We start from the raw sequence: 44,082 nt of genomic DNA on the forward strand, positions 1-44,082 counted from the left end.
TGAGCCATTGGCGCGAGTGCTCGAAGCCCTTGAACAGCGGCTGCCAATAGGGGTCGCCCGCCTTGCCCAGGTCCATGGCCGCGCCGATGGCGGGCACATGCGAGGTGTAGACGGATGCGGTGATGCGTGCCATCAGATGCCTTTTTCCTGTCGTTCCTGCTCATGCAGGTAGCGGTTTCCATTGATGCTGCGTCCGCCGCCCAGCATCATCTGGCGGTAGTCCTCCTCGTTCATGCCGCTCATGGTCGAGACCATGTTCTGCACGCTGACGCCGTCGGTGGCGCCGATCTTCACGAGGAAGTAGATGTTTCCGCCCAGCGCAATGCAGCGGTTCAGGTCGCGGTCCAGCACGGCCTGTCTTTGCTCGGCCGTCATGGCCCATTCGCCCAGATAGGCGCGCTCGTCAGCCCGAAAGCGCTCGCGGTTCTCGGCCTTCATCAGCGACATGCAGAACTGGTTGAGCCAGTAGCCCTTGCGGGATTGCTCGGCGTCGAAGACCGTGGTTCCCGGTACGTCGAGATAGGGTTTGTCCAATGCCATGGAAGTGTTTCTCCTGCGCTTGAGCGCTTGTGCGCGTGCTTACGGATAGGGGTTCAAGGATCAAGCACCAGGCGCTCGCAGCGCGCCACCCCCCGGCGCCAGGGCGCGGCCGGCGCCCGTGGCCCACACGGCCAGCGCAGCGGCAATCAGCGGCAAGGCAAAGACGTAGTACAGCGAGGCAGGCTGCCAACCGCCGTCCAGCAGCAGGCCGGCCATGGTGGGCGCCACGATGGCGCCTATGCGCCCAATGCCTATGGCCCAGCCCATGCCGGTGGCGCGCACCTGGGCCGGATAGGTGGCCGGCACCAACCCGTACAGCCCGGCCATGGAGGCGAACAGGAACACGCCCACGCCCACCGCTGCGGCGAACGCCCAGCCCAGGCTGGCCGAGGCCAGGCCGAACAGCGCGGTGAACAAGGCATTCAGCAGCAGGCTGCCCATGGCCAGATGCCGCAGCTTGGCCTTCACCGCCAGCAGGCCGAACAGGCTGCCGCCGGCAATGCCGCCCAGGTTGAGCAGCACGCCGCCCGTCACGCCCTGCTGTGCCGACAGGCCGGCCTGCACCAGCAGCTTGGGCGTCCAGCTCAGGGAAAAGTAGACGCTGAACATCAGCAGGAAGAAGCCGGCCCAGAGCATGAGCGTGGGGCGCGCCAGGCCGTTCCTGAACAAGGCGGCCACGGTATTGCCCTGCTGGACGTCACGGCCGGCTTGCGCGGGCAGCTGCAGCATGGCGGGGTGCCCCATGAGTGCCATCAGGCGGTTGAGCTTTTCCAGCGCACGCGCCGGGCGACGGCCCATCAGGAAATCCACCGACTCCGGCAGGCGCCACAGCACGATGGGCACCATCAGCGCCGTGGCCAGGCCGCCGAACACAAAGACCGAGCGCCAACCATGGTGTGTCAGCAGCCAGGCGGCCACGAGTCCGCCCAGCGTGGCGCCAATCGGATAGCCCGTGGCCTGCAGCGCAATCGCCGTGCTGCGCCATTTGTTCGATGAATACTCAGAGGTGATCACCCCCACGCTGGCCAGCATGCCGCCAATGCCCACGCCCGTCATGGCGCGCAGGGCTGCCAGCTCGACATGGCTGCGCGCTGCCGCAGACAGCAGCATGCCCGCGGACACCAGCACCAGGCACAGCACGATGATGGGTTGCCGGCCGCGGCGGTCGGCCACGGGCGCCAGGAACAGCGAGCCCAGGGCCATGCCGATCAGACCGGCGCTGAACAGCACGCCCAGCTGCGCCCCGTTGAGCTTCCATTCGGCAGCGACGGCCGAGGCGGTGAAGGCCATCACCAGCACATCGAAGCCGTCCAGCATGATGAGCAGGGTGCAGATGGCCACGGCCAGCCACTGGAACGGCGCCATGGCGCCCTCGTCCATCGTCTTGCGGATATCTTTCATACAAGTCCTTGTCGGAGCAGGTTGTCTCTTTGCCCTGGCAGGCGCTTTGCGCCCAGGCCAGGTTCTTTTGTGGGAAAACTGGGGGCGGCCTGCATTCGGAGCGCACAGCGCCTACATTCCCCAGTGCAAAAAGTATCTCCACGCCAGCCTTTCCAGGCCAATGCCGACGGACGCGCAAGCTATGCGTTCTATTGATGGCCACATGCAAAAAGGCCGGCCACCCAGAGGTGACCGGCCTTCGTTCATCAAGAATCCTGGGCCTGAGCGGGCTGTCTCAGGTGCAGTCCCCTCTCATGCCAGCCTCCCCAGGCCTGCCAGCAGCTTGTCCAGCGTGATCGGGTAGTCGCGCACCCGCACGCCGGTGGCGTTGTGGATGGCATTGGCAATGGCTGCGCTTACGCCGCAGATACCCAGCTCGCCCACACCCTTGGCCTTCATGGGCGAGGCCATGGGATCGACCTCGTCCAGAAAGATCACTTCCTGGTGCGGGATGTCGGCATGCACGGGCACCTCGTAGCCTGCCAGGTCATGGTTGACGAAATAGCCCAGGCGCGTGTCCACGGCCAGCTCTTCCATCAGGGCCGCTCCCACGCCCATGGTCATGGCGCCGATGACCTGGCTGCGGGCCGTCTTGGGATTGAGGATGCGGCCGGCCGCGCAAACGGCCAGCATGCGGCGCACGCGGACTTCGGCAGTGAAGGCGTCCACGGCCACCTCCACGAAGTGCGCGCCAAAGGTGGACTGCTGCATCTTCTTGTCCAGCACGCCGAATTCGATGGCATCCTCGGCCGTCAGGTCGGCGTCGCCGGCAGCGCTGGCCAGGGCCCGGCGCTTGCCGCCCGCCTGCACATGCCCATCCGAGAATTCGGCCGTCGCCGGGTCCATGCCCAGCTTGCGCGCCACGGCCTCACGCAGCTTCACGCAGGCGGCATAGACGCCGGAGGTGGCACTGGCCGCACCCCATTGCCCGCCCGAGCCTGCCGAGACGGGAAAGCCGGAATCGCCCAGCCGCACGCGCACCTGCTGCAGCGGCAGGCCCAGCATCTCGGCCGCCGTCTGGGCAATGATGGTGTAGCTGCCCGTGCCGATGTCGGTCATGTCGGTTTCCACGGTGAGCATGCCCTGCCTGTCCAGACGCACGCGGGCGGCGGACTTCATGACAGGGGCGCCTCGGTAGGCGCCGGCCATGCCCAGGCCGATCAGCCAGCGCCCTTCGCGTCGTTGGGCCGGCTGGGGATTGCGCTGGCTCCATCCGAAACGCTCGGCGCCCGTGCGCAGGCACTGCACGAATTCACGACGGGAAAACGGCTTGTGCTCCTGGGCAGGGGTGCCCTCCTTCGCCTCGGGTTGCGGCTTCTTGCCGCTGTCTGGCACCACCTGGGTGTCGTTGCGGATGCGCAGCTCCACGGGATCGATGCCGAGCTTTTCCGCCAGCTCGTCCATGGCAACTTCCAGTGCCATATGGCCCGTGGCCTCGCCCGGGGCGCGCATGGCATTGGCCTCGGGCAGGTCCAGCACGGCCAGGCGGGTGGCGGTCATGCGATGGGTGCCGGCATACATGCGGCGGGTCTGGTCCACGGCACCGTCCGCCGATCCTCCGGGCTGGTCGCCCGACCAGCTTTCGTGGCCGATGGCGGTGATTTTTCCGTCCTGCCCTGCCGCGATGCGCACACGCTGGATGGTGGCCGGGCGGTGCGTGGTGTTGTTGGCCATCAGCGGGCGCTGCAGTGCGACCTTGACGGGCCGGCCTGCCGCGCGGGCCCCCAGCGCGGCCAGCAGTGCATCGGCCCGCAGGAACAGCTTGCCGCCAAAACCGCCGCCAATGAATGGCGAGACCAGGCGCACCTTGTCCTTGGGAATGCCCAGCGTCTTTGCCAGCTCGCCCTGGCCCCAGGCGATCATCTGGTTCGAGGTCCATACCGTGAGCTGGTCGCCCTTCCATGCGGCCAGCGTGGCATGGGGCTCCATCATGGCGTGCGACTGGTCTGGCGTGGTGTATGTGGCGTCCACCTTCACGGGGGCCGAAGCGAAGGCGCCTTCGAAATCGCCAATGGCCGTGTCCGGCGCATCGCCATTGATGCTGTCGGGTGGCACGGCGGAGTCCTTGGCCTTGGCCAGGTCATAGGCGCCAGCCACGGGCTCGTAGTCCACACGGACCAGCTGCGCGGCAGCGCGCGCCTGCTCGAAGGTCTCCGCCACCACCAGGGCCACGGCCTGGTGGTAGTGGGCCACCTGGGGGCCTGCCAGCAACGGCGCGGTATTCATCTTGCCCTGGCCCAGCTTGCCAGCGGTCTGTGCGGTGACGATGGCCAGCACGCCGGGCGCGCGGCTTGCCTGCGCCAGCCCGATGCTGCGTATGCGGCCCTTGGCAATGGCCGAGCCCACCACATAGCCATAGGCCGGGTGCTGGACCACGTCATGCCGTTCATAGGCATACGGCGCCGTGCCGGTGGTCTTGAGCAGGCCGTCGATGCGGTTCATCGGCTGGCCGATGATTTTGAGCTGGTCAATGGGGTTGACCGTTGCGGGGGTGTCGAATTTCATAGCGTCAGTTCCTGGCCTGGTCCAGCACCGCGGCGAGCGTGCGCTCCGCCAGCGGGAGTTTGAAGGCGTTGTCCTGCGTGGGCCGGGCGCCTGCCAGCAGGCGGTCGGCAACGGCCTTGGCTCCCTGTGGCATCTGTGCTTCGGCCGCCTCCATTCGCCAGGGCTTGTGCGCCACGCCGCCCAGTGCCACGCGCCCGCTGCCGTCGCGCTGCACGATGGCGGCCACCGACACCAGCGCAAACGCATAGGAAGCCCGGTCGCGTACCTTGTGATAGATGTGCGTGCCGCCCAACGGCGGCGGCAGGGTGACGGAGGTGATCAGTTCGCCGGCCTGCAAGGCCGTCTCTACGTGCGGCGTGCTGCCGGGCAGCCGGTGGAAGTCGGCAATGGGGATGACGCGGGCCTTGCCGTCGGCCTGGATGGTTTCCACCGTGGCGTCCAGCGCGTGCAGCGCCACGGCCATGTCGCTGGGGTGGGTGGCAATGCAGGCCTCGCTGCCGCCGATCACCGCATGCTGACGGCTCACGCCGGCAATGGCCGAACAGCCGCTGCCCGGCACGCGCTTGTTGCACGGCATATTGGTGTCGTAGAAATACGGGCAGCGGGTGCGCTGCAGCAGATTGCCGCCTGTGGTCGCCATGTTGCGCAACTGGCCCGAGGCGCCGGCCACCAGGGCGCGGGTCAGCACGCCGTAGTCACGCCGCACGCGCGCATGGGCGGCCAGGTCGCTGTTGCGCACCAGCGCGCCTATGCGCAAGCCGCCCTGCGCGGTGGGCTCCACGGTGTCCATGCCGGTGCCGTTGACATCGACCAGATGCACGGGGGTTTCTATCTGCAGCTTCATCAGGTCCAGCAGATTCGTGCCCCCGGCGATGAAGCGGGCGCCCGGCCGGGCCGCCACGGCGGCGGCAGCCTGCGCGGGGGATTGGGCGCGTTCGTAGGTGAAGGCAATCATGTCCGCCCCTCCCCCGCCACTTCGGTGATGGCATCGACGATGTTGGAATACGCCCCGCAGCGGCACAGGTTGCCGCTCATGCGTTCACGCAGTTCATGGGCCGAAACCAGGGGCTGGGCCACGATGTCTTCGCTGGCATGGCTGGGCATGCCGCGTTTGATTTCATCGAGCATGCCTACGGCAGAGCAGATCTGCCCCGGCGTGCAGTAGCCGCACTGGAAACCGTCGTGCCGCACGAAGGCGGCCTGCATGGCGTGCGGGGATTGCGGCGTGCCCAGGCCTTCGATGGTGGTCACGGCTGCTCCCTGGTTCATCACGGCCAGGCTCAGGCAGGACACCACGCGCCGGCCATTGACCAGCACCGTGCAGGCCCCGCACTGGCCATGGTCGCAGCCTTTCTTGGTGCCGGTCAGGTGAAGATGCTCGCGCAGGGCGTCGAGCAGCGTGGTGCGGGTGTCCAGGTCCAGGCGGTGTTCCTTGCCGTTCACCTGCAGGGTGACGGGCAGCTGGACCCCTTCGGGGATGGAGGGAGGCTGCACTTGCGCGCCGGCCGATCGAGGCACGGCCGTTGCCGCAGCCGTGGAGGCACCTGCAATCAGAAGGTCCCTGCGCGAAACGGAAAGCTGGGTGTTGTGTTCCATGGGGCGTCCATCGTGTTGGCTCTTCGTGGGGCGTGCACACTGCTGCGAACACGCCACTCCAAGCATCGGTTCGGGACGCGCCCCGGGTTGTAGGTGATGGTCCAACGTCCGGGACATCGGGTTGTCCGATGACGGATCAGCGCATGCAGACGTGCGAGGGCCCCACGGCCCATGCAAAGGCAGCGCCAGCAAGGCGCCCCAGCCTTTGCCGATGTGCCCTGCCCCGGCTTTGCTCCGGCGATGGGCCTAGGCCGCAGGCGGCACGTCGCCGCGCTGCATGCGCTCGAATGCCTTGTCGATTTCCTCGGAGCGTATGGCGCCCGCAGCCGGCACGGGACGGCCCGCGCGCTGGGCGTCGATCTGCTCCTGCATGCGCGTGGCCACCTGCATCAGCACGCGGTGCAGGCCCAGCTGCTGGCGGCGGGCCTGGTCCAGGTGCGTGACCACGGGCTCCAGGGACTGGGTCAGCGAGCGGGTCAGCAGTTGGCCCAGCATGTGGACCAGGGCCTGACGGTCCTGGGCGGCCTGTACCTCCGACGGGGTGCTGGCCTGGGTGCCGACGGGCTCGCTGGCCGCCCTTTGCGCCATCAGCTCGCGTATGCCGTGCAGCGAGTCGCCTGCCGCGCTTTGCGTCTGCAGCAGCCGCGCCAGCAGAGCCTGAAGCGCCTGTAGCGTCTGGGATTGGTCAGCGTCCCTGGCGGCGGCCTGCGCGGCCGCTGCCGATGCGTGAGCCTGTTCGGCGGCGCCTTCCTGCACCGCCTGCTGCTGGGACTGGGACACCGACTGGGCCACCTCGCGCGTGGCGGCGACCAGATCGACCAGTTGCGCCGTCACGCGCGTGGCGGCGTCGGCATTGGCGCCGCCTGCGGCCTGGCGGCGCAGGAACTGCTGACGTATCTGCTGCCAGCGGGCGCTGTCCTCGTCGCTCATCTGCCCGCGCAGCTCGGCGAGCTTGAGCAGGTTCTCCTCGGCGCCCGTGGTCAGCATCTGCGCTTCGCCCTGGTAGTGGTCGGCCAGCATCTGCTGCATTTCCTGGTCGTTCATCACGGGCGTGATCTTCTCGGCCAGCTTGTTCATGTTGCGGTAGCTGCCCTGCAGCCGGAAGGCCGGCTCGGTGCGGTAGCCGTCGTCCTGCGCGGCGCTCTGGATGTACTGCTGGTTGACCTTGAACACCAGCTCGCGCACCTGCACCATGCGGGCCAGCACGGCCTCGATCTCGCGCAGCTCGGCCGATGAATAGTCGTGCGACAGCGCATTGCCCGAGACCTCCCGGCCCTGCGCCTTGTCCAGCAGCAGGTACAGGTCCTGCAGGCTGCGCGTGGCCATCGGCGCCAGCACGGCGTTCGAGGTCATGCTGTTTTCGATGTAGCTGAGCTTGAACACCTCCTGCATGCCGCCCAGCACATCGCCCAGGTTGTAGATGTCGGCACGGTTGGCCAGCATGTCGGGGATCTTGAAGACCTCGCCCGACTCGGTGTACGGGTTGCCCGACATCACCACGCAAAAGCGCTTGCCGCGCATGTCGTGGGTGCGGGTCTGGCCCTTCCATACGCCCTCGATGCGGCGCGTGCCGTCCGACAGCGAGATGAATTTCTGCAGGAACTCGGGGTGCGTGTGCTGTATGTCGTCGATGTACAGCATCACGTTGTTGGCCATCTCCAGCGCCAGGTTGAGCTTTTCCAGCTCCTTGGCCGCCGTGGCGTCCGGCGCCTGGGCCGGGTCCAGCGAGCGCACGGAGTGGCCCAGCGCCGGGCCGTTGATCTTCATGAAGATCAGGCCCAGCCGGTTGGCCACGTACTCCATCAGCGTGGTCTTGCCGTAGCCGGGCGGCGAGATCATCATCAGCAGGCCCATCTGGTCGGTGCGCTTGTTCTCGCCGGCCACGCCGATCTGCTTGGCCAGGTTGTCCCCGATCACGGGCAGGTAGATCTCGTTGATGAGCCGGTTGCGCACAAAGGACGACAGCGGCCGGGCCTTGAATTCCTCCACCCGCACGCGCGAGCGCCAGTCCTGCAGCAGCTGCTGACGCAGTGCCTGGTAGCGGCCGAATTCGGGAACAAAGGTACGGAAATGGCGCGCGGCGCGCTGGCCCAGGTCGTCAATCTGCAGCCACATGCGGCCGTCCGCAATGCGCGGATGCTGGCCCAGCAGGCCCGGCACTTCGTGGCGCAGGTCCACGCTGCTGACCTTGCAGGGCAACTGGCCGGCACAGCACAGCCAGGCGGCGGCCTCGCCGCAATAGGCCAGCCACGCCTGCCCTTGCCCGTCGTCCAGCGCGCGGCAGGCGGTCTGCAGCCAGTGCAGCGCGCTGCGCCAGCGCTGGTCCAGCGGCGCCACGGCCTTGTCGTGCCGGTCCTCGCCCTGCCAGTAGGCCTGCATTTCTTCCCAGCGCTGCAGCGGCTGGGCCTGCTGCTGCACGGCGGCCTGCAGCGCGGCAATGGCCGACTGGCTGTAGCTGGAGAAGGAAAAGCGCACGGCCTTTTGCGCCAGCTCGGCCTGCATGTAGTCGGCGGCGCCGTGGATCAGGCTGTCGATATCGCTGTCTGCGGGCGCCGCCTGTCCTGGCAGCAGGTCGCGCAGCAGGCCCCGCTCTTCGGCATAGGCGCGCAGGCGCTCGGAGATGTCGGTGCGCAGGCTCAGCTGTTCGGCCTCGCTGCCGAACATCTGCTGCATGGCCTGGGCCTGCTGGGCGCGCAGCGGCCACTGCGCCATGGCGGCAGCCAGCTGCGGCTGCTGCACCTGGGCCTGTGCGCTCCAGAACAGCAGGGCCAGCGCACGGGCGTCGGGCGCAAAGCGCAGCACGCCGGCGGCATCGCGCAGGGGCAGCAGCACCTGCAGGATGCGGGCCGCATCATGGTCGTGGATGCCGCGCTCATAGCCTTCGCGGTAGCGCGGCGCGGAGAACTCGCGGATGGCCTGGGTCAGCGCCGCCTCGTCGGGCAGCAACTGGGCCAGCCGGGCCTCGCTCCAGCCGTCACGGCGCTGGCGCGCGGCCAGCACCACTTCCAGCGCCAGGTATTCGCCCCGGTAGAACTGCGGCGATTCGGCCGGCGTGGAGGCATCCCAGTAGGCCTGCAGGGCGGCCAGCTCCGGGTTGTCCATGGGCTCGAAATACTCGGTGCCGACCAGGTGCAGGAACAGTTCGCCGTTGCGCGGCAGCAGGGTCAGGTCCAGCTCCTGGTTGCCCACGCTGAAGCGGTGGCGGCCCAGGCGGATGATGGCGCCGTCGCCTTCGTACAGCTCGGTGCGGTCCTGCAGCGCGCGAAACGCCTGGTCGCGCAGGTTCTTGACGCGGCCGTCGATGTCGTCGGCCTTGACCGGGTCGTGCAGTTGCTCGCGCAGGCGCTGGGCCAGCTCCTTGAGCTTGCCGATCAGCGGATCGCCTGCAAAAAAAGCATGCAGGGCATCGGCGCTGGCGAGCTTTTCGGTGCGCTTGGGCAGGCTTTGCACGATGCGCAGGGCCGCGTCCAGCACGCCCTGCGCCTTGCGCTGGCGCTCGTCCTGCAGCGACTGGCGGCGCGCCTCGAAGCTCTCCAGCACCTCCTCGCGCTTGGCCATGATGTCGCCGAGGAACTGCTCGTGCTCGCCGAAGCGGCTTTCGATTTCCTCCAGCTGCACCAGCAGCCGCGCCAGCTGCTCGTCGCATTTCTCGGGCGTCTGCGCCAGGCCCAGGGCGCTGACGATGCTTTGCGAGAACAGCGCCAGCTGGGCGGCGAACTGGGCCACGTTCTCGGCGCCACCCAGGCCCGACCGGCGCTGCTCGGCGCGTGCACGCACCTGGTTCAGGCGCGCGTAGACGGCCGAGATGCGATCCACCACCTGGGTGCGCTGCGTGGCGTCGTCGATGGACAGGCTGCCCATGAGCTCGGACAGCATGTCCAGCGCGGCCGCCATGTCGGCCATGCGCGCCAGCGGCTCGTTGATCTGCGCCACCGTGGCTGCCGCCTGCGCAGCCTGGTCCAGTGCCTGCAGCTGCTCGGCATAGGGCTGCATGGCCTCGTCGGTGGCAATGAAGGCGGCCGTGCGCTGGGAGACATCGGCCTGGGCCTCGTTGACGCCCTGCACCATGGTGTCGATGGCGGCCTGGTCCACATAGCGCAGGTCGCGCGTGGCCATGAGCTGGCCGCGCAACTGGCCCAGCTGGGTGAGCGCGTCCACGTACTCGCCAATGCTTTTCCAGTCGGCCAGCCGCAGTGTCTTGAGCAACTGGCCGTGGCGGCTGGAAACCTCGCCCATGGCCTTGGCCGAGGCGTTGCGGATGCTCTCGACCTTTTCGTACTCGTCGATGACCGCATCACCCGTGGCGACAATGCCCAGCAGGGTCTCGTGCACGCCCTTGAGCTGCGGCGCGCCCAGCCAGTGGTAGCGCTCGAACAGGCGGCGCGCGGCGTCGATCAGGCGCTCGTAGCGCGGCAGCGAGACCTCGGTGGCCGCGATTTCCTTGCGCACGCTGTACAGGTCGGAGATGCCGCTGACCAGCTCGGCATTGCCGATGCGGCCCAGGAAGCTGTCGCGCTGCGGCTGGCGTGCCGCATAGTCGTCCGAGGCGAAGGGCGTGCGCCAGACCTGCATGGGGTGCACGCGCGAGGCCTCGTTGCTCTCGGCCGCGAAGATGACGACGCGCCCGTCGTCCATGCGCGCATAGCCGTGGCCGATGATGGGCGGCTGCAGGGCGCGCTCGATCAGGTTGTACTTGAACAGCGCCATGCGCCCGCTCTCGGGCTCGTAGAACACGTAGAGCACATCCTCGCCGTTGGGCGAGCGGATGCTGCGCCGGTAGCGCATGCCCTGCATGTTCTGCTCGAACGAGCGGTTCTCGCCGCTTTGCAGGTAGTAGCCGCCGGGGAAGATGATGCCGTGGTCCTGCGGCAGCTGGATGCAGGCCGCGCCGATGGCGTCCATGCGCAGCACCTGGCGCGACAGGGTGTTGAAGATCAGGTAGCGCCACTGCTCTTCGCGGTAGGGCAGGATCTTCAGCAGGATCAGGCTGCCGACGGCGGCGTACTCGAACACGGCGTCGTCCAGCGACTGGTTCTTCTCCTGCACGGGCTCGCGGTAGATGCCCAGGCCGTCGTTGGTGTTGTTCTCGACCTTGATGGTCAGGTCGCCGCCCAGCGTCTCGACGAAGACCTTGTCCAGGATGTTGATGTGCGGGTGGCGCCCCTGCACCAGCTGCTCGCGCCCGGCGCGCTGCCACTCGAAGTCATGCGGTGCGGGCAGCTCGATGTCGCGCTCGCCCCGGTTGTCTATGTAGCGGATGGGCTGGCCATCGACGGGCACGGACCAGCGGAATACGCGCACATCGGACAGGCGCTCGCCAATCTGAAAGCTCGCCAGCAGCTTGCCGTCGCGCACGGCCAGCTGCATCAGCCGGGTGTTCTTGTAGTAGGCGTACAGCTCCTGGAAGTCCTGCACGAAGCTCTGTATGCCCAGAAAGCTGTCCTTGAGATCGACCGGCGTGACCTCGTAGCCCTGCTCTCCCTCGTGCAGGCGGTACAGCACGAACACGTCTTCCACGCGCGTGGACTGCTTCAGGCCCATGAAGACGTTGTAGCCAAACAGCAGGTAGCCGCCGACCTGGGCGATGTCGCGGCCCAGGCAGTTGTTTTCGGTGCGCACGCGCATGCGCCCGATGACTTCCATCTGGCTGCGGCCGAATTCCTCCAGCCGCTCCTCGTTGAGCTGGCGTGCCAGCGTCTCCAGCGCCTGCCCCTGGCCGTCAAGGCGCTTGGCCAGCACTTCGTAGGAGCCGCCGCTGGCGACTGCCTGGTCCACGGCAGAGGCCGCGGTGTCGGGGGACAAGGACTGTGAGGACGATGGGGACGGTTGGGACATGGGCGTCACGGGCTTTCGCGTGTCAGGGACCATTCACGCCCTCCCCGGCCAGCTGACTGGCAGGCAGGGGGCGGAGGAAGGCGGATGCGGGAGGCTGGGCAGCCGGTGGAGGGAGCGGCCGGGCGGCCGCCCCGTTCAGTCGACCCTCTGCGTGGGCGGCAGGCCCTTGCCGTCGCCCAGCGCGTTCAGCAGCGATGCGCCGCCCTTGCCGCTGAGGAACTTGCTGATCAGGTCCTGCACGATGGGGCTCTTGCCCGCCACGCCTTCCACGGCCTTGCCCACGGACAGCGCCTTGGCGAAGTTGTCGAAGAAGGCTCCCTCGCCACCCACGATGTCGATGTTGGCCTTGCTGAGTGCGGCCGACAGCACCTCGGACTGGTCCTTGGCCACGCTCTTGTTGGCTTCGATGGCGGCCAGCGCCTGCTCGAAGTTCTTCTCCAGCTGCATGCGGAACTCCTCATGCGAGCGCGCCTGGTCGGACAGCGAGGCCAGCGCGGTGAACTTCTCGGTCAGGCCCTTGGCCTCGGCGAAGAGCTTGTCGCGCAGCACATCGGCCTCGGACATGCCCACGTCGCGGGTGACCGTGGCCTTGGTGGCGCCCACCTGGGCTTCGCCGCGCGCCTGGGCCAGCAGGCGCTCTTCCAGCACCTTGGCATCGGCCAGGCCCTGCTTTTCGTTGGCGTCGGCCGTGGCCTCGATGACGCGCGCCTCGGCCAGGCCCTTTTCCTGATGGCCCTTGGCTTCGGCCATCAGCTTCTCGGCAATCACGCGGGCTTGGGCCAGGCCTTCCTTTTCCAGGGCGGCGGCGGTGACTTCGCGCACCTTGGCATCGGCCAGGCCGGGCGCGGCGCGCTCGACCTCGATGGCCTCGGCCAGCTTCTTCTTGGCTTCGGCGGTCTTGCTGGCCGCTTCCAGCTCGGCCTGGGCCATGGTCGTGACTTCCACGGCCTTGTGGCGCGAGGAAGCCTCTTCGGCCTCGGCCTTCTTGACCTGGCGCACCATGTCTTCCTCGGCCTGGGCCTGGGCGGTCAGCACGGTGACCTGCTTCATGCGCTCGGCCTCGGAGACAACACGCACTTCCTTGATGCGTTCCTCTTCCTGGGCCACGGACTTTTCCACCACCACGCGCTCGCGCACCACGTTGGCGATGTTGGCCTTCTCGACCTCGATGGCCTTTTCCTTCTCGATGCGCTGCAGCTCCACCTCGCGCTGGCGGGCCACGATCTCCAGCTCCTTGGCGCGCGTGACCTTCTCGACCTCGATCACCACGGCACGCTCACGGTTTTGCTGGGCCACGGCCACTTCGCGCTGGCGGTTTTCCTCGCGGATGTCCAGTTGCTCCTGGGTCTGGATGCGGGCCTGCTCGGCCTTCAGGCGCTCTTCTTCCTGCACCTTCTGGGTTTCGGCCTGCTCGCGCGCCTGGATGGTGGCGATCTCGCGCTTTTGGCGCGCCTCGGCATCGGCCTGCTGGCGCTCCAGCGCCAGCATGGCTTCCTTGGTCTCCACGTTCTTCTTGGTGATGGCCAGGTCCGAGTTGCGCTCCAGTTCGTTGGTGACGATGTTCTGGTTGGCCGTCAGCTCGGTGATCTTGCGGATGCCCTCGGCGTCCAGGATGTTGTTGGGGTCCAGCGAGGACTTGGGCGTCTGCTCCAGGTAGTCGATGGCCACGTCCTCCAGCACATAGCCGTTGAGGTCGTTGCCGATGACATGGATGATCTGGTCACGGAAATCCTGGCGGTTCTCGAACAGCTTGACGAACTCGATCTGCTTGCCCACGGTCTTGAGCGCCTCGGAGAACTTGGCGTTGAACAGCTCGTTGACGGCCGTCTTGTCCGAGGCCCGGTCCACGCCGATGGCCTTGGCCACCTTGAGCACGTCTTCCGCCGTTTCATTGACGCGCAGGTAGAAGGCCACGGTGATGTCGGCGCGCATGTTGTCGCGGCAGATCAGGCCTTCCTTGCCGCGCCGGTCGATCTCCAGCGTCAGCAGCGAGATCTGCATGAATTCCTTCTTGTGGATCACCGGCAGCACCAGGCCGCCCGTGAACTTGACCTTGGGCTGCGACGTGGTGTCGTTGATGATCAGCGCCGTGCCCTGCGGAACCTTGATGTAGAAGGCCTTGACCAGGGCGAACAGCCCGAGGATGACGACGAAGACGGAACCGATCACCACCCCGGCGACGATGTACCACTCCATGTTGCTCATGTTCATGCGAATCTCCCCTGTGAATTGCTATCTGTGAAAACGCTGAAAAAACGGAAAGGCCGCGCCCGCCGAACGGACGCTCGGGCCTTGTGGGAATCCCGGAACTAGCGCGGCAGCTCGGTGCCGTCGAACTCGGCCTTGCTGACCACGCGCCAGGCGTTGTGCTCGGGCAGGTGCTCGATGAGCACGATCTCGGTGCCCCGGCCCAGTGCGCGCTCGGGAGAGCGCATCTGCACGTTCAGGCCCGCGCCGCCGTCCTCGACACTGCCGTAGCCCTGCGTGCCGTCCACCACGGCGCTGCGCACCAGGCCGGTGCGGCCCAGCAGCACCTTGGGCTCCTCTGCAGGCGCCACCTTGTTGACGATGCCCCGCAGCGGGCGCAGCAGCAGCACGGTGGAGGCAAAGCCCAGCACCATGGCTGCCGCAGCCACCAGGGAGCCGGTCAGCAGGTTCACCAGGGTCCAGCCCTGGGGCATGGGCACGAAATGGCATAGCACATACGAGGCCAGCCAGGACATCAGGAACAGCGCGGTGAGGATGACCGTGAGCGGAATGCCGCCCAGGCCCACCTTGAGCAGCAGCCCGGCCAGCGCGCTGACCGAATGCTCCACGCCGTGCGCATGGTCGCTGCCGTCGAACAGCACCCAGTGGTCCAGCGAGTCCACCTCCAGCAGGCCCAGCATGGCGATCAGCCAGTACAGCAGCATGAACAGCAGCAAGGCGCCAAAGATGAAAGTCGGAAAGCCAAACGCGTATTGCAGGAACGCAGACATGTTCTTCCCCTCCCCTCAAATCCGGCAGCCGAGGCGGCAGGCCTGGCAGTGCCTGCCTGGACAACGGCCGCGCATCAAGCGTTTTTTCCGCCAGTTGCGGCGCGCTGCGCCTTCAGGCGTTCCAGCACCGACTGCGCATTGCCCGCCTGGGGCGTGATGCCGGCAGCGCGCAGCTTGGCATCCAGCGCGTCTTCGCTGCTGTCGCGCGCCAGCTCGGCCGCGCTTTCCATGCGCGCACCGCGCTCGGCCTGCTTTTGCTTGATGCGCTCCAGAGAATCCAGCGCGCTTTGCACGCGCGTCTGCGAGCCTGCGTAGCGGCCGGCCACCGTGGCCTGGGCGCGCTGCACGCTTTCCGTGGCCTTGACCGTGTCGGCCTGCTGCTTGAGGCGCTTGATATGCGATTGCGCCGTCTGTATGGCCACGCGCAGCTGCTCCACGCTTTGCGTGTAGGCGTGCAGCTGGGATTGCTCCTCGTCGCGCTGGGTCTCCAGCACGGAGACCTTGCCGGCCACTTCCAGCGCCAGCGCCTCGTCGCTGGTGTCCAGCGCCTTGACGGCATAGCCCTCGTACTCGGCAATGCGTTCCTGGGTCTGCTTGAGCTTGCCGGCCGCCAGCTTTTGCTTGGCCATGATGTCGGCCAGCGCTTCCTTGGACTTGTTCAGGTCGCTGTCGGCATCGCGGATTTCCTGGTCCAGGATGCGCAGGGCCTGGCTGTCGGTCACCGCCTCGCCGGCCTCGTGGGCGGCGCCGCGCAACGCTGTCACCAGCTTGTTCCAGATGGTCATGATGATCTCCTAGGGGCTCAGTGTCTTCAACGGGCGGGGCGTCAGGCCTGCGCGGATGCGGGTGCGGATGTGGGTGCGGGCACCGGCGTCAGGTAGTGGGCCAGCGCCTCGGTGGCCTGGATGACGCTGTCGGCCAGGGTCAGGATCTCGGCAATGATGTCGCCCTCGCTGCTGCTGGCGTGCAGGGCGGCGAACATCACATAGCCCTCGCCGCCGTGGGCCTGGGGTTCCAGCGCCATCGTGGTGAAGGGAAACAGTTTTTGCAGGCGCAGCATCTGCTCGTTGAGGCCGGCGCGGTCGTGCACCTGGTCGGCGGGCCACAGAAAGGCCTCCACCACCAATTGGTCGCCCGAGAGCGCCACATGCACCGGCAGATCGCCGAATTCGGGCAGGCTGACCAGCAAACTTGCGTCTGCGCCTTCCAGCACCTCGATATGGAGCCGGCCGCCCTGCACCAGTGCCGATTGCTGCAGATCGCCCGCCAAGGCGTGAATATCCCGATATGCCTGTCTGCTGTTGTCCATGCCGCCCTCCTTGTGGATGAGAACCATTGATTCCGGTTGCAATCCCGGCACGCGCATTTGCTTTTCCAATTGCTGCAATGCCGCGCCGTACTCTGGAAGAATCCAGACCTCCTTTTTCACCAGCCCCTGTTCGCGCAGCCGTTGCCGGTGCAGGCGCTGGTAATGGGCTGATGTCTTTTGTTCCATGCGGATACCATAGCGGTCATTACATGTGATGTCTACATGTAATGGCGATCAATTTGTAAACGGATATGTAAACCGAGTGGCGCAATGGCCGGCTTTGCGCAGGCCACGGCCCGCCTTTGCGTTCTGGCAATTCACCATCAAGAATTCATTTTTTCTACCGAAAACCATTTATCAACAAATTTTCCTATCAACCACAGGAGCGCCCAGGCGCGGACTGCGGCGGCGGCGGCGCAGGGCTGCGAAGGCACTGCACAATGGCCGCTGTCGCAGGCAGATCCGGCCCTTGGCTGCCCGGCGCACGCTACGGAAACCTCTGCATGCCCGCCTTCAGGCTCTCACTTCGCACGGCAGTCACAGCCCCCTTCATAGCGGTGTTCGTGGTCACGGCCGGGCTATTGGCGGCATGGCAGCAGCGCCAGGTGGACCAACTCATCAACCGCGAAAGCCTGCGGCTGCTCGACTCCCTGTCCACCACCACGCGCCACCAATTGGCCGATTACCTGGAGACCCCGCTGCGCGTGCAGCAGGCCCTGGCCGAAACCGTGGCCCGGCAGGCGCTCTACACCCCCGGCGACCTGCGTCCCATCTATGGCTATCTGACACGCTCATTCACCGAGCTGTATGCCCAGCACCACCAGATCAGCCTGTTGAGCTTTGGCGGCGTACAAGGTGAATACACGGGGGTGCGGCTGGAGCCCGATGGCCGCTACCGCCTGATTCTCCAGGACCGCAGCACCCAGGGCGCCCTGCAGATCTTCGAGGGGCTGGAGCCCGGCCCGCCCATGTCCAGCCTTGCCGGCTACGACCCCCGCGTGCGCCCCTGGTACCAGCCTGCCATCCACAAAGACGGCCCGCACTGGTCGCCCATCTACACGGTGACTGGCGACCGCGGCGATACCACGATTTCCGCATCCACTTCAGTGCGGGTGTCCGGCCAGCTGGCCGGCGTGGTGGCCGCCGATGTGCGGCTGAGCAGCATGAACCGCTTTCTGCGCGACGAGCCCTTGCGTGGCAACGGCCATATCGCCGTGGTCGACGCACAGGGCTACATGGTGGCGCACTCGTCCGAGCTGTCGGTGCTGAAACGGCGCGAAGGCCCCTATGACCCACCCGTGCGCCTGCGGCTGTCCGAAAGTCCCGATCTTGCGCTGCGCAGCCTGGCCGCCCTGTTGCCTGCGCATCTGAGCGCGGATTCATCGGCGCCAGCGGGTCCCGAGAAAACCATCAACCTGAGCTTCAAGGAACAGGGGCAGATCTACCACGGCCAGGTCACCGCATTCCACGATGGACGCGGCATCGACTGGCGGATCCTGGTGCTGCAGCCCGAATCCGATCTGGTCAGCAGCATGCGGGCGGACAGCCGCCATGCGCTGGTCCTCGCTTTCGGCCTGGCCTTGCTGGGACTGGGGCTGGGCGTGTGGTGCCTGCGCCGGGCGCTGCGCCCCCTGGCGGTGACGGCCGATGCGGCCAACCGCCTGGCCAAGGGCGACTGGAGCGCGGTAGGGGCGCTGCCGGATACGTCCCTGGTCGAGACATCGTCCCTGGTTTCGGCCTTCCACAACATGGCGCAGCGGCTGCAGGAATCGTTCGAGCACATGCGCGCCCTGCTGCAGTACGACAGCCTGACGCAGCTGCTCACGCGCGCCGGCCTGATCGAGCAGGCCGATGCGGCGGCAGCCGCCAACACGCCCTGCCCTGCAGCGCTGTGCCTGCTGGAGCTGCAGAATTTCCGCAGCGTCCGCGACGATGTGGGCCACGGCACGGGCGAGCAGTTGCTACGGGCCGTGGCCGAGCGGCTGCGCAACCACCATCTGCAGTTTCCTGCCCTGCTGGCGCGCACGGCCAGCAACGAGTTCGCCATGCTGTGGCTGCATGACTGCACGCCGCAGCAGATGCAGGACAAATGCCGCCATCTGCTGGAAATCTTCGACCAGCCATTTTCCGTGGGCAAGGACGACATCGTGCTGCGCGCCTGCGCGGGCGCCGTCAGCGGCGAGCTGCTGCCGGGCGTGCTGCCCGAGTGGCTGCGCAACGCCAGCATTGCGCTGGGTGAGGCGCAGCGCGGCTCGCACCCCTTCCTGCTGTTCGAGCCCAGCCTGGCGCAGAAGATGCTGGGCCGCACGCAGCTGGCCATGGAGCTGCGCCAGGCGGTGGAGCGCAACGAGCTGCGCGTGTTCTACCAGCCCGTGGTGGACCTGGCCACGGGCAGCATGGTCGGCGCCGAGGCCCTGGTGCGCTGGAGCAGCCCGACGCGCGGCATGGTGCCGCCCGGCGTCTTCATTCCGGTGGCCGAGGAGTCGGACCTGATCCTGAGCGTGGGCGAATGGGTGCTGCGCACGGCGGCGCACGACATCGCCTCCCACCTGCCCCGGCTGCCCGCCGACTTCGAGCTGCACGTCAACATGTCGGCACGCGAGCTCATCCAGTCCGACTTCGCCTCCACGCTGGAGCAGGCACTGGCCACCAGCGGCCTGCCCGCCCGGTTGCTGACCCTGGAGCTGACGGAATCCATGCTGCTGGACGACAGCGACGCCACGCTGCAGCGCATTGCCGCCATCCGCGCGCTGGGCGTGAAGATCGCCATTGACGACTTCGGCACCGGCTACTCCTCCCTGGCCTATCTCAGCCGCCTGCGCTTTGACTGCATCAAGATCGACCAGAGCTTCGTCGGCCAGTTGCCGGAGTCCGAATCCGACAAGTCCATCGTGACCGCCGTGCTGCGCATCGCCCAGGGCTTTGGCGTCAAGGTCGTGGCCGAAGGCGTGGAGGAGCAGGCCCAGGCCAGGCTGCTGCATGCACTGGGCTGCGAGCATGCACAGGGCTATCTGTTCGAGCGGCCGGTGCCGCTGGCGCAGATGCTTGAGTACCGCGCTCCCTGGCATGAGTGAGCCACCAGTGAGCCACCAGGGAGTCGCTGGTGAGCCGCTGCTGCCTTGTGGTGCCCTGCCTGTCGGCTTTGGCTGACGTGTGCCGCTTGCATGATCCGGTGCACATGCAGGTGCAATCCACGAAACAATCGGCGCCTGTTCCAGCCTCCCGCCTTCCATGACGCCCACCTATTCCGAGAGCCAGCCGCCCCCGCCCCGTCTGGACCCCGCCGGCCCCATCCACCTGATCGTGCCCCTGCGCCCAGGCGCCGACCTGGAACAGCTGCGCGCCCGCCTCACCAGCGTGCCCGCGCTGCAGCAGCGCAGCGTTCAGTGGCATGTGCCTGGCGCACGCGCCGACATCGTGCACCTGGCCGCCCGCGCCGTGGACAGGGCCAGCCAGGATGGCGGCCTGGTCGTGGCCGCCGGCGGTGACGGCACCATCAATGCGGTGGCCGCCGCAGCCTGGGCACGGGGCGTGCCCATGGGCGTGGTTCCGCTGGGCACCTTCAACTACTTCGCCCGCGAGCAGGCGCTGTCGCTGGACCCCGCCCAGGCCGTGCAGGACATTCTTCAGGCATTGCAGGCCGGCCAGATGCGGCCCGTGAACGTGGGCCTGGTCAACGAACGGCTGTTCCTGGTGAACGCCAGCCTGGGCCTGTACCCGCGCCTGCTGGACGAACGCGAGCGCGCGTCCACACGCTTTGGCCGCACGCGGCTGGTGGCCATTGCGGCCTCCATCTGGAGCATTCTTCGCGGTGGCAGCGCGCGCCGCTGGCGCATCGCCCTGCGCTCCGACCGCCAGGCGCCGCTGCAGCAGCGGGAGCACCTGGCCAGCACACTGTTCGTGGGCAACAACCCGATGCAGCTGGAGCGCGTGGGCATTGCCGAAGCCCGCGCCGTGGCCGACGGCCAGCACCTGGCCGCCGTGCTGCTGCTGCCGCAGGCCAGCGAGGCCCCAGCGCGCGTGGTCTGGAATGCCGTGTTGGGACGGCTGGCGCAGGACGATGCGGTAGCCAGCCTGGCCTGCACCGAGCTGGTGGCAGAGCCCGCAGGCCGGCGCCCGCGGCGCCTGAAGGTGGCCTTTGATGGCGAGCGCGAATGGATGGCCCCGCCCATTCGTTTTCGCCTGGGCGAGAAGCCGCTGTGGCTGGTCGTGCCGGGCGAGGCCGGGCCCTCCTCCTGATCATCAAGGGACAAGGAACGCCCATGGCTTTGCTCATGCACATGTCGGACCTGCATTTCGGCGCCCACGATCCGGCCGTGTGCGCCGCCGCGGCAAGACTGGCCGCACGTCTGCCCGTGGCGCTGCTGGTGGTCTCCGGCGACCTGACCCAGCGTGCCACGGCCGCGCAGTTTGCCCAGGCGCGCGAGTTTTTCGATGCGCTTCCCGTACCGCGCCGCCTGGTCGTGCCGGGCAACCACGATCTGCCGTTGCTTGCCTGGTGGGAGCGGCTGGGCGGCCATGCCCACGATCGCTACGCCCGCTGGATCAGTGCCGAACTGCAGCCCTGGTGCGCAGAGCAGGGCTTTTGCGTGATTGGCGTGGACACCACGCGCTGGTGGCGCCACCAGCGCGGCAGCCTGTCGGCCAGCCAGATCCGGCAGGTGGCCCAAAGGCTGGCGCAGGCCAGCCCCGGCGACTGGCGCATTGTGGTCAGCCACCACCCGCTGGCAGCCGCCCATGCGCAGGACCGCAGCCACCGCCCGCACCGCGCGGCAACGGCCCTGGCGGCCTGGCGCGACGCGGGAGCGCAGTTGGTGCTGTCAGGCCACGGACATGACCCCGGCCTGGTCCAGCCGCTGCCGGGGCTGTGGGCGGCGCAGGCGGGCACTGCGGTATCGCTGCGGCTGCGCGCGCATGCGCCCAACAGCCTGTTCACGCTGGAGCAGCAGGAGGACTCGGCTGGACAGGGCCGGGCCTTGCGCCGCGAGCTCACGCGCTGGGACTATTCACGGCAGGCGGATGAATTCCTGCCCGTGCAAAAGCATGTTCTGGACCCGCCGCAGGCCTCCACCCGCTGAACGCGCGCAAACCGTGTTCTGGTGCTCTTCGTTGTATTGCACAATCCACCGCCTCGGCCTCCATGCAGGCGGCGGCAGAAAAGTTTGCATGCTGTCCTACGCGATGGCCGCCCGAGGGTGTGGATGATCAGCCCTCGTCAATGCTGCCTTTTTGATAGCAGCATGATGCACCGCAACAAAGAGATATGCGAATCCTGTACGTTGAAGACAATGCCGACCTGCGCGAAACCATTGGCCTGCTGATGGAGAGCGATTCACGCTTCGTGACCAGTTGCGCCACCGCCGAGCAGGCCCTGGAACTGGATGCGGCCCAGCCTTTCGACGTGGTGGTTTCCGATGTCAGCCTGCCCGGCCTGTCAGGCACCGACCTGGCGCGGCAGCTGCTGGAGGCCGATGCGCAGCGCTGGATCATCCTGTGCTCCGGCTACGACCTGGGCCCCTACCCCACGGCCTGGGGCCCCCATGTGCGGACCCTGCTCAAGCCCTTCGAGATCGAGGACCTGGAAACGCTGCTGGACTCCATCCAGGAAGCGCTCGGCAACCCCGCCCACTGAAGCGTTCGCGCTTTCGCGCCCCCCGGCGCCCCCGGCTCCCGCCGTCACAGCACGGCCTTGGAGCCTCCCACCGCCGCCTCGCGCGGCAATTCCACCCTGAAGCTGGTCACTCCGTCGGCGGAGCGCACATCAATGCGCCCGCCGTGCGAACGCACGATCTGGTGCGCAATGAACAGCCCCAGGCCCAGTCCCTGGTGCTGGCCGGGCCGGCGTTCACCACCGCGAAACGGGTTGAACAGCGTGGGCAGCAGTTCCGCGGGAATGGTGCCGCCGTTGCGCACCGTGATGGACACGCGATCGTCCTGGCGGCCATCGGCCGTCACCTGCACCGGCTGCGCGGGATCTCCGTGGTGCATGGCATTGCCCAGCAGGTTGGTCAGTACCTGGCACAGGCGTTCGCCATCCCAGATGCCTTCCAGATTGCCCAGCATCTCGCTTTCCAGGCGCCGCTCCGGGAAGCCCGTCTCCACCTCCTGCAGCGTGCGCTGCAGCAGCGTCTGCAGGCTGGTCGGCTGGGGCGACAGCGGCAGGCCTTCTGCCTGGCGGATGCGGGTCACGTCCAGCAGATCCTCGATCATGCGCGACATACGCTGGCTGCTGCTGAGCATGCGCTCGGCCATGTTGGCCACCTTGCCGGGATCGGGCTGGCGCGTGAGCACGGTGGCCGCCGCCTTGATGGACTGCAGCGGCGTGCGCAGGTCGTGGCTGAGCACGGCCATGAACATCTCGTTGATGCGCAGCGCCTCGGTGCGCTCCTGCAGCTGCTGGGCCAGCGCCTGCTTGCGCTGGTGCAGCTCGAAGAACACATTGGCCTTGGTGGTCAGCATGTGCGGGTCGATGGGCTTGTACAGAAAGTCCACGGCGCCGCTTTCATAGCCGCGGAACTGCCAGTTGTGCTCGCGCGAGCCGGCCGTCATGAAGATGAGCGGGATGTGGCGCGTGCGCTCGCTGCCGCGTATCAGCTCGGCCAGCTCGAAGCCGTTCATCTCGGGCATCTGCACGTCCAGCAGGGCCAGCGCCACATCGCCATGGTCGAGCAAAAGCTCCAGCGCCTCGGGGCCGGAATGCGCCTTGAGGAACTCGATGCCGTCGCGCTGCAGAAGCGCTTCGATGGCGATCAGATTCTCGGCAATGTCATCGACGATCAGGCATTTGACGCGATCTGTTTGGGACATGGATTCTCTCTCGGTATTTTGTCTGGTGGGAGCGCGCTGAATGGACATTCAAAGCCTCCCCTGGCCGTGCAGCGATGCGATGAGCGCGGCAATGCCCTGCGGCGCCAGCACCTGGGCCTGTGGCACGCGGGCCAGGGCCGCCCGCGGCATGGTCTGCATTGCGGCACTGTCTGGCGACTGCACCACGGCCAGGCCGCCGGCCGCGTGCACGCTGGCCATGCCCTGAGCGCCATCCTCGTTGGCGCCCGACAGCAGCACGGCCAGCAGGCGCTCGCCATAGCAGTCGGCAGCCGACTCGAACAGCACATCGATCGAGGGCCGCGAAAAATGCCAGGGCGCATCCAGCGATAGCGCCAGCCTGGGCCCGCTGTCCACCAGCAGGTGGTAGTCGGCCGGCGCAAAGTACAGGCAGCCCGGCTCCAGCCATTGCTGGTCCTGCACCTCGCGCACCGGCAGGGAGCAGCGCGGCCCGAAAAGCTGGCCCAGCAGGCTGCGCCGGTCGCGCGGCAGGTGCAGTACCACCAGCACCGAAGCGCGCAGGCTGGCGGGCAGCGTGGGCAGCACCACGGACAGCGCATCAAGCGCGCCGGCCGAGCCGCCGATCACGATGGCCTCGTAGGCTGTGGCGGCGTCCGAGGCGGGTGTGTTCGTGGTCGCGGGCATCACAGCCCGGCCCTCTTGCGGTAGATGCGGTCTTCGAGCACGAAGTCCTCGAAGGCCTCCGAATGCCCTGAAAACCGCAGCGACTCCTTGGAGCCCAGGCCCAGGAACCCGCGATGGCACAGCGCATCGCGGAACAGGCCCAGCGCCCGGTCCTGCAGCTCGCGCTCGAAATAGATGAGCACGTTGCGGCAGGACACCAGGTGCATCTCGGCGAACACGCTGTCGGTGGCCAGGCTGTGGTCGGAGAACACCATGTGCTCGCGCAGCCCCTTGTCGAAGACCACACGGCCATAGCGCGCCGTGTAGTAGTGCGACAGCGAGCTGTGCCCGCCCGAGCGCGCATGGTTGTCGGTGAAGGCCGCCACGCGCGCCATGTCGAACACGCCCTGCTCTGCCGCGCGCAGCGCATGGGGATTGATGTCGGTGGCGTAGATCAGGGTGCGGTCCAGCAGGCCCTCTTCATGCAGCAGGATGGCCAGCGAATACACCTCTTCGCCCGCGCTGCAGCCAGCCACCCAGACCTTGAGCGAGGGATAGGTGCGCAGCAGCGGCACGACCTCGGTGCGCAGCGAGCGGAAGTAGGTCGGGTCGCGGAACATGTCGCTGACCTGGACCGTGAGGTACTCGAGCAGGGCCGGGAACACGCTTGTATCGTGCAGCACACGGTCCTGCAGCTGCGACAGCGTCTTGCAGTCGAACTGCACCAGGGCCGACTGCAGGCGCCGCTTGAGCGAGGCCTGGGCGTAGCCCCGGAAGTCGTAGTGGTAGCGGTGGTAGATGGCGTCGATCAGCAGGCGCTGCTCGATGTCGGCGGTGCGGGCTTTTTTCAGCTGAGGCATCGCGTCCTCCTATTCAGCTGCGGCATCGCGTCCTCCTTGCTACTTGGGCATCCACACCCGCACCAGCGACAGCAGCTTCTCCACGTCCAGCGGCTTGGCGATGTAGTCGTTGGCACCGGCGGCCAGGCATTTCTCCTGATCGTCCTTCATGGCCTTGGCGGTCAGGGCGATGATGGGCAGGCGGCGCCATTGCGGGCGGTTGCGGATCTCGCGCATGGCGGTGTAGCCATCCATCTCGGGCATCATGATATCCATCAGGACCAGGTCGATGCCGGCCTGCGCCGTGCCCCGCGATTCCAGGGTTTCCAGCGCCTCGCGCCCGTTGCGCGCGATCTCCACGCGGATGCCCGTGGGCTCCAGGATGCTGGACAGCGCGAACACATTGCGCACATCGTCCTCCACCACCAGCACCGTGCGCCCTTCCAGCGCCGACTCGCGGCTGCGTGCCACCTGCAGCATCTGGCGGTGCTCGGCCGACAGCTCGGACTCCACCTGGTGCAGGAACAGCGTGACCTCGTCGAGCAGGCGCTCGGGCGAGCGCGCGTCCTTGATGATGATGGACTTGGAAAAGCGCCGCAGCTGCTGCTCTTCATCGCGCGAGAGCGCGCGGCCCGTGTAGACGATGACAGGCGGGAAGGAAACATCGTCCTGGTCCGTCATGCGCTGCAGCAGCTCGTAGCCGCTGATGTCGGGCAGGTTCAGGTCCATCACCATGCAGTCGAAGGTGGCGCCGCGCAGATGCTCCAGCGCCGCCGCCGCCGTGCCCGCGCAGACGATGTCCACGTCGCTGCGGCTGAGCAGGTGGCGCACGCTCTCGCGCTGGCGCTCGTCGTCCTCCACCACCAGCACGCGGCGCAGGTCCTGGGTGAACTTGGCCTCCAGCCGCTTCAGGGCATGGACCAGTTCCTCGCGCTTGACGGGCTTGAGCGCGTAGCCCACGGCGCCGCGTCCCATGGCCTCCTGCGAATAGTCGGCCACCGAGACCACGTGCACGGGAATGTGGCGCGTGACGGGGTTGCGCTTGAGCTGGTCCAGCACGCCCAGGCCCGAGAAATCGGGCAGGTTGATGTCCAGCACGATGGCGTTGGGCTGGTTGCTTGCCGCCATGGCCAGGCCGTCGGACGCGGTGTTGGCCACATCGCATTCGAAATCCATCTCGCGCGCGAGCTCGGAAAGAATGTCGGCAAAGCGCAGATCGTCCTCGATGACGAGGATGCGGCGCCCGCTCTGCCCGCTCTTTCGCAAGGCATTCGCCGCGGACGAGGTAGGCGACAGCATCGGCGCAGACATGGCTGGCGACATGGCCGGCGCGAACGCGGGCGCAGCCGGCGCGACATGGGCCGAGGCGACGGCGGGCACGGACGCGGGCGATGACACCGGCACCTGCGTCTGTGTCTGCGTCTGCGCATTCGCCAGCGATTCCCGCGCCGGGCGGGGCAGCGGCGCGGCAGCCAAGGCCTGGCCAGACTCCACCAGCTCCAGGATCACAGGCACGGTCAGCGTGAACACGCTGCCCTGCCCTGGCGTGCTGGAGACGGTCAGCGTGCCGCCCAGCAGCCCGGCAAGATCACGTGAGATCGACAGGCCCAGGCCCGTTCCGCCGAACTTGCGATGCGTGCTGCCGTCCGCCTGGCGGAAGGCATCGAAGATGAATTGCTGCTGCTGCTCGGCAATGCCGATGCCGGTATCGCGCACGGCAAACGCCAGCATGCCCCCGGGTACGCGGGACACCTGCAGGTCGACCGAGCCCTTGGCCGTGAACTTGAGCGCGTTGGACAGCAGGTTCTTGAGCACCTGGGCCAGCCGCATGGGGTCGGTCTGCATGGAGGCCGGCACGCCGGGGTCCACCGTCCATGTCAGCTCCAGGCCTTTTTCGCGGGCGATGGGGCGCAGCGGCTCCATCAGCGCCTGCAAGGCGGTGGCGATGGTCATGGGCTCCACCAGGACGCTGACCTGGCCGGCCTCGATCTTGGACAGGTCCAGGATGTCGTTGATCAGCGCCAGCAGGTCGCTGCCCGCCGCATGAATGGTCTGTGCGTACTTGACCTGATCGGCCTGCAGGTTGCCGGGCTTGTTGTCGGCCAGCAGCTTGGCGAGGATCAGCGTGGAATTCAGCGGCGTGCGCAGCTCGTGGCTCATGTTGGCCAGGAACTCGCTCTTGTACTGGCTGGCCAGCTCCAGCTCGTGCGCCTTGTCGGTCAGCGCACCCTGGGCGCGCAGCAGTTGCTCGCGCTGGTACTCCAGCTGCTGGGTCTGCTCCTCCAGATGGGCATTGGTCTGCTCCAGCTCGCTTTGCTGGTGCTCCATCTGCGTCTGCGACTCCTGCAGGATGCGGCTTTGCTGCTCCAGCTCCTCGTTGCTCACGCGCAGCTCTTCCTGCTGGGCCTGCAGCTCTTCCGACTGGCGGCGCGTTTCTTCCAGCAAGGTCTCAAGGCGCGAACGGTCCAGGCCCGAGCGGATGGCCACGGCCAGCATTTCGGACGCCCGCTCCAGCAGGCTGCGCTCTGCCTCGCTCACCCCGCGCAGAAAGCCCAGTTCGATGACGGCGAACACTTCGCCGTTCTCCATGGCGGGCGCCACCATCAGCTGCAACGGGCTGGACTGGCCTGTGCCCGAGGAAATCGGCAGGTGCTGCGCGGGCACGTCCCTGACATGCAGCAGCTTGCGCGAGGCGACCGCCTGGCCCGCCAGGCCCTCGCCGGGCAGCAGCTTGTGCTGCAGGCGCTCGCGCGGCAAGGCATAGCCGCCGAACAGGCGCAGACCGCCGTCGGCGCAGTCCACCACATAGCCGGCGCCCACCTCGGCGCGCAGGTAGGTGGCCAGGTATTCCAGTGCCTTCTGGCCCAGGTCTTCCAGCCGGCGGTCGCCCTGCAACTGCTGGCCCAGGCCGGACAGACCGGACGTCACCCAAGACTGGCGCGCCTTGACGCGGTACTCGCGCACCGTCAGCGCAGCCGATGCCAGGATCAGGCCCAGCAAGATGATGGAGCCGCCCCAGGAGTAGTACGTCGAGGTGGTGGAGGCCTCCACCCACAGCTGGCGGCGCTGCTCCAGCTCACGGGTCTGGCGGGTGTAGAGATCATCGATCAACTCGCGCAGCCGGTCCATGGCGTTCTTGCCCACGTCCAGGCGCACCAGGGCCATGGCGGCGTCCAGGTCGCCGGCCTTGCGCAAGTCTATGGTTTCCTGCAGCTCGCGCAGCTTCTGGGTCGAGATGTCCTCGATCTGGTCCAGCAGCCGGTGCTGGACGGAGTCGCTGGACGTGCGCGCCTTGAGCGCCTCCAGCTGCTTTTGCAGCACATCGCGCGCCTGCTGGTAGGGCTGCAGATAGGCCTGGTCACCCGTCAGCAGAAAGCCCCGCTGTCCGGTTTCGGCATCCTTGAGCGAGGCATTGAGCTGGCTGAGCTGGCGCATGGCCAGCGTCGTGCGGTCCATGGCATTCACGGCCTGGCCCCGCGCCTCGGACGACCGGAAATTGACGAAGGCGATGACCAGGGTGGCCAGGGCCGCTGCACCAAAGCCTGCAACAAGCGTCCATGGAACGGCAAAGCGCTGGGTGGTCTGGTGGCTGGAAGATCGTGGCATGCAGTGGAATTTCTGGCGGAAATGGACGAAGGAATCCGCCAGGGACTGTAACGGTTTTGCGCGGCCCTCGGCAGCACTCGACCACACTCGGCCGCAGTCCGCGCTGGTTTCAGCGGTGCGCGACGCACGGCGCTACCACGGCAGCCGTTAACATGGCCCGATACTTTCCTTCCGACATCCCGCTGCGGTCGTCGGCCCACACTCCAGGAACCATTGCATGAAAACCTTTGCCCTCACCGTCGCATCGCTGGCCGCCGCCGCCTCGCTGGTGTCCACCAGCGCCAATGCCGCAGCGTCGATCTTCCTCAACGACACCATCGCCGCACGCATTCCCGCCAGGGACCTGCCCGACGCAAAGGCCGCCGTGGCCAAGGTGCTCAACGAGGCCGCCGACGGCTCCGTGACCGAATGGACCAGCGGCCCGAACCGTACCAACCAGCGCGTGACGATGGCCTTGCAGCCGCAGCAGACCGTGCAGACCGGCTCGGCCGGAAGCTGCCGCCTGCTGTCGGCCGACGTGCGCCTGAAAAAGACCTCGGAAAACTGGCGCTTCTGGTTCTGCAAGCAGTCCGATGGATCGTGGAAGGCCAGCGGCAGCCAGCCCTGAGCAAGGATCGCGGTGGCCTGCCACCGGGAATCCGGCATGGACCTACGCCACCAGTCCTGGACACATGGGAGCATGTCGGCCGGAAGATCGACATCGGAGAACAACCATGCCCCATGAATTTGTGCAGGCCACGACACTCGCCAGACGGCTGGCCCTGGGCGTCGCCGCAACCTCTTTGCTGACGCTGGCCGCCTGCTCGGGCGAGACCTCGTCAACGCGCGCGGGATTTCCCATGGCCGAAGTGCCGCGCTTCAACCAGCCCCCGCCGGACAAGCCCCTGCTGGGCCAGCCCGTGATCATGGCCGAGCAGGTCATGCCCCATGCCAAGGAGGATCCGCACGAGCCCTTGCCGCCAGCCGCGCCCCTGCCCGCCAAGGCGTCGGAGCCCGCAAGCGGCGCAGGAGCCACGAACAAGGAAGATGCCGGCGGCGTGAACCCTGCTGCCGGCCAGGCCGCCGCCATCTCCGATGGCCAGGGCGAGGGCTCCAAGTACCAACTGGGCGCCCCCAAGTAGCTGAACTCGGCCAAACCCGGCAGAACTCAACCGGAGCCGGGCGGACTCAGAACGAAGTCCAGTCCCCGTCGTCATTGCCCTTGGCCGCCACGGTCTGCCTGGCGGCAGGCAGCTTTGCGGCGGGCGCTGGGGCAGCAGATGCGCTGCGTGCGGCAGCAGCGGGTGCAGTGCCAGCAGCAGGGGCGGACGCGGCCAGCGGTCTGGCCGCAGGACGCATGGGCGCTGCCGCAGAAGGCGCGCGCGCGGCAGGCACTGAAGACGAAGCCGCTCCTGTCCCTGCACGGGCCGGCGCCACGCCGTCGATGCGGAACACGCTCACGGCGGCCGCCAGCTGATTCACCTGGGATTTGAGCGAGCCGGTCGCAGCTGCTGCCTCCTCGACCAGCGCGGCATTCTGCTGGGTCACCGTGTCCATCTGCGAAATCGCCTGGTGCACCTGGTTGATGCCGCTGCTTTGCTCCTGGCTGGCGGCCGTGATCTCGGCCACCAGGTCGCTGACCTGCTGCACGCTTTGCACGATGCCGTCCATGGTGCGGCCGGCCTCGGCCACCTGGCGCGTACCCGCGTCCACCTTGGACACGGAATCTGCAATGAGGTCCTTGATGTCCTTGGCCGCCGAGGCGCTGCGCTGGGCCAGCGCACGCACCTCGCCCGCCACCACGGCAAAGCCACGGCCCTGCTCACCGGCACGTGCCGCTTCCACGGCAGCGTTCAGCGCCAGGATGTTGGTCTGGAAGGCAATGGAGTCGATGACGCCGATGATGTCGGCAATCTTGCGGCTGGACTCGCTGATGCCGCCCATGGTGTCCACCACGCCCGCCACCACCTTGCCGCCCTGCACCGCAGTCTGCGATGCCGAAGCGGCCAGCTGATTGGCCTGGCGTGCGTTCTCGGCGTTCTGCTTGACCGTGCTGGTCAGCTCCTCCATGGCGGCAGCCGTCTGCTCCAGCGAGCTGGCCTGCTGCTCGGTGCGCGAGGACAGGTCCTGGTTGCCCGCATCGATCTCGCCCGAAGCCGTGGCGATGCTGTCCGCACCCGAGCGCACCTGCCCCACGACCTGGGCCAGGTTGTCGTTCATCTGGCGCAGCGCCTGCAGCAACTGGCCGGTTTCGTCGCGCGAATCAACGGTGATGCGGCTGGTCAGGTCGTTGTTGGCCACGGTGCGCGCCACGCGCAGGGCTTCGGCCAGCGGCCCGGTGATGCCGCGCGTGATCCACCATGCGGCCAGCGCGCCCAGCACCACCGCCAGGGACACCACGGCGATGATGGTGGCTCGGCTGGCAGAAAAGCGCACCTGCACTTCCGCGGCGGAGCTGTCTATGGCGGCGCGCTGCATGTCCAGCAGGCGCTGCACGATCTCTATATAGCGCTGCGTGGCGGGCTGGTACTCCTGGGTGAACAGGCGCTCGGCATCTTCTGCACGGCCTTCGGCCTTGGCCTTGGTCACCACGTCGCGGCCCGCCAGGTAGCCGGCGCGCGCCTTCTTGATCTCGACCCAGATGTCCTTTTCTTCCTGCGTCTGCAGCAGCGGCTCGATGCGGTCCTGCAGCTTGCCCGACTGGCGCGAGGACTCGGCCGCGTCTTCGGCAAAGAAGGTGGCCAGCGAGGGATCGCTGCTCTTGGCAATGGCCGTGGTCCGGCGCGAGCCCGAGTGGATGTTGCGGAACCAGTCGCTGATCATCCGCTCCTTGGCCAGGGCCACCTCGGTGATTTCCGTGGTCGAGCGGGCCATGTGCCCCATGCTGACGATGCTGGTGACACTGATCAACAGCATGATCAGCAAAAGAATGGTGAAGCCGCCTCCGAGACGGAGGCCGATGCGCAGGTTTTTCATGTTTTCCGGGAGCAGGATGCAGGGCGGGGATGGTGCCGAAATCAGTTCTTGAGGTAGGCGTCCAGCACCATGCGGTTCCAGTTGGCCGAACCGACCAGGGAGTCGCCCAGCTTCTCGGCCGTGGCAACCACCGCACTTTGCTGCTGCTGCAGCGTCTTGACCCGGTCACCCAGACTGGCCATCGACGAGCTGAGGCGGCTGCCCGTGGACAGCGCAGAGTTGGCGCTGTTCTCCACCGCCTTGCCAATGCCGGCCAGGGCCGAGGTCACGCCGGCGGCATCGGCGGCCATGGACTTTTCCAGGGCCTTGGCATCCACCGCCAGCGTGCCGTCCTGGCGCTGGACGATGCCGAGCTTGCCCAGGCTGGGCGCGGTCGCGCTGCCCGTGACACTCATGATGGCCGAGCGCAACTCGCGCAGGGCGCGGGTGGCACCTACATCGGTGGAAGAGCCGGCCGCCGCGCTCACGCTGCCCTTGGCAACGCTGGAGTTATAGCGCGCCACCAGCTTTTCCAGCGCGCCTTGCACCGACTGGGTGGTGCTGGTGGCCGAGAGCGCGGCCACATCCTTGCCCGCCGAGGCCAGGTCCACCAGGGATGACTTGAACTGCCCCAACGCCGACAGCGAAGTCGATCCCGCCTGGGCCTGGGCCGCAATGCGCTCGTGCGCCTTGGTCAGCGACGGCGCCAGCTTGCGCACCTTCTCCGCTTCGGTGGTCTCGGTCTTGGTGCTTTCCGTCTTGGTGGCGCTGGTCTCCGCAGCGCTCTTCTTGCCGGCCGAATCCGAAGCCGCCTGCGTCGTGCTGATGTTGAGCTTGGATTGGGCGCGGGCCAGCAGGCTTTGCACGTTCAGGTTGTCGGTTCTGATGCTCATGTTCTCTTCCCTGTGAGTTGGCAGATGGCGCGGGCGCGAGGCCCGTCCACGGTTTGGCAGGAAGACTACCGGGACGCCGACGCAGCGATGCGGGGAAAAGCAAGCCCCTTGCCCGCGACTTGCAGGCTTTGCTGCGCGGGAACGAATGTCCGCCGCCTTCCCGCGGCGGCCCGGCCATGAAAAAGGGCCTCAGAAGAGGCCCTCCAGCAACACATTGCGGCCCTCAGGCCATCTGCGTCAGGGCGCCATAGCGCTCGCGCGCCGTTTGCAGCATGTAGAACGTGATGCGCTTGACCTCGGCCCGGCTGTCGGCGATGTGCTCCCTCAGGCAGGACTGGGCCCGCGCCGCATCGCCAGCCTCGATGGCCGCGAGGATGGCGGCATGGTCGTCATAGGTTGCCGAGACCCGCGGCAGCTTGATGACATCCAGGCGCCGGATGATGCGGATGCGCTCGGTGATGTCCAGGTGGATGCGCGCCATCTCCTGGTTGCCGGTCGCGGCCACCAGGCCGGTATGGAAGGCCTCGTCCAGCGAGGCCACCACGGCGGGGTCGGTCTCGCGCTGCTCCTCGGGCACGCACCAGACCTCGCGCAACGGCTGCAATGACTTCAGCGATTCGCCCACCAGGCTGGCCACGGCGCTGGTCTCCATCAGGGTTCGCACCTCATAGAGATCCTCGAAGTACTTGAAGTCAAAGGCCTTGATCTGCCACCCGCTCTTGAAATGCACATCGACATAGCCATCGCGCTGCAACCAGAACAGCGCCTGGCGCACAGGCGTGCGGCTGACCTGCATGCGCGTGGCGATTTCGCCCTCGCTGAAGCGGTCGCCGGGCAGCAGGCGGAAGTCGAAGATGTCGTTCTTCAGGCAAGCGTAGATCTGCGCGGCCAGCGAGTGCGCGCTGCTTGCAGGCCCCTGGCGCGTCTCGCACACGGGCGGGGAGGCAACCGCGATGCTCATGCGACTGCCATGCCGGTTGGAGAACACCGCCCCTGCCGTTGGCGACAGCCAAGGCCAGCCAGGACCCGGCGCAGGGCGGTGGAAAAGAGCGAAGCCATGCCTGCGGCACCGTGCAGATTTGCGGCCGGTGACAGGGTATACGCCGATTGCTGCTGCAATCTCTCTGACGGGTTTGCACGCCGGCAATGGGCAATGGTCCATTCACGCATTTAGTACTCTCTCTTGTACACAAGTTGGCAGTGGAATTTATTAAAGAAACGAATTGCGTTTTAATAATTGGACCGGCAAAAATATTCTCGACAACGTCCGATGTTCGTGTATGCTCCGCCACTCGCCGCAGTATGGGCCAAACGCACCACAACGGTTCGCAGGCCCCGGCACCAGGCATTCAATGTGCCTGATCAATAGACACAGGAACCCACGCGCGGTAATCCTGCGCATATCCACGGCATTTCATTTTTATCAGAAATTTTCTGCACATTGATAGTGCAGCGAGCAAGTCGACTCCCCATGCCCGCAGCCATGGGTTTTTGTGTTTGTCAAAGATTGACAAGCCTAACGACATTCAGCTTTTGACAGGAATGGAAAGCTGGACCACGTCAAAAAAATGACACAAAAACCAGCCAGACACGCGGTTACCCACGCGGCCTCAAGGCACGTCTCCCCAATATTCCTTCAACAGCCCGATTTCGGCTTTCCATACTGAAAAGCCTCCATCGATAGATGGAGGCCATATTCCCGCACGTCCACGGCAACACCCGCGCCAGACGCGTCCGGCGCGGGTTGCCGCAGCAACGCAGCTGCGGGAGGAAGCTCAGGCTTCGCGGTTTTCCTTGATGTTGAAGCCCATCTGGCTCTCGGCGCCCTTGCCGCCCTGGTTGGTCTGCTCCCAGTACTGGGTCTTGACCTTGGCAGCCTGGAACGAGTAGTTCACGGTCACGGTGTCAGAGGAGTTGGCGCCGCTGACGGTCACGTTCGTCACCATGACGTCGGTCAGGGTGATCTTGGTGAACTCGATCTGCGAGCCGCCGGCCTTGCACAGCGAGATGTCGACCTGGCCCAGGTGCTTGCCCGTGGCGCAGTGCTTGAGCACGGCGGGGTAGCACTTGTCCACCTTGGCGATGACGTTCAGGTCATGGAAGCTCACCTTGCCGGCGCCGGCACCACCGCCGCTGGACATGGTGTTGGGCTGGGTAGCACCCCAGGTGAAGGAGTCGATGTCGGTCCAGCCCTTGTGGTTGGAATCCTGGGACTCGCCACTGGCGCCCTCGACCTTCATGAACATATCAACGGACATTGCACACCTCTCGAACTAATGGATTAAACGTTCGCATGCAACCCAATAGCCTGATTGCATCGGATAGTTCACACGCGAACAAAGGGGAAACCACTCTCGGGTAGAGCGCACGAAACCGATTCACTTAACACGTGATTCAGATCAGTGCGGCGCATACCCTGGATGGTCAAGGAATGTATTGACAATCGCCTGCTATCCTCACTGTCGTGAACCGCCCTCCTTTGTTGGAGCCGCGATGATAGTGGATAAGGCCGGCAAAATACAAACAATTGAGCAGACTGAATTGTTACGGCGGATACATCTGAAAAAAAATGTATCCACCTCATATCCATTCGATTCGTGTCATGGCTTTTTGCGGAACTCAAGCTACACTCACGCCGCATTCGGAGTCCGATTGAAATACGATCTTGTATTCATGACGAATCCATGACGCTCGTCTTTGGCCCCTGGCTTCAGACAATAGGCTGATTGAGGAAAACCAACGGGTACAGAGACAGATTGCCGGTGTGATGCCGGCTTTCTCCTTGACCAATGGCCTCGAACAGGTTCGGCACCCTGGCTGCGCGACAGACATCGCCCGCCAGGGTGTGAAACAACATCTTGGGTGGGATTGCATGGATAGCGAAGCAGCATGTTCGACCAACTGCCTTCCGGCAGGTGTCCAGATTGGCGAATACCGCGTGCTCGATGTCATCGGCGAAGGCGGTTTCGGCATCGTCTACAAGGCCCGTGACCTCTCGCTGGACCGCGAGGTCGCGATCAAGGAGTACATGCCTTCGGCCCTGGCCGGGCGGCAAAGCTCCCATCAGGTGCATGTGCGCTCGCAGCACCGTGGCGCGTTCGACGCCGGGCTGCGCAGCTTCATCAACGAGGCCCGCCTGCTGGCGCGCTTCTCGCACCCCACCCTGGTGCATGTCTACCGATTCTTCGAAGCCGGCGGCACGGCCTACATGGTGATGCGCCACTACGAGGGCCAGACGCTGGGCCGCGTGCTGCAGGCATCGTCGGGCCGCATCGACCAGGCCCAGCTCAGCACCCTGCTGGCCCCGCTGCTCGATGTGCTCGAGGTCCTGCATGCACAGGACTGCTTCCACCGCGATATCGCGCCGGACAACATCTTCGTGCAGCGCGATGGCAGCCCCGTGCTGCTGGATTTCGGTGCCGCGCGCCGCATCATCGGCGACATGACCCAGGCGCTGACCATGGTGCTCAAGCCCGGTTTTGCGCCCATCGAGCAGTACGTGGACGACGGCGCCATGCCCCAGGGCGCGTGGACGGACATCTACCAGGTCGGCGCCCTCATTCACCAGGCCGCCACGGGCCGCACTCCTGCCACCTCGGTGGCGCGCATGGTCACGGACCCCATGCAGCCGCTGACTTCCGAGCAGGTTCCCGGCTACTCCGACGCCTTCCTGCAGGGCATGCAAAAAGCCCTGGCCGTGCGCCCGCAGGACCGGCCCCAGTCGATTGCCGAACTGCGCAGCCTGCTGGGCCTGTCTGCCGAAAACCGGGCGGCGCCTGCGCCTGTGGAGCCCAGCCCCAGCCCCATCTATATCCCGATCACGACGCCTGCGGCCGTTCAGGCCGCCATGGCCAGCGAGTCGGCATCGGCGCAGGCACCCCGGTTCCTGCCGATCACGGAAACCTACGTTCCCACACCCACCCCGCAGGTTGCGCCCGTGGCGACGGTCATGCCGTTTGCACCTGTGGCACCTGTGGCACCTGTGCTGCCCGTGCCGCCTGTTGCAACGGTTCCACCCGTGGCCCCGGCGTCACCGGCCCCCACGCCTGCTGCCATGGCCACGCCTCAGATGGCATCCCCATCTGCGCCCCAGGCCTCTGCCGCCGATCCGATGGGCCTGGGCAACGGGCCGTTCATCGACATCGACCAGGCACTGCCAGGCATGCCGGCGCCTCAGGCTACGGTTCAGGCTCCGGCTTCAGCACCGGCACCCGTTCCCGAGCAGCCCGCCGCAGCGCCGGCCGTCCAGGCCAAGCCTGCGGCTGCCCGGCCTCCAGCTGCGGGGGCCCAGGCTGCGCCCAAGGCCAGGCGCAGCAGCATGGCCGTACCGTTGGCCATCGGCGCCCTGGTGCTGGCTGCCATCGCGGGCGGCGGCGTGCTGTGGTACGACCATTCCCAGGACCAGGCACGCGCCAAGACCCTGGCAGCACGCGACAGCCTGGCCTGGCAGCAGGCGCAAAGCCAGTCCAGCCTGGCCCGCCTGCAGGACTACCTGGACAGCTTCCCCGAAGGACAGCACCGCACCGAGGCCCAGGCGCTGCTCAAGCAATTGCTCAACGAGGCCTCGCTGGCCTCCACGGAGCAGGTGCAGCCGATGACCTCGCCCGAGCAGCAGGCCGCGTTGCCCGAGATTGCCCCTTCGCAGCCCGAGCAGAGCACGCCCGTCGTCCCCGTCACGGTGGCCACCGGGTCCGAGCCGTTGCCCACCGAGCCGCCCAAGACCGACGCCCGCCCCGTCAAGCCCGCAGCGGCCACGGGCAAGGTGGTGTTCCGGGTCGTGCCCTGGGGCTATGTCTCCGTGAACCGCGCCCCGGCACGGACCAGCCCGCCGCTGACCCAGATGGAGCTTCCAGAGGGCGAGTACCGCATCGACATCAGCAACCCGGGTGCGGCCTCCACGGTGACCAAGACCATCACGGTCACCAAGGGCGAGTCGGTGACCGTGAACCATCTTTTCGAATGAGCGCGGCCCATGGCTCGACTGATGAACCACCGCTGGCGATGGATGCTGTGCACTGCAGTGCTCGGCCTGCCCTGCCTGGCGCATTCCCAGGCGGCATGCGAAGAGGCAGCGCCGGCCCAAACCGGCTCGGCAGGACGCCCGCAGCTGGCGCAGGGCATTGCGCTGTTCGAGGCGCGCGACCTGGCCCAGGCCGAGCGTGCGCTGCAGGCGGCGCTGTTTGGCGGGCTGGCCGATCCCATGGAGCGGGCCTCCGCCCACAAGTACCTGGCCTACACCTATTGCACGCACAAGGAATGGGCGCGCTGCGAGGCGGCCTTCGACTCCGCGTTCTCCGCACACCCGGGCTTTGCACTGCAAGCCTACGAAACTACGGGTACGCCGTGGCGGGACGCCTACAGCCGCGCCCAGGACCGCTGGATCCAGCGCTGCCCTTCCGCGCAGCGGCTGCGCACGGCGTCTGCGGCACCCACGGCCGGCGGCTTTGCACTGAACAGCCGCGTGATCACCTCGATCACCGCCTTGACACCCGGCCTTGCTCCAGCGCGCTCCGCCGCGCTGGCAGCACGGTCTGAGACGCCACGGACAGATCACAACCTGCGCCTGAGGGTCAGCCCCTGGGCGAATGTGCTGATCAACGGCAAGCCGTCCGGCGTCACCCCTCCCGTCGTGCTGCTCAAGCTGGCGCCAGGCTCCCACACGGTGGAGCTGCGCAATCCCGGCTTCGAGAGCTATCGGCAGGTGATCCGCATCACCGACGGCCAGTCGGTGACCCTTTCCCATGACTTTGATGCCCGCTGACCATGTCCATGACCCTGAATATTCCTCACTCCATCCAGCGCCTGACCCTTGCCCTGGCCGTTGCCTTCGGCCTGGCCGCGTGTGAAACCGCGCCCAAGCCCGTGGAGCCCGAGCCGGCCCCGACCGTGGTCCAGCCTCCGGAGCCCGTCAAGCCCGTGGACCCCGTGGTGATCAAGGAGCAGGAGCTGGTCGAAGCCATCCAGCTCTATGTGGACGGCCGCTATGAGGACGCCATCACGGCGCTGACGCCCCTGTCCACCGCGCAGGAACTGCCCATGAGCAGCCAGGTCAAGGCGCTGAAGTACATCGCCTTCAGCCACTGCGTGGAAGGCCGCCGCAAGCCCTGCCGCCAGCACTTCGACATGGCCTTGGCCCTGGACCCCACCTTCCAGCTGACCGAGGCCGAAAAGGGCCATCCCATCTGGGGCCGGGAGTTCAACAACGCCCGTGCCGCGCTGCGCAACAAGCGCCCTGCGCCCGCGCGCAAAGCCTCCTGAGGCATCCCGACGCTTCCTGAAAACTGCCTAGCCTAAGACTCCATGGACAAAATCGAACTCAGGGTCGTGGACCACGATGGCGTTCCGGTCGATCGCCACTGGCATGCCGTATTCGGCATGGCCGGCGGCACGATCGGACGCAGTGGCCAGAACAAGCTCATCATCTCGGACCCGGACGCTTCCGTCGCGCGCGTGCACGCCATGGTCAGGCTGGATTCCGAGGGAGCCTTTGTTGCGAACCTGAGCGAGCGTGATCCCATCTGGGTGGCAGAGCAGCCCGTGCGTTCGGGCCAGGAAGTGGGCCTGCCCCTGGGCGCGCGCATCCGTATCGGCGCCTACACCCTGGCCGCCGTGGCGCCGGGCACGCCTTTCGAGGCACCGCCTTCGGCTGCAATGCAAAACGCGCAAAACGCGCATGCCGCGCAAGCAACGCAGGCAGCGGCCCCACCCGCCACAGCCGCCCCGCAGCCCCAGATCGTCCCGCCTCCCGTCGCTGCCCAGCCCCCGCTGCCGGAAGCAACGCCGCTGGCAGAGGCAGCGCCGCTGGCAGACATATTGCCTGCCGCCGCCCCCGGCATCGCCGATCCCTGGGAAGGCCTGACGGCACTGAGCCTGGATGCCATCCAGACCCCTGCCGTGCCTTCGATCGAGAGCGCCGTCCCGCCCGAGCAGGCTGCACTGGCCATGCCGCAGCCCGCCAAGCCGCAGCATCGCCCCCTGCTGATCCCCAATGATTTCGACCCCTTTGCTCCGCCGCCCCAGCAGGCTCGGCAGCAGGAGGAAGGCTGGGCCGGCCTGCCATCGCAAGGCACGGGCGAGCTGATACAGCAGCGCCATGACGGCATGGTCCACACCCTGCCGCTCAAGGGCCTGAGCACCGAGGCCTTGCATGATGCCTCCCATACCGGCCTGCCTTCGTGCTTCGAGCAATCCCAAAAGCTCGACCCGCTTGCGCTGTTCGACCAGGGTGGACTGCCCCCCGATGCGCAGCCGCTGCAGCAGGCCTCGGGCCGGGGCTCCGAACTGGGCCAGGCCTTCAATCTGCCGCGCATGCAGTCGCATGCACAGCCCGCAGAGCCGGTGCCACCGCAGGAGGCGGCAGCACCGGCCCAGCCCGCACTCCCGCCCGTGATCGATACCGTGATTCCTGCAGTGCAGGAGCAGCTTCCTGTACAGGTAGAGGCGCCGGCGCAGGCACAGGACATTCCGGTTGCCGCGCCTGCCCCGGCGCCCGTGCCCCAGATCCCCGCCGAGCCGGCCGCGCTGGACGGTCTGCTGCCCACCAATGGACTGGATCTGGACCTCTTCAAGTCCGGTCTTGCCCATGTTGCGCCCGTCGCCAGGGCTGCCGTTGCCGCTGCCTCGGCCCCCCTTGACACAGGCATCAACGTCAATATCCCCGCGGCCTCCAGCATCCTCGGCCAGGGCGACGCCGCCATCCCCATCGGCGCCCTGCCCTCCACAGCCGCGCCTGTCGATATTCCCGTGCAGCCCCAGCCGGCCGCCAACGCCGATCTGCAGGCACTGGCCGCCGCCTTCATGGAGGGCGCAGGCCTGAACCCGGCCAAGACCCATTTCGAGGTCACACCGGAATTCATGCGCACTTTCGGCGAAGCCCTGCGCATTGCCGTGCAGGGAACCATCGACCTGCTGGCCGCGCGCTCCGAGATCAAGCGCGAGTTCCGCGCCGGCGTGACCATCATTGCCACGGGCGCCAACAACCCGCTCAAGTTCCTGCCCAATTCCGAGGGCGTGCTCATGCAGATGGTCCACCAGACCTTCCCGGGCTTCATGAAGCCGCTGCCTGCCATGCAGGACGCCTTCCAGGACCTGCATGTGCACCAGCTGGCCCTGATGGCCGGCATCCGCGCCGCCTATGCCGAGGCCCTGACCCGGTTCGATCCGACCGAGCTGGAGCGCCGAACAGAAACCAACCCCGGCCTGCTGGACAAGCTGCTGACCAATGGCCGCAAGGCCGCCCTGTGGGACGACTACAAGCACAACTTCGACGTGCTGCGCCGCCATGCCGAGGACGACCTGATGGCCTTCTCTGGCCGCACCTTCGTCGAGGCCTACGAAAACGCCGAGCAGTCCGTGAAAGGCCAGCCGTGATCGCCTACCTCGACGGAGCCGGCCACCGCTACAGCATCCAGGTGGCCAGCGCCTCCCACAGCGGCAGGCGTTCCAGCAACGAAGACGCCATGGGCCTGATGGACCTGGGCGCCGGCGGCCTGTGCTGCACCCTGGCCGATGGCGCTGGCGGACACGGGCACGGCGAGCTCGCCGCCCAGCTCACGGTCCAGGCCGTGCTGGAAGGCTTCCGGGAGAACCCGCTGTTCGCCCCCGCCAGCCTGGCCTCCCTGATTTCGCAGGCGGAGCACCGCGTCAGCGGCCAGCAGTCCACCTCGGCCTCGCGCATGCACATGAGCGCCACCGTGGTGGTGCTGTGCATCGATCCCGAGCAGGGCCGGGCCCTGTGGGCGCACTGGGGCGACTCGCGCCTGTACTGGTTCCGTGCGGGCCGCATGCACCTGCGCACCGAAGACCACAGCCTGGTGCAGCAGCTGCTGCACGCCGGCCTGTACGAAGAGAACGACCCGCGCCGCCTGCCCAACCGCAACGTGCTGGCAGGCGCCATTGGCGCCGAGGGCCAGGTGCCGCCCAGCATCCGCGCCGACGCCGTGGCCCTGGAGGCCGGCGATGTCTTCCTGCTGTGCTCGGACGGCCTGTGGGAAGGCATGCACGAGTCGGAAATGGAGCAGTTGCTGACCGCCAGCCAGCGCCCCGACGAATGGATACAGCGCATGGTCGGCCGCGTCGTATCCAGCGGCAATCCGCACCAGGACAACCTCAGCGCGCTGACGGTGTGGATCTGCGCGCGTGAAACCAATGACTGACATCGAGACAGGAGAAGCCATGTGGAGATCACAGGAACCGCAGGGGCGCCGGCAGGCGCTGCAAACGCTGGGCGCCTTGGGCCTGGGCACGGCCGTGGTGACCGGCCTGGCCGGCTGCGGCTCCCTCAACCCCCTGAGCCGCGCGCCCGAAGTGGCGCCCACAGCCGTGCCCACCGCCATATTCGAAGTGGTGGCGGACATGGACATCAACCCGGACCGTGAAGGTATTCCCAAGCCCGTGCTGCTGCGCATCTACGAGCTGCGCGCCTCCGCCGCCTTCGACCGCGCCGGCTTCTTCGACCTGCAGGACAAGGACGACGGCCAGCTGGGCAGCGACTTCGTGCGGCGCGAGGAATTCCTGGTCGCGCCCGGCCAGCGCCAGGTCATAGAGCGCAAGGGCAACCCCGATGTGCGCGCCTTCGGCCTGTTCGCCGCCTACCGCGATCTGGAGCGCAGCACCTGGCGCGCCTCCGCCGTCGCGCCCAACTCCGTGGAGCTGCGCAGGCGCTGGTGGGGCATGGGCTCCACCGAAAAGCTGCAGCCCGTGCGCTACCAGGTGCACCTGACCCGCGAAGAGGTCACCGTCCGCATTCAACCCGCATCCCAATAAACGCACATCTATCCACCATGGTCTGGCAACGCAAAGTCATCTGGGCCGAGGGCATGTTCCTTCGGCCCCAGCACTTCCAGCAGCAGGAGCGCTTCCTGTTCCGGCAACTGCAGTCACGCAGCCTGCCGGGGCAGCCCTTTTTCTGGGGCTTCTCGGAACTGGAGCTGGACACCGATCTGCTGCGCATGGGCAAGCTGGGCATCCGTTCGGCCCACGGCGTGCTGCCCGACGGCACGCCGTTCCAGCTGCCGGGCGACGACGAGGCGCCCACCCCGCTGGACATCGGCAAGGACTTCAAGGACGTGGTGGTCCACCTGGCGCTGCCGCTGCGCCGCTTCTCGGGCAGCGAAGTGACTTTTGGCGAAGGCTCCCAGAGCCCTGCGCGCTATCTCAGCGACGTGACCGAAGTGGCGGACAGCAACGACGTGGGTGCCCAGCCCGCCGAGGTGCAGCTGGGCCGGCTGCGCCTGAGCCTGCGCCCCGCCCACGAACTGACCGAAGGCTGGGTCAGCCTGCCCGTGGCCCATGTGGTGGAGCGGCAGGCCAGCGGCGGCGTGCTGCTGGAGCCCGGCTTCATCCCCACCGTGGTCAACAACGGGCCCAGCTCGGTGCTCAACACCTTCTGCAAGGAAATCCACGGCCTGCTGCGCCAGCGCGGCGAAGTGCTGGCCCAGCGCATGATCCAGCCCGAGCGCGGCGGCATCGGCGAGGTCGGCGACTTCCTGCTGCTGCAGCTCATCAACCACTGGACGGGCGCAGCCCAGCACTGGGTGCGCACCGCCAGCATCCACCCCGAGCGCCTGTTCGAGGAACTGCTGCGCCTGGCCGCCGAGCTGACCACCTTCGACCACGAGCGCCGCCGCCCCGAGGTGCTGCCCGCCTACGACCATGACGACCTGCGGCGCAGCTTCCCGCCGCTGATGCTGGAGCTGCGGCGCAGCCTGTCCTCGGTGCTGGAGCAAAACGCCATCCAGATCCCGTTGCACGACCGCCAGTACGGCGTGCGCGTGGCGCTGATCCCGTCCACCGAACTGCTCACCACCTGCGACTTCGTGCTGGCCGCCCATGCCCAGACCACGCCGGAATTCCTGCGCACCCACTTCCCCACCCAGACCAAGCTGGGCCCAGTGGAGCGCATACGCGACCTGGTGAATCTGCACCTGCCCGGCGTCACGCTGCGGCCCCTGCCCATTGCCCCGCGCGAGATTCCCTACCACGCGGGCTACAACTATTTCGAGGTGGACACCACGCACGATCTGTGGAACCAGCTGCAAAGCTCCGGCGGCCTTGCCATGCACGTCTCCGGCGAATTCCCCGACCTGCAACTGGAGTTCTGGGCCATCCGCCGCTGACGGCGCGACGCATCTTCCGACATGAACAGTTCCAACATCAGCCACCAAATGCCCTGGGGCGGCGACGCCGACACGGGCCGTGCCGAAGGTGCGGCCAGCGCCGCGCCTGCGCCTGCCGGCCAGGAGCCGCTGCGCTCCAACCTGCCCGACGTGGTCAGCGGCGGCAACCCGCTGGTGGCCGCCGCCAACCGGCTGCTGAACCTCATCCCCCAGATCCGCGCCATGGTCACCAACGAGGACCCGCGCGCGTTGCAACAACTGCTGCTCGAGCACATCCGCGAATTCGAGCAGCGCGCAGGCGCCAGCGGCGTGCCCATGGAAACCATCATCGGTGCACGCTACTGCATCTGCACGGTGCTGGACGAAACCGCCGCCCAGACGCCCTGGGGCAGTGCCGGCGTCTGGCCCAAGCACAGCCTGCTGGTCGCCCTGCACAACGAAACCTGGGGCGGCGAGAAGTTCTTCCAGCTGCTGGCCCGCCTGGTGCAGACGCCGCACCAGCACATCGACCTGATCGAGCTGCTGTACTACTGCGTGATGCTGGGCTTTGAAGGCCGCTACCGCGTGATCGACAACGGCCGCGCCCAGCTGGAGACGCTGAAGGCGCGCCTGCTGCAGCTCATCGAATCCACGCGCGGCGACCGCAGCAGCCTGCTGTCCGTGCACTGGCGTGGCGTGCAGCGCCTGGCCTCGCCGCCCTGGGCCATGGTGCCGCTGTGGGTGGCCGCGGCCATCACCTTGCTGCTGGCGTTCTTCATCTACCTGTGGTTCAGCTACCGGCTGTCCAACAGTTCGGACGACCTGTTCGCCGCCATCAACGAGATCCGCTTCCCGCGCACCTCGGCGGCCGCCACCGTCGCCACACTCAAGCCGCGGCTGCGCCAGTTCCTGGAGCCCGAGATCCGCGAAGGCCTGGTCAGCGTGCGCGACGAGGCCGACCGCAGCACCGTCATCCTGCGCGGCGACGGCCTGTTCGACCCGGCCGCCACCGTCGTCAAGCCCCGCTACGTGCAGGTCATCCACCGCGTGGCAGCGGCCCTG

At 67.1% G+C, this 44,082-nt stretch carries 32 protein-coding genes and 1 pseudogene; 14 read left to right on the forward strand and 19 right to left on the reverse strand.

Annotated features, from left to right (window positions below; genetic code table 11):
- The 11 genes and pseudogenes from JHD82_RS18310 to JHD82_RS18360 all read right to left on the reverse strand — a co-directional run.
- A pseudogene (locus JHD82_RS18310) lies at window positions 1-133 on the reverse strand (protocatechuate 3,4-dioxygenase); the annotation flags it as partial.
- Entirely contained in the window at window positions 133-540 is a 408-nt protein-coding gene (ligA, locus tag JHD82_RS18315) for a protocatechuate 4,5-dioxygenase subunit alpha (RefSeq protein ID WP_199137956.1), read from the reverse strand. The pseudogene JHD82_RS18310 and the gene ligA, both read right to left, overlap by 1 nt.
- A gap of 60 nt (window positions 541-600) precedes the next feature.
- Window positions 601-1,941: an MFS transporter gene (locus JHD82_RS18320; RefSeq protein ID WP_199137958.1), complete on the reverse strand. Its 1,341-nt coding sequence runs from the start codon at window positions 1,939-1,941 to the stop codon at window positions 601-603.
- A gap of 291 nt (window positions 1,942-2,232) precedes the next feature.
- Entirely contained in the window at window positions 2,233-4,485 is a 2,253-nt protein-coding gene (gene paoC, locus JHD82_RS18325) for an aldehyde oxidoreductase molybdenum-binding subunit PaoC (RefSeq protein ID WP_199137960.1), read from the reverse strand.
- Between the two features lie 4 nt (window positions 4,486-4,489).
- Window positions 4,490-5,440, reverse strand: coding sequence for a xanthine dehydrogenase family protein subunit M (locus JHD82_RS18330; protein WP_199137962.1), 951 nt, complete (start codon window positions 5,438-5,440; stop codon window positions 4,490-4,492).
- Window positions 5,437-6,081: an aldehyde dehydrogenase iron-sulfur subunit PaoA gene (gene paoA / locus JHD82_RS18335; protein WP_199137964.1), complete on the reverse strand. Its 645-nt coding sequence runs from the start codon at window positions 6,079-6,081 to the stop codon at window positions 5,437-5,439. Before paoA ends, JHD82_RS18330 begins: the two co-directional genes overlap by 4 nt.
- A gap of 246 nt (window positions 6,082-6,327) precedes the next feature.
- Window positions 6,328-11,883 (reverse strand): DNA repair ATPase, encoded by a 5,556-nt coding sequence (locus JHD82_RS18340; RefSeq protein ID WP_233174787.1) that lies wholly within the window; start codon window positions 11,881-11,883, stop codon window positions 6,328-6,330.
- A 168-nt stretch (window positions 11,884-12,051) separates the two neighbouring features.
- Complete coding sequence (locus JHD82_RS18345; protein ID WP_012205645.1) at window positions 12,052-14,127, reverse strand: hypothetical protein; 2,076 nt, start codon at window positions 14,125-14,127, stop codon at window positions 12,052-12,054.
- A 98-nt stretch (window positions 14,128-14,225) separates the two neighbouring features.
- Entirely contained in the window at window positions 14,226-14,894 is a 669-nt protein-coding gene (locus JHD82_RS18350; RefSeq protein WP_012205646.1) for a hypothetical protein, read from the reverse strand.
- 74 nt (window positions 14,895-14,968) lie between these two features.
- Window positions 14,969-15,679 carry a PspA/IM30 family protein gene (locus tag JHD82_RS18355; RefSeq protein ID WP_199137968.1) on the reverse strand — a complete coding sequence of 237 codons (711 nt, stop codon included), beginning with the start codon at window positions 15,677-15,679 and terminating at the stop codon, window positions 14,969-14,971.
- A gap of 41 nt (window positions 15,680-15,720) precedes the next feature.
- Window positions 15,721-16,203 (reverse strand): YjfI family protein, encoded by a 483-nt coding sequence (locus JHD82_RS18360; protein WP_233174788.1) that lies wholly within the window; start codon window positions 16,201-16,203, stop codon window positions 15,721-15,723.
- A 440-nt stretch (window positions 16,204-16,643) separates the two neighbouring features.
- On the opposite strand from JHD82_RS18360, the gene JHD82_RS18365 reads away from it, so the two are divergent.
- The 4 genes from JHD82_RS18365 (at window position 16,644) to JHD82_RS18380 (ending at window position 21,835) form a co-directional block, all read left to right on the forward strand.
- Complete coding sequence (locus JHD82_RS18365; RefSeq protein WP_199137972.1) at window positions 16,644-19,277, forward strand: EAL domain-containing protein; 2,634 nt, start codon at window positions 16,644-16,646, stop codon at window positions 19,275-19,277.
- Between the two features lie 157 nt (window positions 19,278-19,434).
- On the forward strand, window positions 19,435-20,442 hold the full coding sequence (locus JHD82_RS18370) for a diacylglycerol kinase family protein (protein ID WP_199137974.1): 1,008 nt from the start codon (window positions 19,435-19,437) through the stop codon (window positions 20,440-20,442).
- Between the two features lie 23 nt (window positions 20,443-20,465).
- Window positions 20,466-21,281, forward strand: a complete 816-nt coding sequence (locus JHD82_RS18375; RefSeq protein WP_199137976.1) for a metallophosphoesterase — start codon at window positions 20,466-20,468, stop codon at window positions 21,279-21,281.
- Window positions 21,282-21,466: 185 nt separating this feature from the next.
- The gene (locus JHD82_RS18380; protein ID WP_199137978.1) at window positions 21,467-21,835 is read left to right on the forward strand and encodes a response regulator; all 369 of its coding nucleotides are present in this window, start codon (window positions 21,467-21,469) and stop codon (window positions 21,833-21,835) included.
- Window positions 21,836-21,879: 44 nt separating this feature from the next.
- Here the strand turns inward: JHD82_RS18380 and JHD82_RS18385 are convergent, their stop codons facing one another.
- Genes JHD82_RS18385 through JHD82_RS18400 form a run of 4 tightly spaced genes read right to left on the reverse strand, consistent with a single transcriptional unit; the run spans window position 21,880 to window position 28,097 of the window.
- Window positions 21,880-23,010 carry a hybrid sensor histidine kinase/response regulator gene (locus JHD82_RS18385; protein WP_233174789.1) on the reverse strand — a complete coding sequence of 377 codons (1,131 nt, stop codon included), beginning with the start codon at window positions 23,008-23,010 and terminating at the stop codon, window positions 21,880-21,882.
- 48 nt (window positions 23,011-23,058) lie between these two features.
- Window positions 23,059-23,673 carry a chemotaxis protein CheB gene (locus tag JHD82_RS18390; RefSeq protein WP_199137982.1) on the reverse strand — a complete coding sequence of 205 codons (615 nt, stop codon included), beginning with the start codon at window positions 23,671-23,673 and terminating at the stop codon, window positions 23,059-23,061.
- Window positions 23,673-24,512 (reverse strand): protein-glutamate O-methyltransferase CheR, encoded by an 840-nt coding sequence (locus JHD82_RS18395; protein WP_099733588.1) that lies wholly within the window; start codon window positions 24,510-24,512, stop codon window positions 23,673-23,675. The genes JHD82_RS18390 and JHD82_RS18395 overlap by 1 nt, the downstream gene beginning before the upstream one ends.
- 39 nt (window positions 24,513-24,551) lie before the next feature.
- Entirely contained in the window at window positions 24,552-28,097 is a 3,546-nt protein-coding gene (locus JHD82_RS18400; protein ID WP_199137984.1) for a response regulator, read from the reverse strand.
- A gap of 217 nt (window positions 28,098-28,314) precedes the next feature.
- On the opposite strand from JHD82_RS18400, the gene JHD82_RS18405 reads away from it, so the two are divergent.
- Both JHD82_RS18405 and JHD82_RS18410 read left to right on the forward strand, forming a co-directional pair.
- The gene (locus tag JHD82_RS18405; RefSeq protein WP_012205657.1) at window positions 28,315-28,704 is read left to right on the forward strand and encodes a hypothetical protein; all 390 of its coding nucleotides are present in this window, start codon (window positions 28,315-28,317) and stop codon (window positions 28,702-28,704) included.
- Between the two features lie 106 nt (window positions 28,705-28,810).
- Window positions 28,811-29,218 (forward strand): hypothetical protein, encoded by a 408-nt coding sequence (locus JHD82_RS18410; RefSeq protein WP_199137986.1) that lies wholly within the window; start codon window positions 28,811-28,813, stop codon window positions 29,216-29,218.
- Window positions 29,219-29,264: 46 nt separating this feature from the next.
- On the opposite strand, the gene JHD82_RS18415 is transcribed toward JHD82_RS18410, so the two are convergent.
- The 4 genes from JHD82_RS18415 to JHD82_RS18430 all read right to left on the reverse strand — a co-directional run bounded on the left by JHD82_RS18415 (window position 29,265) and on the right by JHD82_RS18430 (window position 34,182).
- Window positions 29,265-31,052, reverse strand: coding sequence for a methyl-accepting chemotaxis protein (locus tag JHD82_RS18415; RefSeq protein WP_199137988.1), 1,788 nt, complete (start codon window positions 31,050-31,052; stop codon window positions 29,265-29,267).
- A gap of 41 nt (window positions 31,053-31,093) precedes the next feature.
- Window positions 31,094-31,924 carry a flagellar filament capping protein FliD gene (gene fliD, locus JHD82_RS18420; RefSeq protein ID WP_199137990.1) on the reverse strand — a complete coding sequence of 277 codons (831 nt, stop codon included), beginning with the start codon at window positions 31,922-31,924 and terminating at the stop codon, window positions 31,094-31,096.
- A 223-nt stretch (window positions 31,925-32,147) separates the two neighbouring features.
- The gene (locus JHD82_RS18425; RefSeq protein WP_013802371.1) at window positions 32,148-32,885 is read right to left on the reverse strand and encodes a GntR family transcriptional regulator; all 738 of its coding nucleotides are present in this window, start codon (window positions 32,883-32,885) and stop codon (window positions 32,148-32,150) included.
- 814 nt (window positions 32,886-33,699) lie between these two features.
- Window positions 33,700-34,182, reverse strand: coding sequence for a type VI secretion system tube protein Hcp (locus tag JHD82_RS18430; RefSeq protein WP_013802370.1), 483 nt, complete (start codon window positions 34,180-34,182; stop codon window positions 33,700-33,702).
- 614 nt (window positions 34,183-34,796) lie between these two features.
- Here JHD82_RS18430 and JHD82_RS18435 point away from each other — a divergent pair.
- The 8 genes from JHD82_RS18435 to icmH form a co-directional block, all read left to right on the forward strand.
- Entirely contained in the window at window positions 34,797-36,887 is a 2,091-nt protein-coding gene (locus tag JHD82_RS18435; RefSeq protein ID WP_199137992.1) for a serine/threonine protein kinase, read from the forward strand.
- A gap of 9 nt (window positions 36,888-36,896) precedes the next feature.
- Window positions 36,897-37,685: a PEGA domain-containing protein gene (locus JHD82_RS18440; RefSeq protein WP_199137994.1), complete on the forward strand. Its 789-nt coding sequence runs from the start codon at window positions 36,897-36,899 to the stop codon at window positions 37,683-37,685.
- Between the two features lie 2 nt (window positions 37,686-37,687).
- Entirely contained in the window at window positions 37,688-38,182 is a 495-nt protein-coding gene (locus JHD82_RS18445; protein WP_012205665.1) for a TssQ family T6SS-associated lipoprotein, read from the forward strand.
- A gap of 42 nt (window positions 38,183-38,224) precedes the next feature.
- Window positions 38,225-40,294, forward strand: coding sequence for a type VI secretion system-associated FHA domain protein TagH (gene tagH, locus JHD82_RS18450; RefSeq protein WP_199137996.1), 2,070 nt, complete (start codon window positions 38,225-38,227; stop codon window positions 40,292-40,294).
- Window positions 40,291-41,079: a PP2C family serine/threonine-protein phosphatase gene (locus JHD82_RS18455; protein ID WP_199137998.1), complete on the forward strand. Its 789-nt coding sequence runs from the start codon at window positions 40,291-40,293 to the stop codon at window positions 41,077-41,079. Before tagH ends, JHD82_RS18455 begins: the two co-directional genes overlap by 4 nt.
- Window positions 41,080-41,098: 19 nt before the next feature.
- Window positions 41,099-41,689, forward strand: coding sequence for a type VI secretion system lipoprotein TssJ (gene tssJ / locus JHD82_RS18460; RefSeq protein ID WP_065346972.1), 591 nt, complete (start codon window positions 41,099-41,101; stop codon window positions 41,687-41,689).
- Between the two features lie 17 nt (window positions 41,690-41,706).
- Window positions 41,707-43,041 carry a type VI secretion system baseplate subunit TssK gene (tssK, locus tag JHD82_RS18465; RefSeq protein ID WP_012205669.1) on the forward strand — a complete coding sequence of 445 codons (1,335 nt, stop codon included), beginning with the start codon at window positions 41,707-41,709 and terminating at the stop codon, window positions 43,039-43,041.
- A gap of 21 nt (window positions 43,042-43,062) precedes the next feature.
- Window positions 43,063-44,082, forward strand: a 1,020-nt coding sequence (icmH, locus tag JHD82_RS18470; protein ID WP_199138007.1) for a type IVB secretion system protein IcmH/DotU, incomplete at its 3' end; no start/stop codon positions are given.

Source organism: Delftia sp. ASV31 (assembly GCF_016428765.1).
In the GTDB taxonomy this organism is placed as follows: Bacteria; Pseudomonadota; Gammaproteobacteria; order Burkholderiales; family Burkholderiaceae_C; genus Comamonas; species Comamonas acidovorans.

Bases quoted from the DNA above. Each gene is read 5' to 3' on its own strand.
- ligA (WP_199137956.1), bottom strand. From the start codon at position 540: ATGGCATTGGACAAACCCTATCTCGACGTACCGGGAACCACGGTCTTC.
- JHD82_RS18320 (WP_199137958.1), bottom strand. From the start codon at position 1,941: ATGAAAGATATCCGCAAGACGATGGACGAGGGCGCCATGGCGCCGTTC.
- paoC (WP_199137960.1), bottom strand. From the start codon at position 4,485: ATGAAATTCGACACCCCCGCAACGGTCAACCCCATTGACCAGCTCAAA.
- JHD82_RS18330 (WP_199137962.1), bottom strand. From the start codon at position 5,440: ATGATTGCCTTCACCTACGAACGCGCCCAATCCCCCGCGCAGGCTGCC.
- paoA (WP_199137964.1), bottom strand. From the start codon at position 6,081: ATGGAACACAACACCCAGCTTTCCGTTTCGCGCAGGGACCTTCTGATT.
- JHD82_RS18345 (WP_012205645.1), bottom strand. From the start codon at position 14,127: ATGAACATGAGCAACATGGAGTGGTACATCGTCGCCGGGGTGGTGATC.
- JHD82_RS18350 (WP_012205646.1), bottom strand. From the start codon at position 14,894: ATGTCTGCGTTCCTGCAATACGCGTTTGGCTTTCCGACTTTCATCTTT.
- JHD82_RS18355 (WP_199137968.1), bottom strand. From the start codon at position 15,679: ATGACCATCTGGAACAAGCTGGTGACAGCGTTGCGCGGCGCCGCCCAC.
- JHD82_RS18360 (WP_233174788.1), bottom strand. From the start codon at position 16,203: ATGGACAACAGCAGACAGGCATATCGGGATATTCACGCCTTGGCGGGC.
- JHD82_RS18365 (WP_199137972.1), top strand. From the start codon at position 16,644: ATGGCCGCTGTCGCAGGCAGATCCGGCCCTTGGCTGCCCGGCGCACGC.
- JHD82_RS18370 (WP_199137974.1), top strand. From the start codon at position 19,435: ATGACGCCCACCTATTCCGAGAGCCAGCCGCCCCCGCCCCGTCTGGAC.
- JHD82_RS18375 (WP_199137976.1), top strand. From the start codon at position 20,466: ATGGCTTTGCTCATGCACATGTCGGACCTGCATTTCGGCGCCCACGAT.
- JHD82_RS18380 (WP_199137978.1), top strand. From the start codon at position 21,467: ATGCGAATCCTGTACGTTGAAGACAATGCCGACCTGCGCGAAACCATT.
- JHD82_RS18385 (WP_233174789.1), bottom strand. From the start codon at position 23,010: ATGTCCCAAACAGATCGCGTCAAATGCCTGATCGTCGATGACATTGCC.
- JHD82_RS18390 (WP_199137982.1), bottom strand. From the start codon at position 23,673: ATGCCCGCGACCACGAACACACCCGCCTCGGACGCCGCCACAGCCTAC.
- JHD82_RS18395 (WP_099733588.1), bottom strand. From the start codon at position 24,512: ATGCCTCAGCTGAAAAAAGCCCGCACCGCCGACATCGAGCAGCGCCTG.
- JHD82_RS18400 (WP_199137984.1), bottom strand. From the start codon at position 28,097: ATGCCACGATCTTCCAGCCACCAGACCACCCAGCGCTTTGCCGTTCCA.
- JHD82_RS18405 (WP_012205657.1), top strand. From the start codon at position 28,315: ATGAAAACCTTTGCCCTCACCGTCGCATCGCTGGCCGCCGCCGCCTCG.
- JHD82_RS18410 (WP_199137986.1), top strand. From the start codon at position 28,811: ATGCCCCATGAATTTGTGCAGGCCACGACACTCGCCAGACGGCTGGCC.
- JHD82_RS18415 (WP_199137988.1), bottom strand. From the start codon at position 31,052: ATGAAAAACCTGCGCATCGGCCTCCGTCTCGGAGGCGGCTTCACCATT.
- fliD (WP_199137990.1), bottom strand. From the start codon at position 31,924: ATGAGCATCAGAACCGACAACCTGAACGTGCAAAGCCTGCTGGCCCGC.
- JHD82_RS18425 (WP_013802371.1), bottom strand. From the start codon at position 32,885: ATGAGCATCGCGGTTGCCTCCCCGCCCGTGTGCGAGACGCGCCAGGGG.
- JHD82_RS18430 (WP_013802370.1), bottom strand. From the start codon at position 34,182: ATGTCCGTTGATATGTTCATGAAGGTCGAGGGCGCCAGTGGCGAGTCC.
- JHD82_RS18435 (WP_199137992.1), top strand. From the start codon at position 34,797: ATGGATAGCGAAGCAGCATGTTCGACCAACTGCCTTCCGGCAGGTGTC.
- JHD82_RS18440 (WP_199137994.1), top strand. From the start codon at position 36,897: ATGGCTCGACTGATGAACCACCGCTGGCGATGGATGCTGTGCACTGCA.
- JHD82_RS18445 (WP_012205665.1), top strand. From the start codon at position 37,688: ATGTCCATGACCCTGAATATTCCTCACTCCATCCAGCGCCTGACCCTT.
- tagH (WP_199137996.1), top strand. From the start codon at position 38,225: ATGGACAAAATCGAACTCAGGGTCGTGGACCACGATGGCGTTCCGGTC.
- tssJ (WP_065346972.1), top strand. From the start codon at position 41,099: ATGTGGAGATCACAGGAACCGCAGGGGCGCCGGCAGGCGCTGCAAACG.
- tssK (WP_012205669.1), top strand. From the start codon at position 41,707: ATGGTCTGGCAACGCAAAGTCATCTGGGCCGAGGGCATGTTCCTTCGG.